The 57671-nt window shown below is 64.7% G+C and carries 38 protein-coding genes (1 of these 38 running past the window's edge); 11 read left to right on the forward strand and 27 right to left on the reverse strand.

All coding sequences use genetic code 11. The annotated features are described in order from the left end of the window. Positions 1–351: 351 nt before the first annotated feature. On the forward strand, positions 352–1341 hold the full coding sequence (locus H7A19_18370; GenBank protein MCP5476798.1) for an OmpA family protein: 990 nt from the start codon (positions 352–354) through the stop codon (positions 1339–1341). A 450-nt stretch (positions 1342–1791) separates the two neighbouring features. Here H7A19_18370 and H7A19_18375 read toward each other — a convergent pair whose 3' ends face one another. The 7 genes from H7A19_18375 to H7A19_18405 form a co-directional block, all read right to left on the reverse strand. Beyond that, positions 1792–3342: a phospholipase D family protein gene (locus tag H7A19_18375; protein ID MCP5476799.1), complete on the reverse strand. Its 1551-nt coding sequence runs from the start codon at positions 3340–3342 to the stop codon at positions 1792–1794. A gap of 182 nt (positions 3343–3524) precedes the next feature. Beyond that, the gene (locus tag H7A19_18380; protein ID MCP5476800.1) at positions 3525–3698 is read right to left on the reverse strand and encodes a hypothetical protein; all 174 of its coding nucleotides are present in this window, start codon (positions 3696–3698) and stop codon (positions 3525–3527) included. Positions 3699–3863: 165 nt separating this feature from the next. After that, a complete protein-coding gene (locus tag H7A19_18385; protein ID MCP5476801.1) occupies positions 3864–4682 on the reverse strand; it encodes a BON domain-containing protein in 819 nt (272 codons plus the stop codon). 94 nt (positions 4683–4776) lie between these two features. Next, on the reverse strand, positions 4777–5034 hold the full coding sequence (locus tag H7A19_18390; GenBank protein MCP5476802.1) for a hypothetical protein: 258 nt from the start codon (positions 5032–5034) through the stop codon (positions 4777–4779). A gap of 330 nt (positions 5035–5364) precedes the next feature. After that, positions 5365–6120 (reverse strand): Crp/Fnr family transcriptional regulator, encoded by a 756-nt coding sequence (locus tag H7A19_18395; GenBank protein MCP5476803.1) that lies wholly within the window; start codon positions 6118–6120, stop codon positions 5365–5367. Continuing rightward, a complete protein-coding gene (locus H7A19_18400) occupies positions 6117–6959 on the reverse strand; it encodes a response regulator (protein MCP5476804.1) in 843 nt (280 codons plus the stop codon). The genes H7A19_18395 and H7A19_18400 overlap by 4 nt, the downstream gene beginning before the upstream one ends. Continuing rightward, entirely contained in the window at positions 6956–8569 is a 1614-nt protein-coding gene (locus tag H7A19_18405) for a response regulator (protein ID MCP5476805.1), read from the reverse strand. The genes H7A19_18400 and H7A19_18405 overlap by 4 nt, the downstream gene beginning before the upstream one ends. Positions 8570–8764: 195 nt before the next feature. On the opposite strand from H7A19_18405, the gene H7A19_18410 reads away from it, so the two are divergent. Next, the gene (locus H7A19_18410) at positions 8765–9241 is read left to right on the forward strand and encodes a glycine zipper 2TM domain-containing protein (protein ID MCP5476806.1); all 477 of its coding nucleotides are present in this window, start codon (positions 8765–8767) and stop codon (positions 9239–9241) included. Between the two features lie 550 nt (positions 9242–9791). Here the strand turns inward: H7A19_18410 and H7A19_18415 are convergent. Then, complete coding sequence (locus tag H7A19_18415) at positions 9792–9944, reverse strand: DUF3096 domain-containing protein (GenBank protein ID MCP5476807.1); 153 nt, start codon at positions 9942–9944, stop codon at positions 9792–9794. Positions 9945–10111: 167 nt separating this feature from the next. Here H7A19_18415 and H7A19_18420 point away from each other — a divergent pair, with 167 nt between their 5' ends. Beyond that, the gene (locus H7A19_18420; protein MCP5476808.1) at positions 10112–10399 is read left to right on the forward strand and encodes a hypothetical protein; all 288 of its coding nucleotides are present in this window, start codon (positions 10112–10114) and stop codon (positions 10397–10399) included. A gap of 96 nt (positions 10400–10495) precedes the next feature. Here the strand turns inward: H7A19_18420 and H7A19_18425 are convergent, their stop codons facing one another. From H7A19_18425 to H7A19_18465, 9 genes are all read right to left on the reverse strand, one after another. Beyond that, entirely contained in the window at positions 10496–11407 is a 912-nt protein-coding gene (locus tag H7A19_18425) for a hypothetical protein (protein MCP5476809.1), read from the reverse strand. Positions 11408–11758: 351 nt separating this feature from the next. Next, on the reverse strand, positions 11759–13873 hold the full coding sequence (locus H7A19_18430) for a tetratricopeptide repeat protein (GenBank protein ID MCP5476810.1): 2115 nt from the start codon (positions 13871–13873) through the stop codon (positions 11759–11761). Between the two features lie 176 nt (positions 13874–14049). Beyond that, positions 14050–15903 (reverse strand): hypothetical protein, encoded by a 1854-nt coding sequence (locus H7A19_18435; GenBank protein ID MCP5476811.1) that lies wholly within the window; start codon positions 15901–15903, stop codon positions 14050–14052. 4 nt (positions 15904–15907) lie between these two features. Next, a complete protein-coding gene (locus H7A19_18440) occupies positions 15908–16333 on the reverse strand; it encodes a PIN domain-containing protein (GenBank protein MCP5476812.1) in 426 nt (141 codons plus the stop codon). Beyond that, positions 16333–16560: a hypothetical protein gene (locus H7A19_18445; protein ID MCP5476813.1), complete on the reverse strand. Its 228-nt coding sequence runs from the start codon at positions 16558–16560 to the stop codon at positions 16333–16335. The genes H7A19_18440 and H7A19_18445 overlap by 1 nt, the downstream gene beginning before the upstream one ends. A 49-nt stretch (positions 16561–16609) precedes the next feature. After that, positions 16610–16870 carry a hypothetical protein gene (locus tag H7A19_18450; GenBank protein MCP5476814.1) on the reverse strand — a complete coding sequence of 87 codons (261 nt, stop codon included), beginning with the start codon at positions 16868–16870 and terminating at the stop codon, positions 16610–16612. Between the two features lie 505 nt (positions 16871–17375). Beyond that, entirely contained in the window at positions 17376–19262 is a 1887-nt protein-coding gene (locus H7A19_18455) for a hypothetical protein (GenBank protein ID MCP5476815.1), read from the reverse strand. Further along, positions 19259–20032 carry a hypothetical protein gene (locus H7A19_18460; GenBank protein MCP5476816.1) on the reverse strand — a complete coding sequence of 258 codons (774 nt, stop codon included), beginning with the start codon at positions 20030–20032 and terminating at the stop codon, positions 19259–19261. The genes H7A19_18455 and H7A19_18460 overlap by 4 nt, the downstream gene beginning before the upstream one ends. A 127-nt stretch (positions 20033–20159) precedes the next feature. Next, a complete protein-coding gene (locus tag H7A19_18465; protein ID MCP5476817.1) occupies positions 20160–22064 on the reverse strand; it encodes a hypothetical protein in 1905 nt (634 codons plus the stop codon). A gap of 374 nt (positions 22065–22438) precedes the next feature. Between H7A19_18465 and H7A19_18470 the strand changes: the two genes are divergently transcribed. Then, complete coding sequence (locus tag H7A19_18470; GenBank protein ID MCP5476818.1) at positions 22439–25411, forward strand: tetratricopeptide repeat protein; 2973 nt, start codon at positions 22439–22441, stop codon at positions 25409–25411. 156 nt (positions 25412–25567) lie between these two features. On the opposite strand, the gene H7A19_18475 is transcribed toward H7A19_18470, so the two are convergent. Next, positions 25568–27673 (reverse strand): tetratricopeptide repeat protein, encoded by a 2106-nt coding sequence (locus tag H7A19_18475; protein ID MCP5476819.1) that lies wholly within the window; start codon positions 27671–27673, stop codon positions 25568–25570. 339 nt (positions 27674–28012) lie between these two features. Here H7A19_18475 and H7A19_18480 point away from each other — a divergent pair, with 339 nt between their 5' ends. After that, a complete protein-coding gene (locus H7A19_18480) occupies positions 28013–31129 on the forward strand; it encodes a protein kinase (GenBank protein ID MCP5476820.1) in 3117 nt (1038 codons plus the stop codon). 176 nt (positions 31130–31305) lie between these two features. On the opposite strand, the gene H7A19_18485 is transcribed toward H7A19_18480, so the two are convergent. The 3 genes from H7A19_18485 to H7A19_18495 all read right to left on the reverse strand — a co-directional run bounded on the left by H7A19_18485 (position 31306) and on the right by H7A19_18495 (position 37954). Next, positions 31306–34011 carry a hypothetical protein gene (locus H7A19_18485; GenBank protein MCP5476821.1) on the reverse strand — a complete coding sequence of 902 codons (2706 nt, stop codon included), beginning with the start codon at positions 34009–34011 and terminating at the stop codon, positions 31306–31308. 167 nt (positions 34012–34178) lie between these two features. Beyond that, on the reverse strand, positions 34179–35879 hold the full coding sequence (locus tag H7A19_18490) for a sigma 54-interacting transcriptional regulator (GenBank protein MCP5476822.1): 1701 nt from the start codon (positions 35877–35879) through the stop codon (positions 34179–34181). 203 nt (positions 35880–36082) lie between these two features. Continuing rightward, entirely contained in the window at positions 36083–37954 is a 1872-nt protein-coding gene (locus H7A19_18495) for a hypothetical protein (protein ID MCP5476823.1), read from the reverse strand. Positions 37955–38118: 164 nt separating this feature from the next. On the opposite strand from H7A19_18495, the gene H7A19_18500 reads away from it, so the two are divergent. Further along, a complete protein-coding gene (locus tag H7A19_18500; GenBank protein MCP5476824.1) occupies positions 38119–39519 on the forward strand; it encodes a DUF4832 domain-containing protein in 1401 nt (466 codons plus the stop codon). Positions 39520–39593: 74 nt separating this feature from the next. On the opposite strand, the gene H7A19_18505 is transcribed toward H7A19_18500, so the two are convergent. The 5 genes from H7A19_18505 to H7A19_18525 all read right to left on the reverse strand — a co-directional run bounded on the left by H7A19_18505 (position 39594) and on the right by H7A19_18525 (position 45207). Continuing rightward, positions 39594–42035: an ABC transporter permease gene (locus H7A19_18505; protein MCP5476825.1), complete on the reverse strand. Its 2442-nt coding sequence runs from the start codon at positions 42033–42035 to the stop codon at positions 39594–39596. 218 nt (positions 42036–42253) lie between these two features. Then, positions 42254–42646: a hypothetical protein gene (locus H7A19_18510; protein MCP5476826.1), complete on the reverse strand. Its 393-nt coding sequence runs from the start codon at positions 42644–42646 to the stop codon at positions 42254–42256. Between the two features lie 30 nt (positions 42647–42676). Next, positions 42677–43099 (reverse strand): hypothetical protein, encoded by a 423-nt coding sequence (locus tag H7A19_18515; protein ID MCP5476827.1) that lies wholly within the window; start codon positions 43097–43099, stop codon positions 42677–42679. Between the two features lies 1 nt (position 43100). After that, a complete protein-coding gene (locus H7A19_18520; GenBank protein MCP5476828.1) occupies positions 43101–44111 on the reverse strand; it encodes an AraC family transcriptional regulator in 1011 nt (336 codons plus the stop codon). Between the two features lie 172 nt (positions 44112–44283). Beyond that, the gene (locus H7A19_18525; GenBank protein MCP5476829.1) at positions 44284–45207 is read right to left on the reverse strand and encodes a PQQ-binding-like beta-propeller repeat protein; all 924 of its coding nucleotides are present in this window, start codon (positions 45205–45207) and stop codon (positions 44284–44286) included. Between the two features lie 98 nt (positions 45208–45305). Between H7A19_18525 and H7A19_18530 the strand changes: the two genes are divergently transcribed. The 3 genes from H7A19_18530 to H7A19_18540 all read left to right on the forward strand — a co-directional run bounded on the left by H7A19_18530 (position 45306) and on the right by H7A19_18540 (position 53116). Next, on the forward strand, positions 45306–49568 hold the full coding sequence (locus H7A19_18530) for a hypothetical protein (protein ID MCP5476830.1): 4263 nt from the start codon (positions 45306–45308) through the stop codon (positions 49566–49568). 183 nt (positions 49569–49751) lie between these two features. Beyond that, complete coding sequence (locus tag H7A19_18535) at positions 49752–52181, forward strand: tetratricopeptide repeat protein (GenBank protein ID MCP5476831.1); 2430 nt, start codon at positions 49752–49754, stop codon at positions 52179–52181. A gap of 83 nt (positions 52182–52264) precedes the next feature. Continuing rightward, on the forward strand, positions 52265–53116 hold the full coding sequence (locus H7A19_18540) for a DUF4105 domain-containing protein (protein ID MCP5476832.1): 852 nt from the start codon (positions 52265–52267) through the stop codon (positions 53114–53116). Between the two features lie 251 nt (positions 53117–53367). Here H7A19_18540 and H7A19_18545 read toward each other — a convergent pair whose 3' ends face one another. Beyond that, the gene (locus tag H7A19_18545) at positions 53368–53976 is read right to left on the reverse strand and encodes a class I SAM-dependent methyltransferase (GenBank protein MCP5476833.1); all 609 of its coding nucleotides are present in this window, start codon (positions 53974–53976) and stop codon (positions 53368–53370) included. Between the two features lie 412 nt (positions 53977–54388). Between H7A19_18545 and H7A19_18550 the strand changes: the two genes are divergently transcribed. Beyond that, entirely contained in the window at positions 54389–56887 is a 2499-nt protein-coding gene (locus H7A19_18550) for a pre-peptidase C-terminal domain-containing protein (GenBank protein ID MCP5476834.1), read from the forward strand. A gap of 217 nt (positions 56888–57104) precedes the next feature. Next, positions 57105–57671 carry the 5' portion of a class I SAM-dependent methyltransferase gene (locus tag H7A19_18555; protein ID MCP5476835.1) on the forward strand. Its footprint extends 306 nt past the window's final position, so only the first 567 of its 873 coding nucleotides appear in the window; it begins with the start codon at positions 57105–57107; its stop codon lies off the right edge, out of view.

Consider the following 57671-nt stretch of genomic DNA (forward strand, 5'->3'; position numbering starts at 1 on the left):
CCAGGCGGGTTCATGGCTCGTAGGCAGTGTCGGGTCGAAACAGGTGGCTCGCAATGACGCCGGTTCCAGGCCTTTGTAGCTCCAGACAAGTCTGGACCTACCAGAGCGCGACACCCCGTAGCCTTTTCCCGTGCCCCGTGCCCCGTGCCCCGTGCCCCGTGCCCCGTGCCCCTTCCCCAGCCCCTTATGCGCGTCAGCGTACAGAGCTCGCCGACGTGGTCCATCAGACTGCGATCAGCAAAGGACTTGCAAATCACGCGGCTCGCATGAGTGCGGGGCAGCCCTGCGCCCGGCAGAGCCTGTCCGAAGAAACCAATAACAACCGTCACCTACGCCATTCCAGGAATCATCATGAACAAATTGCTTCTATGCAGCACCCTCGCCGCGATCATCGCCGTGCCCTTGACCGCCAGCGCCGCGCCGCGTGAGCAGGGCCAGTGGTATCTGTCGCCCAAGGTCGGTTACGGCTGGGCCGACGAGGATCGTCTGACCAGCAATGGTGGATACCTCGGACTGGGTCTGGGTTATGTTTTCCGCGACAACTGGACCTTCGAAGGCGAATTTGGCTACAACCGCTATGACAGCGACGTCGGCGCAGGCCAGCCGCTGGAATGGCGTCAGCTGAGCGTCACCGGTGCGGTGCGCTATCTGATGGACTTCGACCAGGCCCATCCCTATTTCGGCATCGCCATCGGCGCCGGTCGCAACGAGCTGCGCGGTACCAACAGCGATGAATGGGGCTACCAGGTCGGCCCCATCGCCGGCTTCGAGTGGGACATCAGCGACCACGGCGCAATCCGCTTCGAACTCGGGCACAAATACACCGACTATGACAACGGCCTGATCAAGACCGGCTACTGGGACACCACCGCCAGCGTGGGCTACACCCACTACTTCGGTGCGGTCCAGCAATCGCGTCCGGAGCCGATGCCGGCTTCGCCGCCGATGCCGGTCGAGCCGACGCCGGCGCCCGCTCCGGTTGAGCCGCCGGCGCGTCCGCTGCCGGTCTCGATCACGCTGAACGGCGTCAACTTCGACTTCGACAAGTGCACGCTGCGCAACGATGCGCTTGCCATCCTCGATGAAGCGGTGCGGGTCCTCAACGGCAATGAGATCCGCGTCGAAATCGCCGGTCACACCGATTCGGTGGGTACCGATCAGTACAACGAGAAGCTGTCGCAGTGCCGCGCCACGGTCGTCGCCGATTATCTCAGCGGCCACGGCGTCAGCGGCGCCAAGATCTCGGCGGTCAATGGTTATGGTGAGTCCAGGCCCATCGATACCAACGACACCGCTGAAGGCCGTGCGCGCAACCGCCGTACCGAACTCAACGTGCAGTAAGTCAGCGACCCACCCGACCAGCAAGGTCGGGTGGGTTTGCCGTCAAGCAAAGCCCGGCCTCGTGCCGGGCTTCTTGTGGTTCGTAGAGGGGCGTATGCCGGCGCTTGTGGAACGCGCATTCGGCGCCGGCGGAGGGGTGCGCAAGTGCCGCAGCTGTGGAGGGCGCCGCGCCGCGGCGCCGCTTTGCTCTCCCCAGACATCAGGAGCGGCCGCGCAGGCGCGCGTCCCTCGGCGAAGCCGCTTCGCTCTTGTAGCCCGAAGTGCGCGCAGCGCTCTCCGGGCGGTGACGCGAAAGAGCCCCGGTGAGCCGCTGCGCGGCACACCAGGCTACGCACAGCTGACGAGTCCATGGCCCGTGGGCAGTTTCGGGACGGTGCAGGTGGCTCGCCATGACCCATCGTCAAGCGACCAGAGCTGCAGCCTGATGCCGCAACCCAAGCGCCACACCCATCAGAGCTGACTTTCGATCGGCAGCAGGCTTGCCAGTGCGGCCTGCAACCGGCGACTGGCGCTGGCGGAGGGTTCACGGTCCTGCACGCGCTGATGGCCCGCGTCGATATCGGTCCAGATCAGGCGGTTGCGTCGCAGCGACAATCGATAGCTGCGCAGCGGATCCATGGCCTGCTGGAAATCGGCCAGCACGCTGGCGGCAAAGACGGGGTCGTCGATCAGTACCGCCATTTCGGTGTTGATCGAGGTCGAGCGCGGATCGAAATTGTAGGATCCGATCAGCGCATGGCGGCCGTCGACCACCACTGCCTTGGTATGCAGGCTGGATCGTGAATAGCCGCCCAGGAGTCGGCGGATACGACTCGCCGCGCTGGTCGGTTTCAGTTCGTGAATGCTGATGCCCGCCCGCAGCAGACGCTTGCGGTAGCGGGAGTAGCCGCCATGGACGATGGGCACATCGGTAGCGTCCAGCGAATTGGTCAACACGCTCACCGCCACGCCGCGCGCGGCCATGTCCATCAGCCAGCGGGCACCGTCCTTGCCCGGCACGAAGTAGGGCGAGACCAGCACGAACTCATGCTCGGCCTGGTCGCCCATGCGTCTGACCGCTGCGGCAACCCCGACCAGCGGTCGGGCCGGCATTCTGCCCTTGTCCGGGGGATCGGTGATGATCTCCACCGCCGCGCCAATGGGATCACCCACCCCGACCAGCTTCTTTTCGCCAACCCGGCCATCGGCAATCCACTCACGCATCGGGCTCGCCGACAGCACTGCCTGACGCTTGCGCTCAAGCTCGGCCTGCGCCTCGGCCAGGGAGCCCGTCAGTGGCTGCGGATGAATCCGGGCGATCGGAATTGCCATCGGCGAGTTCCAGTAGCCATCGAAGGCCAGGCTGGCCGCAGGTACCGCGGCGCCCATCACCAGCACACCGAGATCGCGAAAATTGAATTCCTCGCCCAGATCGAAATAGGCATCGCCGACATTGCGACCGCCGACCAGGGCGACCTGACCGTCGGCAATCCAGGCCTTGTTGTGCATACGCCGATTCGGGCGCATGCCGGTGAACACCATTTCGGCGATATTGCCCGGCACCGAGTCACGGCTGCGCAGTGGATTGAAGTTGCGGATTTCCAGATTCGGGTGCGAGTCAATGATCGCCATGCTGGCGTCCAGATGACGCACGAAGGCATCGTCGACCAACAGGCGCACGCGCACGCCGCGGTCTGCCGCGCGCAGCAGCTCGCTGGTCAGCAACTGGCCGCTGTCATCATCGCTCCAGGCGAAGTACATCAGGTCCAGACTGCTGACCGTGGCGTCGGTGGTGCGCATGCGCATCAGCAGCTCGGCCGAGTTAGATCGCAACAATCGATAGCTGGATTGTTCCGGCGTCATTTGCAGGTCGGCGACCCGATCGAACAGCGGCCCGACGGTGGTCCGCGGCAGCGCCAGCTCCAGCAGCTGGGGTTCGCGCCGCTGGAATGCGGCACAAGCGCCGAGCAGCAACGCAGCACAGGCCAGTAGCAGGCGCGCCGATCGGGAACAGGTGTGCATGTTTGATTTTTCCAAGGCGCCGGGCGGACTGCAGTTGCGCCGCGCCGGCTGGTCAGCCGGGATCAATATCAGAAGCCCGGGCGTCGATCTGTCCGCCAGCGCACCGAGCCCCGCACAAGCTGGCAGACGTCAGCGTGTCCTTGCCCGCAACGCAGACCAGGTGACCTGCGGTGAAGCCGGTCTCAGCTGGGCGGGTCTTTCTGTCGGGTGGCGCCGACGGCGGCGAGGATGGATGCACCCACCGCGATGATGGCGCCGACCACGATCCAGTGTGTCGGTATGGCGGCGAGTACGGCACCGTAGATGAGGCCACTGATCAGGATCAGGGCACCCACAAGATAGATTCCGAAAGACATTGCACGCTCCTCGATTGAGCCCGCAGTGTGTGCGGATGGCGGCTAAAGCTCGGTGCGATGGCGCACCCAGACAGCACAACGGCGCGATCCGGAGATCGCGCCGCGGCTTGAATCCAGGGACCGCCTGCGAGTGACCGCTGGCAGAACCGCCCTGGCCATGCCGTATCAGCTGGAGTGCTTGAGCTCAGCTGACACGACACTCTTGACGCCGCGCACATTGCCGGCCAGTTCGATGGCCAGTGCCTGCTCGGCGCCGCTGTCCACGGTACCGCGCAGGGTGACCACACCGCCGGCGGTGCTGACCTGGATGTCCGAGCCGTCGACGTTGGTCGAGTAGCCAAAGGTCGATTTCACCTTCATCGTGATCCAGGCGTCGGCGACGTCCTGCATGGCGCTGGTGTCGGTGTTCGGCTTGTTGCTGGCCTCGACGACCAGCTGGTTGTCAACCGAGCGCACGCCTTGGGTATTGCGGGCCAGGCTGCCGGCAGCGTTCCTGGCCGCCACGGTTTCTGCCGTGCCCTTGAGCTTGACCCGACCCCAGGTGGTGTCGACGTCGGTAGTCAGGCCGCTGGCGTGCTTGCTCCACAGCAGCTTGTTCTTGATCGCTGCGGTGATGCTGGCGTCGTCGACCACATCGCCGAAACTGCGCTCTGCGCTGCGCGCTGGCTGGTCGTAATCGGCCTGGACCACAATCTGGTTATCCACGTCCTTGATGCCGTTGACGCCGAGCGCGATCTGCTGGGCCAGATCCTTGTTGACGTCCTCTGCGACCTTGCCGGTCAGCGTGGCGTGGCCGTTGTCCACGGTCACCCCGAGGTCCATCGCCCGCAGATAGGGACTGAGGGCGTAGCTGGTCGAGATCTGCGATTCCTGGCGGGCGTTGGTCAGGTCCTGGGCAGCGTCGGCAAAGACCGGGCTGGTGAACGAGATCAGGACGACAGAGATTGCCGCGGCTAGAGTCAGGGTACGAAGTTTCTGATACATGGTGATGCTCCAATGGTGTGCTTGGGGAAGAGTGGAACGGCGGCAGCCCGACTCGATGTCGGTCCGCAGCCGGTGTGTGCGTTGAAGTCAACGATCAGGGACTGCTCTTGCGCGGCGGCTGACTCATCAGCCCGTCGTCGCCGGCGGCAGCGCGCAGTGGTTCAGCGCGGCCACCGAGGCCGGGCACCAGCGTGATCGGCATACGGCTCTCCGGCTCGTGAGCCACGCGATCGACCGATGACGGCCCGGCCGGGCTGGTCGCGCCCTGGCCATGGCGGGCGAAGACCGAGGTGTACTGGTTGACGCCGGCGCGCGGGATCCGGCCGATGCGGGTGCTACTGTCGTTGTTCATGGTGGCTGCCTGGGGATCTCGCCGAGTCAGCGAGCAGATCACACCGTAGGCGCATGGACGCGCCTGGTCGGTGCGCTGGGACACGCTGGTAGCGGGGAACGGGGCACGGGACAGGGTGGAACGGGGGCGAGCACTGGTAGGTCCAGACTTGTCTGGACGCTCTTCCCAAGGGCAGAAGCGTCCAGACGAGTCTGGACCTACAGAAGCCAACGCCAAGCCGGGCGTAGCGCGGCTCCGGCGCGCGCGGATCGTGGGCTTGCCGGATCAGCAGATCGCGCCGGCGGCCGCGAGGAAGCCTGCCGGGCGGCCGCGGCTCGCTCCGGGCCAGATTCAGCTGTCCCTGGTCACCGGACTAGGCAGCGTGTCCTGACGGTACTGCACATCGGACAGCAATCGGTGCAGTTCCTTGCGCACCACGAAGTAGCACTCGCAGGCGCGGGTTTCCAGGCCGGCGCGATCGATCACCGTGATATGCCCGCGGCGGTAGCGGATGTAGCCCAGTTCCTGAAGATGGCCGGCGGCTTCGGTGATGCCCTCGCGGCGCACGCCGAGCATGCTGCCGAGCAGCTCCTGGGTCATCACCAACTCCGCCGAAGCCGAACGGTCCAGCGTCAGCAACAGCCAGCGGCTGAGCTGCTGTTCCACCAGATGGTGGCGGTTGCAGGCGGCGGTCTGGGCGATCTGGGTGATCAGCGCCTGGGTATAGCGCAGCAACAGCCGCTGCAGCACATCGTAGCGATTGAACTCTTCCTTGAGCGAACGCGCGTCCAGGCGGTAGGCATGGCCGGCGGTCTGGACCACGGCAGAACTGGGCGTACTGTCGCCGCCCATGAACAGGGAAATGCCGACGATGCCCTCGTTGCCCACCCCAGCAGCCTCGGCCGACGCACCAGTGGCCATCACGTAGTGCAGGGACACGATCGAGGTCGTCGGGAAGTACGCGTGCTGCATCTGACTGCCGGGCTCGTAGAGCATCTTGCCCAGCGGCAGAAACACCAGTTCCAGTCTTCCTGCGAGGCGCTCGAACTCGGCGGTCGGCAGGGCCGCCAGCAGATGGTTCTGGTTGGGGCTGTGGTCGACGCTCATCGGGCTACCGTCTGCAGGTCGCCGGTGGTGATCTCGACGCCAATGCCGCGGTAACCCACGTATCTGCAATCGGCGTTGAACATCGGCTCACCACTGACTCGATACTGCTGGCGCGTACCATCCGGGCGCACCCGGCTGAAGACGAAATCCAGAAAGGGCTGGCGCGCCGCGATGGCCGCTCGCAGCAGATCACGTTGCGCCTCGTCCCAGCCTTCTGATGCAGGCATCGCGGTCGCGGCTTCCTGATCGGCATTCAGCCCCAGCAACTCCAGTGCCGGGCCGTAGATCCGGGTGAACCTGCCGCCGTCATCTTGCTCCCAGTACCAGTCGGATGCCAGCTCGGTCAGGCTGCGATAGCGGGCTTCGCTCTGGCGCAGCTCGGCGGTACGTTCGGCTACCACCTGTTCCAGATGTCGATTGTTCTGCTCGATCTTCCGGTACAACAAGCGCACCTCCAACATGTTGCGTATCCGAGTCCGGGCCTCGATCAGATCGAAAGGCTTGGCGATGAAGTCCTTGGCACCGGCCTGTAACGCCCGCAACTTGTGCCCGGGCTGCGCCGTGAACACGATCACCGGCAGATAGTCATTGTTCATGCCGGACTTCAGCGCGTCCATCACCGCAAAGCCATCCATCTCGGGCATCTGCAGATCAAGCAGTATCAGATCGAAATGCCGGGCCAGATGCAGCTGGCAGACCTGCGATGGATCCAGAGTGGAGCTCACCTCACTGTAGCCGCTGTCGGCCAGCAGCTGTTCCAGCAGTTCGACATTGGCCGGTTGATCATCAACGATCAGGATTCGGGCAGCGAGGATCTCGGCCGCTTCGATGATCTTCATTGCGCTGCGCCAGCGACATGGGGCGAGAGTTTCTTGGCCTGCAGCAATGCCAGATCCAGCGTTTCCATGAATTCAGTGACCTTGATCGGCTTGGTGAGATAGCGGAAGAATCCGGCAGCGAGGCCGCGCCGGATGTCGCTGGGCATGGCACTGGCGCTGAGGGCGATCACCGGGATGTGCGTGGTCAGCGGGTCCTCGATCAGCATCTGCAGCGCCCTGATGCCGCTGATGCCGGGCAGATTGATGTCCATCAGGATGACATCGGGGTGGGCACCGCGCGCCAGTTCGATGCCGCGGGTGCCATCGCGCGCAGTCAGCAGACAAATGTCGGGGCGGCGCTCGATCAGGTCTTCGACCAGCATCAGATTGGCCGGATTGTCTTCCACATACAGCAGGGTGTTGATGCGCCCTTCGCCGGAAGGACGCACCAGCAGCGGACCATCCGCTGGCGCGGCGCAGGGCTGAACCCCCTCGGAGACGTCCAGCTCCACCCAGAAGGTGCTGCCGGCAGCTTCGACGGAGTCGACGCCGATGCGGCCGCCCATCAGTTCCACCAGGCGTTTGGTCATCACCAGACCGATGCCGGTGCCCTCCTCGACACTGGCTTCCTGCCCCAGGCGATTGAAGGGCTGGAACAGCTGCGTCTGCTGCCTGGCGGACAGCCCCGGGCCGCTGTCGCGCACACTGATGCGCACCCGACCTTCGCCGCCCATGACCCAGGAGACCACGACAAAGCCCTGGGCCTGATTGTATTTCACGGCATTGGACAGCAGATTGATCAGCACCTGCTTGATGCGCGTGCGATCGGCGATGACCGAGAAATCCTCATCCAGGTTCGCGAAGGTGACGCTGACGCCGCGCTTCTGCGCCTGCGCTTCGATCATGGCCTGGCATTCCAGCATGACCTCCGCCAGCGAGACCGGCTCCATCGACAAGGACAGCTTGCCGGACTCGACCAGCGACAGATCGAGAATCTCGTTGATCAACTCCAGCAGATACCAACCCGCTCGCAGGATCTGGTCCACACTGCGTCGCTGTCCTGGCGTGGGTTCGGGCGTACCGGACTCGATCAGCTGGGCAAACCCAAGGATGGCGCTGAGTGGCGTGCGCAGTTCATGGCTCATGCCTGACAGAAAATCAGACTTGGCCTGATTGGCGGCTTCGGCGGCGGCCATGGCCTGCTTGAGTTGTGACTCTGCTCTCTTGCGGGCTGAATTGTCGGTGCCGATCAGCAGATAGCCGATCAGTTCGCCGCTGTCATCGCGCAAGGCCGTGATCGATACGATGGCCGGAAAACGGCTCCGGTCCTTGCAGATGTAGGTCAGCTCGTAGATGTCTTCGATGCCGCGCGAGGCCTTGTAGGCCAGCGCCTGAAAGCCGGGCAGGATGCTCGTGCCCAACTCCTCGCTGAGCGCATCGGCTCGCGCCCGAACCTCGGCCGGGTCGTGCAGATCACTGGGCGTGCACCGATTGACCACCTCATTGGCGCGATAGCCGAGCATGCGTTCGGCACCGACATTGAACAGCTGGATGATGCCGCGCTCGTCGGTGGCGATGATCGAAAAGCTGGGACTGGTCAGAATGGCCTGCTGCAGCGCGCCGGCCTTCATCAATGCTTGCTGTCGTTGGGAGGTACTGGCCCGGTGAGGCACGGAGATTCCACGCTGGGGTCTGAATCCCGACGCTGACACCCTGACGCTGAATGGTCTGTGCGCCAGCACGCTTTCGCCTGGGTGCGCTGGCGCACAGATTCAGTCGATGCGAGGCTGCAAGCTGGGCGCCAGTCCACGAAACTAGGAACAACCATGAGAACTCAACTCTCGACATTCACCGTCGCGGCGCTGCTGGCGCTTTCGGCAGTTGCTTTCGTCAGCCCTGCGGATGCCGGCCATCGACATCCACAGGAGCGCCATGACCGTGATGGTCGCCGCGAGATCTGCCAGGAATGTGGCACCGTGCGCGACATCTCCAGAATCAGCAGCGGATCACGCCGAAGCAACACGGGCGCCATCGTCGTTGGTGCCCTGATCGGCGGCGCGCTCGGCAACCAGGTCGGCAAGGGTGATGGCCGCAAGGCCGCCACGGTCGCCGGCGCGGTCGCCGGTGGTGTGGTCGGCAACCAGGTGTCGCGCGACAAGCATCGCAAGACCATCTACCGCATCAGCGTGCGCATGGACAACGGTCGCGTCTACAGCTTCGACCAGGGCAGTTCCAACCACATGCGCCCGGGTTCGCGGGTGGTGGTACAGGGTGGTCGGGTTTACCCGGCAGATCAGCGCTAGCCCGCATTTCTCACACCTGCGCGAGCAGATGCTCCCAATCTTCTAGTGATAAAAGGGGATTCCGAGGCACGCACCAGTCACAGATGAACCGGCAGCCGCTTTGACCTAGGTCCAGATCGCTGCGTTGCTCCTCCTCGCAATGGAATCACCATTCCTCGTCGTCGCGCCTTGCGCTAGTCGCAAAGCAAGAGACAGGACTTAGGCCGAGGGTGCCGCGCTGCGGCCTAAGTCCCGCACCATTGCGAGGCATCTTTTTCCCCGGTGAAATGCCCATAAGACATGAACCTCCACCGTCATTCCCGCGAAAGCGGGAATCCAGTCCGATTCCCCTGGATTCCCGCTTTCGCGGGAATGACGACTTGTTCAGAGACTCCGTAATCGCCGTTAGTTTTCAAAATCAATCACTTACGATATCTGTTCATGGAAAGCGCAGCAAAGCAATCCAGACTTGCCGTTTCAAGAGCAATGGATTGCTTCGTCACTTCGTTCCTCGCAATGACGCATCAACAAATGCCTCCGAAATATCCAGAGGCCCGTTGTCTTGCCGCCGTCAATGCATGTTCAGCGAGCCACCGAACAAGCCCAGCAGGCCGATCACGATCAGGTAGATCGCGACGATGTAGTTCAGCAGGCGCGGCTGCACCAGGATCAGGATGCCAGCGACCAGTGCCAGCAATGGGGCAATGCTGATGTTGAGGTTCATGGTGATTCCATGGGGTGGTGGGTGGATCCCGATCACACACCCTGGGCGCCGGCCAGGTCGGTGCGTCAGCGCACCGATCCAGACGCCCGGCACTGTACGTCAACGTACAGACCCCAACTGTGCGGTCGGCGAGGATGCAAGGCCTAGCCACCGCAGGAACAAAGCCCATGACCAGTCGCGACCAATACGTCGAGAAGATGAAAGCGCAAATCGACAAGCTCAACCAGAGCATGACCGAGCTGGAAGTCAAGGCCAGGGAAGCCAGTGACGAGGCCCGCGTGAAATACGACGAGCAGATCAGCAAGATCCAGGATCAGTCGAAGGCGGCCATGGCCAAACTCGACGACATGACGGCTGCCGGCAGCGATACCTGGGATGCCATGGTGGCCGAGATGGAAAAGGTGCGCGATGCCTTCGTGCATTCCTTCAGCTACTTCAAGTCGCAGATCAAGTAGTCGAGAGAATTCCCACCCCGAGGCTTCCAAGGCTGGACGCGCGCATCGGGGCGGCTGTTTGGCCCCGTACTCCCGCCAGGACGACATCGGAACGGCTCAGAAGGGCTTGCCCGAAGGCAAGGGTGTCAGCTGGGTACCGGGCTTGGGTGTGTGCGTCACGGTCCAGTAGCTCAGGCCGGCAATCGCCAATAGCGCTGCGATCAGGATGACCAGCGCCGAGCGCCATGCCGCAAATCGCGCCGGTCTTGCCGCGGCTGACACAGCCGCGCTGCTGGCAGCGCTCTCTGCGCTCACGGCACGCCAGGCTTCGGCGATTGCCGTGTCCAGCGCCTTGAGGGGGCCCGTGCGCTGCGCCCCCGACGCCAGATCGATCAGAAAACGGTCCAGATCCAGGTCCAGCGTCACCGCCATGTGGCCGGGCTGCCGGTAACGACGCATCAGCAGCAGAAGCTGATGGTGATCCGGGAACTCAACCTTCACATCCCAGTCGCTGCCCATCAGATCGAGCAGGCACCGACCCGTTCGGGTATCGATCACGCGCGGCGAATCCACCCAGTGGGTGTTGGCCCATTCGCAGGCGAGCGTTTCCACCCGGATCGAACCGCAGGGCGACAGTTGCGTCGTCACTGGCGCCTGGGGATCGGGAGCGCTCCGCACCATCACTGCCGGCACCGCGCTGGCAGCGGCACCGGATGGAACCAGAGGCCCCGCTTCCTTGCGCAGCAGGCCTCGCACATACCAGCCAAGCGCAAATCCAGATCCCGACAGGATCAGCCACGGCAAGCCCCCGAAAACGGCGATGTACATGAAGCCGGTGAACGCCAGTTCCAGGGTGTTCGGCTGCGCCGGACGCGTCAGCAACTCCCACAGAATCATGATCAGCAGCACCGCCACCGGCGACAGCAACCACAACACCATGCCCAGCCACAGCCGCGCCCGCGGCAGAGCCAGCACCAGCAGCGCCGGCGTCAAGATCAGCACCGCCAGGCCCAACCAGCCATTGTTCATCCGCTGTCCTCGCGTTTCCCGGTCGCTCGCGCGAAGTCGCCTGCGCCGGGCATGCTCTGGACACGCAGAGAGGCGCGCCGATGGGACGCCCGATCAGAGTCAACCGGGCGACACCCGCGTGCGCTCGCGAAGGACACTCACTGCGGCCCCTCGGTGTGGATGCCGCGCACGAAATCGGCGTCACCCAAGCGGCGACAGGTGGGTAGCCCGGGCAAGCCGCAGTCGCACCCGGGACGGTGTGCTGGAAAGCGCCAGGTGCGCTCGCTTACCTGGGCTACTCCCTCTGCTGTATCGATCAGGCGCCGGCCATGGGGATCCCGTGGCTGTGCTTGATCGCGGACCGAAAGCCACTCACTGACCTTTTCCCGCAGCCCACTGCCGATAACGCGCCTCCAGCGCCAGATAGCGCGGCTGCTCACGGATCGAGTCCAGCCCCGGTGCGACCGAGAACCAGATCCAGGCATGCGGTCCGAAAACGGCAGCAATCTCTTCCAGATAGTCGAGCGCGCGCGCGGGATCGCCGGCGCGGGCGAAGGCGACGGCCAGCGAACGCTTGACGCCGCGCGAGCCCCAGACATCGCGTGGCGCGTTGCGCAGGTAGTCGGCCTCGGCGGCGCGCACGCCTTCGAGATCGCCCATCAGCCCCGGCAGGTCGCAAGGCTGATAGTAGGCATTGCCCAGCCAGCGCGAAGGATAGGGGTCGCTGCGCTCTGCCATGCGTGCCTGGATTTCGGCGAGCAGCTGATCCGCTTCAGCCTGTTGCCCCATCACCAGCAGGGACTCGGCCTTCGTCAGCGCGTAAGTCTCCGGAAAATCGCCCGGGCTGCGCTGGTCCTCGGGCCACAATGCCGGTGACAGCGCGTAGGCGATGCGTTCCGGATCGCGACTTTCCATGGCCACTTCGGCTGGCGCGGTCACGAAATTGGCCAGGGGCCCATCGATGGTCGCCCAGGCACCGTCGGTGTCGCCGCTCCAGCGGTGGATCCAGATTTCCCGAATCCGGCTGACATCGCCCAGATCTCTGGCCCGCTGCAGCCAGGCTTTGGCAGCTTGAACATCTCCGCGTGCCAACAGGGAATTCTCGATCAGCGAATTGATGACATCCAGCGCCTGCGGATCAATGGCCAGGGAACGTTCAAAGGCCGTTGTGGAGTCATCGAAGCGACCGTCGCGGCGGGCCACGTAGGCGCGATATTCCCAGGCCTCGGCATGTTCGGGCACGCGAGCCAGTATTTGCTGCAGTGTGCCCTCGGCTGCCGCGTAGTCGAGCTTGGCGTAATAGAACTCGATGGCCTGCGCCAGCAGTGTGTCGATCGAGTCTGGTGCCAGCCGTTGCGCTGCAATCACGCTCTCATGCGCATCCTCGCGCAAGGAACGCGGCCCGATCGCCAGCCAGAAGGTCACCAGTTGCACCTGCGCCTTGCGGGCATAGGCCTCGGCGAAGTCGGGATCAAGCGCAATGGCGCGATCGAACTCGGCGATCGCCTGTCTTGAGCGTTCCGCAGACAGCGCCGAGGCGCCTGACAACAGTTTGCCGCGCAAAAAGGCCTCGTAGGCTTGCAGGTTTTGCGTGGAGCCCGCCCGCAAGGCGCTGGATTCTTCCGGACTCAGGACCACCTGCAGCGCACTGGCCACCGCATGGGCAATATCGGCCTGGATGGCGAAGATGGTCTCGGTGGTGAGCTTGCGATCGTAGTTCTCGGCCCACAGATGAACATCGCTGACGCCATCGATCAGCTGCACGTTGACCCGCACATTGTCACCAGCGCGCTGTATGGCGCCTTCCAGTACCACCGCCGCGCCCAGTTCCGCGGCGATTTGCGGAATGGTCTTGGTGGTATCGGCGTAATGCATCATCGAGGTGCGCGAGATCACCTTCAGCGCGCCCAGTTTCGACAACTGGGTGAGCAGATCGTCGTGCACGCCTTCGGCAAAATAGGCGTCTTCAGCGCGCGCGCTGCGATTGCGGAAGGGCAGCACGGCTACCAGCTGGGTGCCGGATGTCGCGGCCACGGCCGGTTTGGCCGGATCCGCTGCCGTCGCCATGGCTGCCGTTGTTGTCTGATCGGTCTGTTCTGTCGGCGGTGCCGTGGTTGCCGTTGGCGGCCCAGCTGCGTTCTCGCGCGGCCAGTAGCGATCCGCGGCGACCACGGCAATTGCAGCCACCAGACCGACCAGAATCAGGCGATCCATACGCTGGGCAGTCTGCGGCGCAACCGATCGCGTGGGGTCAACGTCCGAATCGCGCTTGAGGCCATCCGGGGTCAGCTCGAACACCCAGCTGAACACCAGCGCCGGGAGGAAGCCAATGGCCAGCAACACCACCAGCGCCTGCAGCACCCAGTCTGGCGTGTGGAAGATCGGCAGCAGCGTCTCGGCGATCTGCACGACCAGCCAGGCTCCCACCAGATACAGCCCGGCCATGCGGAAGACGTTGCGGCGCTTGAGTTCGGCGAGCAGGCTCAAGGGGTGGATTCTCGATCAGCGCAGGGCGATTGGCGCGATCTTACCTTGCCGGTGCCATTTGTGAGTCCGCGCGCCTGCGCGGCCGCTGTTGATCCGAGGTCAGCACCAGTCAGAGCGGCGCTTGAATTCGTCGGTGAAGTTCGGTCGCTTCGCGGCTGCGACTTCGCGTCGCTCGATCATGGTTTGCCACCACCACAATCCAGGTGATCACCGTCAGGCGCGTTGACCCGCCGACAGCCGGGCGGATAGCCGCGCTGTTCCCAAAGCTCGATCAGTCCGTACATCCCGGCCACGGTCCAGAACCGCGGGTCTTCGCGCAGGTGGCGGGTCGACGGCAGCCACATCGCGCGCAGCATCCACCCGGCAAGGGCTACCTCAAGCGTGCTCGCGCGCGCTTGGAAAAACCAATCGAACACGCGCTCGCCCATGCCCAGGGGAATCAAATCTTCAGCTGGCCCTTGCACATTCCGCAGCGCCAGATAGTCAGCGGATTTTGCGGGGTCAGCCAGCGCAACCAGCCACGCGGATCGCTGCGCCTCGGTGAGGTCTGGCGAGGCAGGTTGTGACAGCAGCTGCGAGCGCGCCAGTTCCGCCGCCTGCTGGTGCAGCCCGCTGGCACCCAGCTCGACCAGCTGCACCCAAAAGCCTTGATTCCAGCCGTTGGCCGCGCCGGCACGCGCGCTGACCTCGCCCTGCGCGCTGCGACCCGCTGAGAAATAGGCCTGAGCCAGCACGCCGTTGTTGATGCCGACCAGCGGGTCCATCAGCACGGCACGCTCCAGGACGCCGATCGCCTCGTCAACATACCCCGCCTCAAACAGCTTCTGACCCAGCCACAGTACCGGCGTTGAATCGTTCGTGCTGAGGGCAGCCGCGCGCTCGAGCAGTTCAATGGCCTGCACCTGATCGGCATCCTTGGTGTGCAGCTGCCCCTGGATGGCCAGCACCATCGGATGATCCGGACTCAAAGCAGCGGCACGCGCAATCGCCGTCCTGGCATCTGCCCGGGTCTGTGACGCTGGCAACTCAGGCGCGTAGCTGGAGGCCACGAAGTTGACGGCAGCGAGGTAGATCCAGGCCTCGGCGAAGTCCGGATCCTGCGTCGCCGCATACTCGAGATCGGCCAGGGCTTCAGGCAATTCAGCGCGCCGATGAAAGCGCGCCCGACCCCTCAGAAAGCGCTCATAGGCGCCGAGATCAGCCGTCGGCGCAGCGACGGACAGGCGTTTGGTGCCCAGCAGGCCACCCAGCTCGGCGGCGATCGACTCGGCGATCTCCTGCTGGATCTCGAAGATGTCGGTGAGCTCGCGGTCGTAGGTCTGCGACCACAGATGGCCGTCGCTGCCGGCGTTGATCAGCTGCGCAGTGATGCGCACGCGCTGGCCTTGCTTGCGCACCGAGCCTTCGAGCACATGGCGCACGCCCAGCAGCCGGGCGATTTCCGGGATCGGCGTGTCCTTGCCCTTGAAGGTAAACGAGGAGGTGCGCGAGGCCACCTTCAGGCCGTCGATGCGTGACAGCACATTGAGCAGTTCCTCGGCGATGCCGTCGGCGAAATATTCGTTGTCGGCATCCGGGCTCATGTTGAGAAAGGGCAGCACCGCGACAGAAGCCTTGGCTGACATTTCTGCAGACTCAGGCACGACGTCTGGCTTGCCGCTGTCTTCAACAGACAATGGCGGTGCAGTTTCCGGTACGGGTCGCCACAGCATCAGCACACCGATGCCGAGCAGCAACACAATGATGGCGATATCCAGCTTGCGTGCGCTGTGCACTGCCGCGCCGCTGGAATGATCCACCTCGACATCGCGTTTGACGCCTTCCGGCGTCAGCTCGAAGACCCAGCTGAAGATCAGCGCGGGAATGAAACCGATCGCCAGCAGGATGATGACCGCGCGCAACACCCAACCGGGCACATCGAATGCCGGCAGCAGGGTTTCCGCAATCTGGATGATCAGCCAGGCGCCGACCAGATACAGCCCGGCCATGCGGAAGACGTTGCGGCGCTTGAGTTCGGCGAGCAGCTTCATGCCATCAACCTGCAGCGGGCAAAAATGGATTGCACACGGTCAAGTTGCCAAACTGACGGCCGTGGCTCAGATCTTCACTGAATAATCGCTCGCACCCGGCTCGCAACGCCGCTTCAACGATCAGCGCATCAAACCACGACAGTTGTTCGCGGTGCGCCAATTCATGTGCATCCAGCACCAGTGCGGTATCGCTGGACAGTACTTCAAATTGGGCCAATGCGTTCAAGGCTGCGCGCGTGTCTTCTTGTGGCATCGGTGGTTTGAGTTTGCGAGCAAGTACCGAGCGCAGTTCAATCAGAACCTGCGTACTCAGCACAATATCGTGCTCGCTGGCTACCTCGCGCAGCCAATCGCCGATTCGGCGAGATTTTTCTGGTTCGCGTTGATCCAGCCGATACACCCAAAGGTTGGTATCAATGAATACGCGCATCAGCGTTCGTTTAGCTCATCGCGCGACCAGTTTTGTTCGCTACCCGATTTGCTGCGCGCGGCAACGGCATCCAGAGCATCCAGCGCCTCAAAACGGCGGCGCTTGGCATCCACGTAGCGCGATAGATAATCACGCACCAAGGCATTCACCGAGGTGTGGTCTCGCAAGGCCGCTTCGCGCGCTTGCTGTAGCAGCGAGTCATCCAAACTCAAGGTTAGATTGGCCATACATGGGCTCCTGTTGACACAGGATCAGTGTAGCACGGGGTTTTGGTGTTCAGCCATGCGGATAACAGTCCGGCGCTTGAGCGCGGCAAGCGGGCCCGGCCGCGCAGGCGAGGACGGGTTCGGCGCCTCGCTCATGTTCCGTGCTTGCCTGATCGGCTGCCTTGGCTTTATCGCGGCCTTGATGGGCGTGGTTGATGTATGCAGCAGCCATTTCCTGGCGCTCGAATGCGTAGGCCCAGGCTTGCGCCAGCGTGTCCTCAAACAGGGCCGTCGCGATCTGCAGTGCAAGGTCCTCCTGAATCTCGATCATGCCGGCGACATCGCGATCGTAGGTCTGCGACCACAGATGAAAGCCATCGGCCGCGCGCAGCTTCGCTGTCGCGTTTCAAGCCCTCAGGCGTCAGCTCAAACACCCAGGAAATGACCAGCGCGGGGATAAAGCCGATCGCCAGCAAAATAACAATCGTGCGCGCGACCCAATCGGGCGCGCCGAACATCGGCAAGATCGTGTCGGCCACCTGCGTGATCAACTCGGCGATCCCGGGGCACGGGGTGAGGAGGGATGCGCGCCTGTGCGGCCGTTGTTGCTTCGGGCCAGCACGTAGCAGAGCGGCGCCGCAGGCGCGGCGCCCTCGCGGCGCTTGAGGATTTGGAGCGGCGACGATGCACCTTGGAGTGCGCGGGCCTGACCGCGCTTTGCCCCTCGCTCTGAGTGTCGGTGATCGCAAGAATGCGGGTTTCAGAGCCAGGAGCACAGCGGCGTCAGGCCGCCGCACTCCAAAGACGCCGGGGAGCTGCTGCGCCGCACCCGCGGCCTACGGTGGCGGTTTGCTCGCTGCGGCACCCTCGTCGCACTCGAAATCGTCTGCGCCCACGGCCCGGCACTGCGGCGGATAGCCCTGTGCGCGCCAGTAGGCCGGTACCCCCATGCGTTCCAGAATGCGCTTGAAGGCCGGTGACGCGCGCAGGCCTTCGTATACCGGGTCCCAGTGCTCGATGGTGGTGGAGGTCAAGTACTCGGTCTCTGCCGCCACCGGGTAGTCACGCAGTATCAGGCCCCACCAGAATGGTCCCCGGGGGTTGACCGGATGGCGCTTGATCAGCGCGCGGGTATCAGGCGGCGCTTTGCCCGTGGTGATCAGCGCGACCACGGCCTGCTGGATCTCGACCGGCCAGTCCTGTTCACGCATCAGCAGACGTGCAGCGAAGGTATCGCCGCGACGAATCAGGGCTTCCACGAAACTGTTGCCGCGGTTGCGGCTGAAACCCCGGGCCATGCCTTGTTCGTACAGGCGCAGTCCGGCATCGGTGTCGCCCTGGTAGAGAAGGCCAACGGCCTTCCAGCGCAGGCAGTTCTCGTAGGCCGGATCGATGGCCAGGCAGGCGTCGAAATCAGCGACGGCGCGCTCGAGAAAACCCAGAGTGACCCAGTCTATACCGCGCCAGAGAAAGGCCGTGGCATTGCGGGGATCGGCTTCGATGGCGCGGTCCAGCAGCTTGAGTGCGTTGGCAAAATCGATGGGCATCGCATTGGCGATCACCAGTGAGCGCGCGGCCCACGGCATCGACAGCGTGGGGTCGAGGGCCAGCGCACGCTCGGCCGCCTGCGTGGACCGGGTCAGCAGCGCAGGCTGGTCCAGGCCCGGGTAGCTGTTGGACCAGTCCACGATCACCGCGCTGACCGCGGCCAGGCCTTCCCAGCCGCGGGCAAAGTTCGGGTCCAGCGCCACCGCACGTTCGAACAGGCGCACCGATTCGTCCAGTCGGGTGCGGGCGATGAACAGCTCGCGGCCCTTGAGATAGAGCTGGTAGGCATCCAGATTGGCGGTGTCGGCGCGCACCTGCACCACCGGCTGCGCATCGCCGACGCCCAGTGTGCCGCGCAAGGCGCCGACGATGGCCTTGGCGATCTCGTCCTGGATGGCAAAGATGTCAGTCAGCTCGCGGTCAAAGGTTTCCGACCACAGATGACGGTCGCTCGCGGTATCGATCAACTGCGCGGTGATGCGCACCCGGTTGCCGGACTTGCGCACGCTGCCTTCCAGCACATGCCTTACCTTCAGCTCCGCGCCGATCGCCGTGGCGCTCAACTCACGTCCCTTGTAGGCGAAGGAGGAGGTGCGCGAAGCCACGCTCAGTCCCTCGACGCGCACCAGCACATTGAGCAGCTCTTCCGAGATGCCGTCGGAGAAGTACTCGTTGTCGGCATCGGCGCTCATGTTGACGAAGGGCAGCACGGCGATCGAATTCGGGTCGGTCTTGGTCTCCGTACCGGCAGGCGGCGGTGCATCAGCAACCGTTGCGGTGGTAGCCGATGCCGGCTGAGCGACGGACTCGGACCCAGCCCCTGGCCGCTCCCTCGGCCAATACCGATCCGCCGCAATCACCGCGATCAATGCCAGCAAACCGGCGAAGATCAGCCGGTCCATGCGCTGTCCGGTCTGGCTGGCGATGGATTGCGCTGGCGTCACCTCGGCATCGCGCTTGAGCCCCTCGGGAGTCAGTTCGAACACCCAGCTGAACACCAGAGCGGGAATGAAGCCGATGGCCAGCAACACCACCAGCGCCTGCAGCACCCAATCGGGGGTGTGGAAGATCGGCAGCAGGGTCTCGGCGATCTGGATGATCAGCCAGGCACCGACCAGATACAGCCCGGCCATGCGGAAGACGTTGCGACGCTTGAGTTCGGCCAGAAGGCTCATCGGCCGAGCTCCTCGCCGATACGCCGGGCGAGCTGTTCGGCGGACACCTGATGGTGGCTGATCAGCACGGTCATCACCTCCAGGTTGGTGATCCAGAATCGCAGCTCGGACAGCAGCCTGGGGTCCGCGAGGTAGCTGTCCAGCACCACTTGAGCCGCGGACTCCGGCATCGGCGATTCGCATGCGATCAGCACTTGTTCGTCTGCACCGGGCGTCTGGTGGCAGCTTTGCCAGATCCAGTCCGAGGCCACCCTCGGCGTGAGTCCGCGTACCAGCTTGCGGTATTCGGGCTCGGTCCGAAACAGGAAATTCGCGGCGGGACCAGCGCCTCTGACATAGTAATCGGCCAGCGCGGTGCGCAGGTCCGCACTGCGAAACAAGCCGAGCTCGCCGGCACTGACCAGTTCCCGGTAAGTGGTGTCCATCGGCACGTAGGGAAACAACTGGCTGGCCTGATAGAACGACAGCAGGGTCTGCCATGCCGAGCCTTCGCGTTTCTCGCCGGTTTCGGCATAACGAATGGCGACGCGCCCGTGATCGGCGACCTCCCGCCAGAACACGACGCGCCGCTGAAGCGATCCGCGATCGCTTTCCAGGTCGCTGGCGATGCGCTCGAGGTTCTCCTGTGCCCGTTGTGCGTCGTTTCTCGACTCGTTCCAGTTGGCCACCTGGATACCGAGAAACACGCCGACGACCAGCAGCACAAACTCGATGCTGATCGCGGTCCAGTTCTGTTCGCGCAGATTGTGGGCGAAGTGGCGAAGGATCACGGCGCCAGCTCCTCGGTCAGCCGATATATGCGTTCCGCTGTCTGCGACGCGACCGACGCGCTGGCCGACACCTCGGAGGCCATGCGTATGACATTACGGCGCTTGAGTTCGGCGAGGAACGACATGTTCATGAGCGCTCCGGACAGGACAGATGCCGACCTTCCGCAGCATCGATGGGCGCACAGCCGCGCGGATAGCCATGGCTGTCCCAGTATTCCACCCGTCCTCGGGACTGCATCAGTCGAAAATAGCGCGGGTCTTCCCGCAGCCAGCGCATGGCGGGCAACCAGGCGGTATTGATGATGACCCAGGCGCTGGTCTGACCGGACTCGACCAGCTTGAAGGCACGATCGCCGCCGTCGAACATCACCGACTCCAGCAACAATGATGAGCCGAGTCCGTAGATTTCGGCTGGCGCATCCAGCGCCGACTGCAGATAGTCCTGCTCACGCGCTGGATTCTGCAGGGCCATCAGCAGGCCGGCAGACTGTGCGCGCTCGGAAGCGAATCGATCGCCGAACAGCGGCAGCATCGCCGCGACCAGCTCGGCGGCGGCGGCGCGGTCGCCGGCGTACAGCCTATCGGCGGCCAGGAAATTTCCCCATACGGCCAGACCATTCAGTTCGACGGCCCGCAGCACCAGTTCGGCGCCCTCGGTCCGGCGCCCTTCGATGGCCAGCGCCAGTCCGAGCACGCCGCTGTTGATGCCCACCATGGGTTCGAGCTGCAACGCGCTCTCCAGCAATGGCAGCGCCCGATCAAGGTAGCCCAACTCCAGCCAGATCAGGGCCAACCACAGCTTTGGCGTGGTGTCTGGTGTGGGCAGCGCTGCCGAGCGTTCCATCAGGCGGATGCCTTCGGCCACCCGGCCCGGCGTGTCGGAGTCGATGGTCAGCCGGCCCTTGAGGGCGACTGCGATCGGCATGTCCGACTTCAGTGCCATGGCCCGGTCGACGGCCGGACCGGCCAGCGGCGCGATCTCCGATCGACGCAGCTCGGTGGCATAGTTGGTGTTGCCGATCAACCAGTAGGCAGCCGCCAGATAGGCCCAGGCTTCGGCGAAATCCGGGTCGCGCTCGACCGCAAAGCGCAGATCCTCAATGGCCGGATCCAGTTCCGAACGCTGATAGAAGCGCGAGCGCCCGTGCAGGTAGCGCTGGTAGGCCTCCATGTTCCGCGTGGGGGCATCCACCTTGACCTCGCGGGCGCCGAGGATGTCCTTCAGCGCGGTGGTGATGGCGCCAGCGATTTCTTCCTGTACCAGGAAAATGTCGTCCAGATCGCGCTGATAGGTCTGCGTCCACAGGTGGGCGTCGCTGCCGGCTTCAATCAACTGCGCGGTGATACGCACCTGATTGCCCTGCTTGCGTACCGAACCCTCCAGCACATGATGCACTCCCAATAGCCGGGCAATCTCCGGAATGGGCGTGTCCTTGCCCTTGAAGGAGAAGGCGGAAGTGCGTGAGGCGACCTTGAGGCCGTCGATGCCGGCGAGAATGTTCAGCAGTTCTTCGGAGATGCCGTCAGCGAAGTATTCGTTGTCGGGATCGGAGCTCATGTTGACGAAGGGCAGCACCGCAATGGAACGGCTGTCGTTGCCGTCCGCCACTGCGTCAACCGGCGCCACCCGCAGCGACTGCGCGGCCGCTGCGGTTTCGAGTGAGGCTGGCGGCGCTTCGGTTCTGGTTCCGGGCCAGTAGCGATCGGCCGCCATCAGTGCCACCACGGCCAGCAGTCCGACAGCGATCAGCAGGTCCATGCGCCGTCCTGTCTGCGGCGCCATCGACTGCCCCGGCGCCAGCTCGGCATCGCGCCTGATGCCCTCGGGAGTCAGCTCGAAGATCCAGCTGAACACCAGTGCCGGAATGAAGCCGATGGCCAGGAACACCACCAGCGCCTGCAGCACCCAGTCGGGGGTGTGGAAGATCGGCAGCAGCGTCTCGGCGATCTGGATGATCAGCCAGGCGCCCACCAGATACAGCCCGGCCATGCGGAAGACGTTGCGGCGCTTGAGTTCGGCGAGCAGTTGCAAGGGCTTACTCTCGGCCAGCGCGGGATGGAAGCGGCGATCTTACCTTGCCGACGTTCCTGGTGAGCCTGGGCAGCTGGAAAATGGCCGGGATTGGCCGACAACATGGATGCGCGAGGTCCTGACTGGGTCGCCGAGTTGCAATCGGCAGCTTTTGGTGGCCGGGCCCAACATCAACGGCGTCGAGTGCAACTCGGCGATCCCGAAACACGGTTTGAGTAGGGCCAGAGACTCGTTGACTGCGATCAAGCACCGGGGTCAGAGGTCAGGGCACTCTGGGGTCTGTGAGGGAGCTCACACCAAGCCGCTATCAAGCATGTGTCGCCCAGCAGCGCTGGGTCCAGTGCAGACACCCAGCGTGACCGATGGAGGGTCTGATGGACAGCCGACTTCCCAACCAATTGCGCTCGATCCTGCTGTCCGCCATGGCGTTGGCGGCGCTTGCCCTGTTTCTTGCAGCAGCGCCAGTTCGAGCGGCAGGGGGCGAGCTCCAGCGCGCGCTTGTGCTCATCAAGGCCGAGCAGTTCAAGGAGGCTCTGCCGCTGCTGGATGGGGCTATCACTGCCGACCCCAACAACGCTTCCGCCTACCTGCTGCGTGGCATTGTGCGTGTAGAACTGAAACAGTGGGACCCGGCGCTCGCCGACTACGAAGCCGCCCTGCGGCTGGACCCGAACAACGCAGAGGCGCTTTACCGGCGCGGCTACTGGTGGGCAGCGGACGGCAAAGATCGCAAGGCCCTGGCTGATTACGACCGCGCGATCCGGCTCGCCCCGGGCAGCGCACGTTATTTGTACGCACGGGCAACGGCTTACGAGCGTCTGCGGGACTGGCGGCGGGCGGCGGATGCCTACGCCGAGGTGCTGGTCGCCGACCCGGGACACGCAGCCGCCGCGCGTGACTTGGAGGACGCGCGCGCGCATCTCGGGCAGTCGGCAACAGCGGCCACCACTGTGGGCTCCGCTGCGCCCGTGACATCGCCGGTGGCTGCGCCTGCTGTACCCGTGCCCGCACCCGCCGGGCAAGCTGCTGCAATGGTGCCCGCTGCTGCCGAAGCCGCCGGCGGCGAGCCGGCCGAGGTGCTCACGCGGGTGCTTACGGCTCAGGCACGAGGCGACCTGGCCGCGCTCGAGCGCGAGTGGGATCTGGACGCGGTCGGAGCAGAGGCTGCGCGCTTGCAGCGGGCGCGGCTGAAAGCGGCCGCCGCGAGCCTGCGCATCGACGAGTTCCGGATGCGCGTGCGCGCCACGATGTTGTCGACCGACGGCAGCCTGGCCACGGTGCGCGCCGAAGTCAGCTTCCGTGTCAGTCACAACTCGGGGATCTCGCATTGGGACAATGGTGTCCTCGGCGTGCTGCGCCGCTCTGGCGCAGGCAAGCCCTGGATCGTCATCGGCGTCGTGCCCGACGAACTGCTCAACAACGAGCTCGCCGAGCGTGCCGACCGGCAGGCAAGATGGGAGCCGCAGCCGCGCCATCCCGCAAGCCCACAGCCTGCGAGCGCTCACGTCCACAATGGCGCCGCCGGTCGCGGCGCGGGACTGCTGGTGAGCGGCGTGCTCGCGGCCAGTCTGGCGGCAGGCCCCCAGGCTGGCGGGGGCTCCGCGCAGCCGATCACCTATGCCGAGCTCAATCGCAACATCGACGCCGCCATGAATCGCGACTTCGGTGTCACCGAACTCAAGTTCTACATGAACAGCTTGAATACCGGAATCGGCCAGGTGCCAGGGGCGGGCGACGTCGCGTCGTGGTTCTACCAGGCCGGCGACACTGGCTGGAACTCGATTGAGGTGCTCGGCGAGACCATGAAGCACGGGTTCACCAGAATTGGCGCGTTGAAGGTCGCGCAGGTGTTTGCCGGCGTCGTGCAGATGGCGGTCGAGTTCGTGCCCGCGGCAGACGGCATCTCCGACGCGCTGCAGTACAAGCTTGAGTCGATCACCGCCAACGCCGAGATTCGCCGCTCCATCTACCATCTCAAGCACGACCTGGAGACCGGCCGCTTGAAGCCCGCCGGCGCGCGCCTGCGTCTGGCCGACGGTGTGAAGTACCCGCCCGGGGTTCGGGTCAGCGTCGAGAGTGCTGCTGACGCCTTGATCGATCCGTCGAACCCGAAATCGGTGGGGGTCAGCTACGAGGGTGGTCTGGTCGGGGTGGTCGTCACGACTCCCGAGTTGCTCATCCGCGCGGCGCCGCGCCTGCATTTCGAGGTGGTCGCGCAGGTGGTCATCGACCCCGGCTCGCTGCGTTACGAGGCCTTCGATGACCGCGTGGCGAAGCTTGTCGGCGCGGTGCAACGCGGTAGCAAGTGGGTGGTCCCGGTTCTGATCGGTCGCCAGGCCGCGGCCGATGCCAGCACCGGCACTGCCATCCTGGCCGATTTCCAGCGTGCGCGTCTGCAACTGGAGCAGGGCATTCATCCGGACAGCGCGGCGACCTGGGCATGGCAGCCGTGTCGCGGCACCCAGCGCCTCGCCGTGCGCCTTGCCGACGGCTCCAGCACGCTCCCGGCTACGGTCCGGAACGCCTTTCTCGACCGGCTCAGTGGCTTGGCCGTGGTTGACAGTCGCGGGCAGCGCCTGGAGCGGATCGCGATAGGCCCGGGCGAGTCTTTGACTGGTCTGAAGCTGATCGGCATCGACCCGAGTGGCACCAGCCCGAATCTGACCCAATTCGTCCGCAGGCGCTTTGCTTGCGTCGAGTTGAGCGCACCCGACAGCGCGGTGGTTGCCGCGAGCGGTGGCCGCGACGTGTTTTCGCTTGCTGCCGCTGGCCCGGGAAGCACCAGCCTGGGGGTGCGCGTCAGCGGGGATCAGGGCAAGCCGGATCTGGTGCTCGACCTGCCGATCGTGGTCACCGGTGGCAGCGGCGGCTGGCGCCTGGTCGAGGTGCGCCGCTCCGACAACGAACTCCCGACTGTCCTCAACCATCGCCAGAAGGCGTCGTTCTCCGACACCGGCCTGTCGGTGACCTGCGGTGCGACCGTCACCCTGCCCGACGCCGACAAGGAACCCTCCGAGTGGCCACGGGTGGGTTACGACGCCGAGGTGCGAGTGAATTGGGGCAAGATTCCCGACAACCTGGTGGTGGGCCAGACCGTAAGCGTCTCGGCCTCGGTGAGCCGGCGCTTCGAGCCCACCTCGGGTTGGCTCGGCGACCCGCCGCCTGCCTATGTGCGAATCTCGCTACCTCGTGTCGCGGATGCCACGGGTGAGGCCGGCCGCGACGCCAGCGCCAGCTTCGTGGTGCCAGAACCACGTGCGGGCAGCACGCTCGAACTCGGTCTCTCGGCCGGAGGCTGCAGCTCGAATTCCCGGAGGGTGTTCGTCTACAGCCCCGTTGGTGGGTAGCGTCCGTGACGATGAGCATTGGTCGCTCAGACGCATTTGATCGGGTGCCCCTGCTCCGGATTGAGCACCCACCAGAGCGGCGCCGCAGGCGCGGCGCCCTCCACCAGCGCCTTGAAGCCGCCGCTCGGCCGCCGCAGCCTCCTTGCGCCTCAGCTGCTAGGTGGCCTTCTTCCGGCGCTCGGCCTGCCAGGCTGCGTAGGCCGACTGCAGTGCCAGAAAGCGCGGGTGTTCGCGCAGAGTTGCAAAGCCGGGCGCAGCAGCGACACCGGCAAGGCTCGACACGCCAAAGGTCGTGACCAGATACTCAAGATGATGCAGGGCGCGCTCGGGATCGCCAGCACGCGCGAAGGCGATCGCCAGGGAGAGGCGCACGCTGGCTTCGGCCCAGGCATCTTTGGGCGCGTTCTCCAGGAAATCGCGTTCTGCCGCACGCACGCCTTCCAGGTCACCCAACATGCCGGGCAGTTCGCAGGGGTAGTAGAAATAGGACCCGCTTGATGCCCAGCCGCCGGGATAAGGTTGATCCAGGCTTTCAAGGCGAGCCTTGATGGCGAGCAGCGCTTCACGCGCCTTCGCCTGCTGGCCGCTGACCAGCAGTGCTTCGGCCTGGGCCAGGGCGTAGGTTTCGGGGTATTCGGGCACGCTGTGCAGGCGCTTGGGCCAGAGCTCCGATGAGAGCGCGCGCTGGATGCGCTCGGGGTCGCCGGTGGCCAGCGCGATGCGGAAGGGCAAGGCCGCATAGAACTCGTTGGGACCGTCGACGGCGGCCCAGGCGCCTTCATAATCCCCAAGGGCCATCAGGTTTTCGCTGCTGCCGACACCCATGTCCTTGGCCCAGGCGGAACTGCGGGCAAACAAGGCTTCGGCTTCATCCAGCCGGCCCAGGCCCGCCAGGGTATTGCCCAGCTCCAGAATGGTGTCGGTGTTGGCGGGGTCGATCGCCAACGCCCGGTTGAAGGCGTTGATGGTGTCCTCGAAGCGGCCATCCCGGCGGGCGACCAGCGCCCGCGCGTACCAGGCCTCGGCGTAATCCGGGGAGCGCTCCAGCAAGCGAGCCAATATGGCTTCGGCACCGGCGTAATCGCGCTCGCCCCAATAGCGCATATAGGCTTCGGCCATCGCCGTCTCGATGGCGTCAGGGGCCAGTCGCCGCGCCTGTTCGATGGAATCCACGGCCTGTACCCGCATCGAGGCATCGGCATAGGCAAACCAGTACATCGCCAGCTGCAGCCGGGCCTTGCGGGCATAGGCTTCGGCGAATTGCGGGTCGAGGCGAATGGCGCGATCAAAATACTCCAGCGCCTGGGAAAAGCGCTCGGGCGTGGCCCGATCGAGCTGCGCCAGCAGCTTGGCCTGCAGAAAGGCCTCGTAGGCCGGCAGGCTGGCCGTGGATCCGGTCGCCAGGGCACTGGCGTCGGCCGGGCTCAATACCAGCTGCATGGCGCCGGCGACGGCCGTAGCCACATCGGCCTGGATGGCGAAGATGGTCTCGGTGCTCAATTCACGATCGTACTTCTCCGCCCACAGGTGCACATCGGTGTTGCCGTCGATCAGCTGTACGGTGATGCGGACCTGATCGCCGGCCCGCTGCACGGCGCCCTCCAGCACCACGCCCGCGCCCAGTTCACGGGCGATTTCGGGCACCGACAGCTTGCTGTCGGCATAGGCCATCATCGAGGTGCGCGAGATCACCTTGAATTGGCTGATCTTGGACAGCTGCGTCAGCAGATCGTCGTGGATACCCTCGGCGAAATAGGCATCCTCCTCGCGGCTGCTGCGATTGCGGAAGGGCAAGACTGCCACCAACTTGCCCTTGGCCGCGGCGGCGGTCTGGGCAACTGCGCCATCGGGCGCGGCCGAGAAAAAGAACTTGTCGACGGCGAAGTAGCTCAGTGCCAGCAGCAGACTGACGATGATGGCGCGATCCAGGCGCCGCGCGCCCTGCGGTGCCAACGGTGCTCCGACTGGCCGGTCGCTGATCCGGCGTAGGCGACGCTCGACGCCGGTGTACCCCGGATCGCCGGTGTGGACGTCCTCATCGCGCTGCAGCCCTTCCGGCGTCAGTTCGAAGATCCAGGACACCACCAGCGCCGGTACGAAACCCACCGCCAGCAGGATGATGATGACCCGCAACACCCAATTGGGCACATCGAAGACCGGCAGCACGGTCTCGGTCACCTGCACGATCAACCAGGCCACGACCAGATACAGCCCGGCCATGCGGAAGACGTTGCGACGCTTGAGTTCGGCGAGTAGCTGCAAGGTTCGGGCTCTCGATCAGCGCAGGGCGACTGAACTGATCTTACCTTGCCAAGGCCGTCGTTGAGACGGCATACCGGCAACGCACACGAGGCTTGCCGCAGGTGACGGGGGCGACGGCAATCGGGATCGCCGAGTTGCACTCGGCAGCTTTTGGCGATGCGGCCGCAGATCAACAGCGCCAAGTACCACTCGGCATTCCAGGGAACTGGCACGCAAACGGGCAGTTCCGATGGAGCCATGACCAGCACGGCCACATTCCGGTCAAGGCGCAGGTGCGCCCGCGGACTAGAATCGCAGTTGTTTGAATGCGCGAGACTGGATGTGACGTCGGCGGCGCGATTGATTGATCGCTTTGGCACCTTGACGCCTATCGGTGAGGGGCAGATGGGTGCAGTGCTCGAGGGCTACGACTCGACGCGCAACTGTCGGGTGGCCATCAAGTTGCTGAAATCCACCGACAGCGACGCCGTGCGGCGCATGCAGCGTGAGGCGGCGGTGCTGTCGCGCGTGCGCCATCCCAACGTCTGTGCCATCCACGAGTTTGATGAGACCGACGGCCAGCCGTGGATCATGATGCCGCTGGTCGAGGGCTGTGCGCTGGACCAGGCTTGGCAAGGATTGCCGCTGGATGCCCGGGTCGACTTGCTGATCGACATCTGTCGTGGCGTCGAGGCCGCGCATGCCGCCGGGCTGATTCATCGCGATATCAAACCCGCGAACATTCTGGTGTGTCGCGACGAGCAGGGCCTGCTGACACCGGTGGTGATGGATTTTGGCGTAGCTCGCGCCGAGCATGGCGACGACGGTGCGTTGACCGCCACCGGCGAGATCGTGGGCACGCCCGAGAGCATGGCGCCCGAGCAGGTGCGCGGCGAGCGCGAGCATATAGACCGTCGCACCGATGTCTGGGCGATCGGTGGGCTGCTGTACCGCGCGCTCTGTGATCGATCTCCCTTCGCCGGCAGTTCCGCGGCAGAGGTGATGACGCAGATCATCACCCGAGACGTCGTCAGTCCGCGCCGCTACGAGCCCGGAATTCCCGGCAATCTGGCACGCATTTGCATGCAGTGCCTGGAGCGCGAACCGGCACGCCGCTATGCCGATGTCAGCGCCATCCGCGAGGATTTGCAGCGCTACCGCAGCGGGCTGGCGGTGTGGGCGCGTGATACCGGCGTCGGCTACGCCTTGCGGCGCAGCTGGCGCAAGAATCGGGTTGCCTGGAGCGTCGGTACTGTCATGGCGATGGGTCTGCTGCTGGCGCTGTCGGGTTGGGTCTATGCGCGGCTCGATGGCGCACACCGCGAAGTTCTGGCACGGGATTTGGGCTCCACCCGGGAGATCGTGCGCAGCCGCATGCACATCGCCTATCTGGCGCCGCTGCACGATCTACGGCCAGAGCGCGAAGCGCTGGCGCGGCTGGGGCGCGATGCCATTGCGCACCTCGCAGGCGAATCCGAGGGCATACGCACGATGGCACGGCGATCCTTGGGGCTCTCGGCACTGGCGCTGGGCGACTACCGCGAAGTCGTCGCGACGCTGACGCCGCTGGCCAGCGCCGGACTGGCCGATGGGACCGACCTCAAGGCCCTGGCGTCGGCGCATCTGCAGTTGTACCAACTGGCCGCCGATCGCTTCGCCGATCTGCCGGAGGCAGAGCGCAACAGTGCGCTGAGTAGCGCGCGTGAGCGTGATCTGCTGCCGGCGCGCGCCTATCTCGCCAGCACCGGAGCGACCGACGGGCTGGAGCGGGTGCGCCTGCTGTTGATCGAGAATTCATTCGACCACGCGCGTCGGGCGCTGACACAAATCCCGGCCGAGCCACCGACCGAATACGCGCGGCAATGGCTGAGCGGCGATCTGGCCATGGCCGAGGCCGCGCAGCAGGCCAGTCGGGGTCAGCGCGATGCAGCGCAGCGCGCCTATCAGCAGGCACAGGCGCTATTCGAGAACGCCGCGAGCACCGCTCGCAGCGATGGTCGTGTGTTGCGCCGTGTCTGCGATGCGGCGCTTGGTGGTTATAGGCAGCGCCTGTCGCTGGGTGCTGCGGCACCGCAATCACCCGAGGCGCTGCATCCGGCCTGCCGTCAGGCGTTGACGGCCAATCCCTCTGATCCGATCACCCACGAAACGCTGGCCGCAGTCTGGGAAGCCATCGCCCAGAACCACGACCTGCGGCAGGAAGATGCCGCCATGACGCAGGCCCTGAAGGCGGCGATACAACATGCGGATCTGGCATTGCAGCACGAACCTGAACTGCTGGGTGCGCGTCTGATTGGCGCGCGAGCGCTCCTCCTGCAGGCCGGTCATCTGGCTGACGATCTGGATGCGGGATTGGCAGTTCACGATCGTGCCATCGCCATGCTCGATCCCTTGCTGGTCGATGCTCCGGGCTTCGCGCCGGGCTGGCTGTTGCGAGGGCGCCTGCTGTCACAACGCACGCGCCTGCTCAACAACCACAGCAGCCAGGATCACGTGGAGTCCTTTGACCTGGCGCTGACCGCTCTGCGCGAAGCGCGCCGGTTACGACCGCAGGACCCGGACACCATCAACGCGCTGGGGCTGGCATTGGTGTTTCAGTTCTACATTCTGCGCAATCAGGATCTGGCCAGCGCCGCCAGGGTCATGAATGAGGCCATTGCGCTGCTGAATGAAGCGCTGACCACCGCACCCGATGATCCTGAGTTGCTGTTCAGTCAGGGAGCCAACCTGGGAGATCTGTGGGCGGCATATGCCAACTGGTCCGATACCGATGCCGAATTCGACACGGCGACGCCAACGCTGGAGCGGGGCTTGTCCTTGTTGGCCCGGTTGCGCAGCGTGGCCCCGGGGCGCGCCGATGGCTACGCCCAGGCCATCGCACAGCTGTCCACCTACGGGGAACTGGCCAGAGCCCGCTCGCTGCCGCGCTTGCCGCAACTGCGATTGGCGCAGGCGATCGCCGCAGAGGCGGCCAGTGCAGGGATCTCACTCGACCAGAGTCTGCTGGCGTGGCTGACCATGGAGAAGGCAGTGGCCCTGGACGACGTCGACAGCGAAGAGGCTGCCAACGCCTTCGCCGAATCGGATCGCCATTTGCGCGCAGCAATGAGCGATCCGGAGGAGCTCTACAGTGCCACTCGACAGCGCCTGGAATGGGTGGTGGCGCGCCTGCGCTGGGCCTTGCGCAAGGGCCTGTCGGCGACGCCCACGATTGCCCAGGGTGAGGCCACGATCAAGGCGCTGCTGGCACATCCGCGCAGTGCCGCCGACGGCATCGTCCATTGCAATGCCGGCGCCTTCCACAGGTTGCTCGGTGAGCATGCGATCAGCGCCGGGGGCTTGGCTCCGGCTGCGCGGATCGAACTGGCCGACCAGGCTTTCGCGGATTGCAAGACGTTGAATCCCTCCTACGCCAGGCGCTGGACCAAGCAAGCCGAGGCCGCGGCGGCACGGGCCGCCAGAACACGGGATCTGTGAATCCATCTATGGGAGCGGGCTCTGCCCGCGATGTCTGCTGTTGCCAAAAGCGGTCGCGACGCGAGGTCGCTCCTACGGGTGCCGGGCTGTGATGGGAACTCCCTTGCGGCGCGACCGGCGGTGGTGCCCCGCTGTGGTAGGAGCGCCCCCGCGGCGCGACCGGTGGTGACGTGGGATCACTCGAAGCCATCGGCAAACATCAGGTCCGGCAAGCTCCCGTCGCTTTCGAAGGCGCCGCCGTCATAGCTGTTGCCGGCCGGGCGCGCATGGCCATCAAGGTCGCTGGACTGGCCGGAAACCAGGCACAGGTCGATGGCCGCGGAGCCAGCGCCGAGGCGATAGAGGCCGCGCGGCGTGTCGACCAGCACCGGGTTGGCGTTGAGTCCGAAGGGCGCGCTTTGACTGATATTGCAGTCGAAGTTCAGCGTCGCTTGCGCGCCCTTGACGATGCCGCTGCTGTTGGCCCAGACGATCGATCGCGCCAGGGTCATGCTGGTGGCGGCGTTGTTGGCCAGTTCCAGCGCGATGCCGGTATTGCCGGTCAAGGTCAGGTGTTCTGCATCCATCTGTGCGCCTGCATCGAGTTTGATGCCACCGCTGTTCTGGCTGATGCGCACATTCCTGGCGGTGACGTTGCCACCCGACTCGATCTGCAGCGCGCCCGGGTTGCCCAGATTGCCGTCGATGCTGACCCCGCGCAGGGTCAGCTGCGCACTGCTTTCCACATAGACTCCGCCGCCCAGGGTGTTGATGTCGCCGTTGTCTGCAATTTCACTGCAATGCCGCTCGTGCGCCAGCGTTGCCGCCTGGCATGGCCAGGCTTGACCTGGCGCTGGCGGGGTGCCGGCGACGCCGAATATGGACTCCATCAGCACGCTGGCACCGGATCTGACCAGCAAGCCATGCCCGTTGCCACCTGAGGTGGACTGCATCCCGTATCTCAAGGAGCTGTTGCGCAGCGTGATCTGGGTATTTGCGCCGATCGCCACCAGATTGGCGCCACCGCTGGTAAATACCCGATTGGGCTGGGTAGGCGTGCCGAACTGTACCCAGTCGAGCGTGCCACTGACGCCGGACAGATAGGCGCCGCCGCCTTCAAACTCGGAGTAGCCGCCAGCAATGCGGATGCCGCGACCGATGCCATCCCAACCCTGCAACTCAACCACCGATTGCTGGCCGGCGCTGGCCGCAGCGTACAGATGACCACCGTAGTCGGCGGTGCTGTTGGGGCCGGAATGGGTGAACTGGGCAGGCGCCTGGATGCGCAGTTCGCCGGCGCCTATGGCGGCGATCGCCCCGCCGTGCCCAGAAGTCGCGGAATTGTCGCCGAACAGCACGTTGCCATGACTGCCCGAGCTTTGATTGATCAGCAACTGATTGCCAGTGGCGCGGTAGATCGCGCCACCGTCACGTCCGACCGTGTTGCCGTTGAACTCGATTTGCTCGCCGACGCGCGCATCCAGGCGCAAATGTCCCCGATTCAGATGGATCGCCCCGCCATCCAGCGCCGCCTGGTTGCCGCTGAACACCAGCGGAGAGCGCAGGATGAGTTGTGCGGCCGGCGCGCTGTCGACATAGATGGCGCCGCCGTGGCTTTGACTTGTGCCGGACCCAGTCGCCGCCGAGTTGTCGAGAAATTCGACCAGCCCCCAATCGGTAGGGCTGTCGTTGATGCTGCCGCTACCGGTCGAGTTGTGATAGATCGCGCCACCGAGACCAGCAGCATCGACCGCCCCATTGCCGACAAAGCGGGTGGGCAGTCCGGGCGCGCCGAACAGCGTCCAGCTGGCATTCTCGAATACGGCCATGGCGCCACCCTGGTTGGCTCCATTGTTGATGAACTGCAGCGAGTGGCCTTCCAGTTGCGCAGTGCCGAGCAGGCGAATGCCGCCGCCGGAGCTGCTCCCAACCTGATTGCTGAAAATCACCCGATCGAGTCGGGCGCTGCCGTCGCGCAGGATCAAGCCGGTGCGCCAGCCGTCAATCAGGCTATCGCTGATGATGATGACGGCATTGCCGGCCGGGGCGGCGACGATCGCGCTGTATTTGGTGCTGGTGACTGCGGCATGCGAGAGCAGATTGCTGCCTCGCAGCGTCAATCCGGAGATCGAGGCGCTGTCCGCGACCGCTATCGCCGAGCCGGCGCCGAAGGGCTCGTTGTTGTCCACTTCGATCAAGGTGTCGATCAGCACCGCATCGCCGCCGTTGAACAGATAAATGGCGCTGCCGACGCCGGTCCCGGAATTGGTATTGACCCGGTTGTTGCGCAGAACGGCGGCAGCCCCCACCGCACCCAGATCGAACAAGATGCGCGCGGTGTTGCCATTCGCCGCGATGCCGCCGCCGGCGTTGGCCCGATTGCGCTCGATCAGTGCGCTGCTGTCTTCCACCAGCTCGACGGTGGCGTTGTCCAGATAGATGCCGCCACCGTTGCCGGCGTAGGCTCGATTGTCGCGGATCTCGACATCCTTCAGCGCCACTGAGGTCGAGGTCAGATGCAGCCCGCCGCCGTCACCAGCACTCTTGATGTTGTCGCGCAGGGTGATGCGGTCCAGCACTACCTGGCCGGCGAGTGCCGGAATGCGCAACAGCGACTCGGCGCTCTGCGCAGGTGCGTTGCCGTGAAAATCGCTGCGGCCGGAGCGGGTGCTGCTGCTGCAGTCGTCGTAGCCGCCTTCGACGCGAATCGCCTTGGTGATGACGAAGGGGCCGGGGTAGTTGCCACTGCGCACACGCACGGTGTCGTTGTTGTTGGCAGCGGCAAAGGCCAGCTGTGGCGTGGCGTAGGTGCAGGTGCTGCCGGCCCGCAGGATGGCGGCGTCGACGACTGCCGAACCGAGCAGTGCCAGCAGGAGCGTGAGGGTGCAGGCGAGTGTGTGCATGGCGAGTTCTCCAGTGAACCAGCCTTCATCGTCGCAAGCAGCGTGCCACTCAGTGCGATAGTCTCAGGTCATTGAAAAACGAAGAAAATAGCGACCGGCGAGACGCGCGGCGCTGTTCCTGTTGCAGTTCTGACACGGCCCGGTGTCAAGCCTGGAACGGCGCTGCTTCAGGTCTGTTCGGCGGAATCCGGTCCGGCGCCATCGGGCAACAGATCGAAGTGACGCAGACGCCGATACAGCGTGGAACGCGATACGCCCAGACGTTCTGCCGCCTGAGCCACCTGTTGCTCGGCATCGAGCATGGCGCGGGCGATGATGCTGCGTTCGGCATGCGCCAGCTGCTGTTCCAGGGTGGCATCTACTGGCGTGGTGCGGGCACTGCGGATGTTCGGGCGCAGATCCTCGCTCATGACCAGGCTGTCCTGATCCAGAAACACCGCGACGCGCGCCATTTCGCGTTCCAGTTCGCGCACATTCCCCGGCCAGGAATAACTCATCAGTGCATTCGCAGCAGCGCGACTGAGGCCGCGAATCTCAATGCCGCGGGCAGCGGTGGCGCGCAGCAGGAATTGCATGGCCAGCGGCAGGATGTCGGCCGGACGATCGCGCAGCGCCGGGAGTTCCACCTCCCAGTCGGCAATGCGGTGCAACAGATCGAGGCGGAACAGCCCGTCGCGCAACATCTGCTCAATGTCACGATGCGTGGCCGAGATCACTCGTACATTGACCCGGACCGGCGCTCGACCGCCCACGCGAATGACCTCGCCTTCCTGCAGTACGCGCAAGATGCGCGCCTGCATGGCGGGTGCCATATCGCCGATCTCGTCGAGGAACAAGGTGCCGCGGTCGGCGCGCTCAAACAATCCGGGCCGCGCATCGACGCCGGTCGCTGCTCCGCGGACCACGCCAAACAACTCGGCTTCCAGCATTTCTTCGGAAAAGGCTGCACAGTTCACCGCCACGAACGCGGCGTCTCGACGACTCGAAAGCGCATGGATATGGCGCGCCAGCAGTTCCTTGCCCGTGCCTGATTCGCCGCGTATCAGCACATGGATTTCGCTGCCGGCCACGCGCGTCGCGCGTCGGTAAATGCGCTGCAAGTGCGGATCCAGGCTGCTGCTGGTCGCTGGCAGCGCGGTGGCCTTGCTCGCCATCGGCACCTCGCTTTCTGCCAGCGCGCCCAATGCCATGCCGATATCCACCAGATGGCGCACGCGATCCAGCGTTGGCGGCTGCTCCGTGCCAATGGTCCAGAGCAGTTTGTCCTGGCGCAATTCCATCACGGCCCCCGCTGCCGACGACGCGGTCTGATGCCAGTCGAACAACAAGGCGCCATCGTCGCTGCTCAGTTTCAAACTGGACAATGGCAGCGCCCGCGCGCAGGCGTGTGCGTAAGCCAGCAACATCGGCTTGCGGCCGGGCCGCGTGGCCGCGTACTGCAACAGGGCGGCCAGTTGCTGGCGCAAGAAACGATCGCCGCCGCCCGAGGCCATGGTGGCGCCGACTTGGGCCAGCGCCGGCTTGGCAGGCGCGGCGTCTGTCAGCCAATGCGGCTTGGCATCATCATCCTCAATGCGCGTCAGGCTGAGTTCGATCTCGCCCAGACGCAGCCGACACGGTGCCTCAACCATCTCGCGGTTGCCTGGCAGCAGTCGACGTTCATCGAGAAAGCTGCCATTGCGCGAGCCAATGTCTTCGATCTCCAACTTTGCATCAGACACATGAATGGCCAGATGCTGGCGCGACAGCGTCGGCTGATCGATCTGAATCTCGCAGTCTGACCCACTACCGACGATGCAGCGGCCGTTCTCCGTCAGAGGAATACGCCGTCGCCCACCGGGGCCGTCGACGATCAGGCACCAGGGCATGGCTCACCTGCGCAAACCGCTGCGAGGCATTGGCGGTGGCTGCGTTCGCGGAGCAGATGAACGGGTAGGCGCTTGATCATGGTGAAGCTCATGCTCCGAATCTTATCCGAAACGGTCAGTGCAGCCGCACACCTGGTCTCGGGACGAAACTCCTCGGGACGAGGTCCTGCCCTCATGCCCTCGCACCTACGTCCTCGGCAACCCTACTCGCAATGCAGCTCCTGGCCGTCCTCGCCGACCAGCATGCAGCCATCGGGCGGGCCGAGCTTGCGCCAGTACGCGCTCAAGCCATGTTGACGTGCAAATTCGGGAAAGCGCGGATGTTCGCGGAAACTCCGGAACTGCGGGTACCAGAGACTGAACAGCAAGGTCTGGATGCCCTCGGTCTTGTGGGCAAGCGCATTGGCCATGGCCGCATCGGGCAGATCGAAGATCTGCATCAACTGGGCCCATTCCAGATCGGGCGCTGCGCTGGCCGCTTCGAGCAGCCGTTGCTGCGCATCAGAAAGCCGCGTCGGATCGGTCAGCGCCGGCGCCAGTGTGCGCGCCAGTTCGCGCAGATTGATCGGCAAGCTGTCGTCATCGTGCAGCCAGTCCAGATAGGCCTGGGTCAGGTCAGCTCCGTCATCGCCATTGGCGGCGAGAAAGAACAGTGCGCGACTGGCGGGACCACGCCAGCCCAGCGCATGTGCCTGCATCAGCAGCTCGCGAGCGCGGGCGTGATCGCCGCGCAAATCGGTGGCAATGCCCAGCCAGCCCATCGGCAATCCGCTCAGCGGGTCGAGCTTCTGGGCCTGGGCGAAGCTGGCCTGGGCCTGTTCGATGTGGCCAACTTCGAATAGCCCCAGGCCCTGCCAGACGCGGGTGTTGGCATTGTTGGGTGCCAGGGCGAGCGCCTGCTCGATCAGTTCTGCATGGCGCAAGCGATCGCCGCGATCGCCGGCGATGCGCGCACTCACGGCCAGCGCGCCTGGATGCAGAGCGCGGATGGCCAGAGCCTTGTTGGCGGCCATTTCGGCCTGTTCCAGGGTATCGATGCCCGCGGGCTCCGGCGCATAGCTGCGCCAGACATACCAGGTAGCCGCCAGCGTGCCCCAGGCATCGGCAAACCGTGGGTCACGCTCCACCGCCTGCTCCAGCAGTTCGCGCGCCGCCGGCAGGTTCGCGCCGCGCTGGGCAAACAACTGCCGGCCGCGCAGATAGCTCTCGTAGGCTTCGATGTCCGTTGTGGCCTCGGCCACTTCGATGCGGCGCACGCCCAGGGTGTCCGCCAGCGCATCGGCGATCGCCTGTGAAATCTCTTCCTGGACTCGGAAGATCTCGACCAGTTGGCGCTGATAGGTCTGTGACCAGACCTGTTGATCGTTGCGGGCGTCGATCAGCTGCACCGTGATTCGTACCTGCTCGCCCTCGCGTCGCACCGAGCCCTCCAGCAGATAGGCCACCCCCAGCTGGGTGGCAATCTCGCGGGTATCGACCTGACTGTCGCGGAAGACGAAAGAGGAGGTGCGCGAGGTGACCTTGAGGCCGTCGATACGCGCCAGTACGTTGAGCAGTTCCTCCGACAGACCATCGGCGAAATAGCTGTCGCCGACACCCTGGCTCATGTTGACGAAGGGCAGCACCGCCAGCGAATGCGCATCGACCGGGCCCGCGGGTGGCGTGACTGCCTCGGGGACGGCTGTCTCGACCACCGCGGCGGGCGCGGTGGTGTCGGGATCGGGCCGAGCCTGGTCGATGAACTGTCGCAGCAGCGACAGGCTGAGCGCCGCCAACACCACGATGACGATCATCTGGTCGAGACGGCGGGCGGTGATCGCTCGCTGCGGGTTGTCGTGACGGGCACCGCGGTCGACCCTGAAACCCGAGGGCGTCAGCTCATAGCGCCAGGACAGCAGCAACACCGGCACGGCGGCGATCAGCAAGGCCAGGATCAACCAGCGCAGCGCCGTGATCGGCAGCTCCAGCGCTGGAAACAGCAGCGCGCACATCGCCACCAGCAGCCATGACAAGGCCAGCCACGCCACCCCGGTGCGGATGACATTGCGGCGCTTGAGTTCGGCGAGCAGCGGCATGCGGGACAGTCCAGAGCTTGAGGGCCGATCTTAGCCCGCATTTCTCACACCTGCGCGAGCAGATGCCCCCAATCCGACATCAACAGCGCCGAGTGCAAACGGCGATCCCAGCCAGAATCCGGCCGGTGGGCGATACTGTGATCACGTCATCCTGAGGAAGCGCCATGTGCGCGAGCCGCCTGCGACCATTGCTGATGCTGTTGATGTTGAACGCAAGCCCTGCAGCGCTTGCCGCCAGCATTCAGTACAGCGAGGATCTCTCGGATTTCGCCAATCCCGAGCGCGGTTTCTACTACCAGCTGGAGTCGGCCAGCAATGCGCCCGATCCGCTCAGCAACTATGCGCCCAGCCTGTTTGCCGCTGCCCGCAGTGCCGTGGTGCGCCGGCTCTACAATCTGCTCGATTTCCGGGCAACGCCGATCTCGACGGCCTTCCTGCAGCACATCGAGGCTGACCTTGGCTATGCCCGCCAGAACGGGCTCAAGCTCAACATCCGCTTCGCCTACACCTTCAACGAGCCGCCGCCGAACAACGACGCGCCGCTGGCGCTGATCCAGCAGCACATCGGCCAGTTGCAACCGCTGCTGGCGGCCAATGCCGATGTCATCAGTCATCTGGATGCCGGATTCATCGGCCGCTGGGGCGAATGGCATACGTCCAGCAACGGCAATGCCACCACGGCCGGCATGAGCACGGTGCTGAGCGATCTGCTGGCGGCGCTGCCGGTCCAGCGCACGGTGGTGGTGCGTACGCCCGGCTACAAGCGGGCGATCTTCAACCGGCAGACGCCGCTGACGCCGGCCGAGGGCTTCAACGGCTCGGCGCTGGCGCGCACCGGTCATCTGAACGACTGCTTTCTGGCCAGCGAAGACGACTTCGGCACCTACGTGCCCAACGATCCGGCCAGCATCGCCGAGCAGAAAGCCTACATCGCCGCCGAAACCCGCTATCTGCCGATGAGTGGCGAAACCTGCGCGGTAAATTCGCCGCGCAGCGACTGCGCTTCGGCGCTGGCTGAGATGGCGCAGCTGCACTGGAGCCTGCTCAACTACACCTATCACCCGGGCGTGCTGCAGGCCTGGCAGAGCCAGGGCTGCTTCGATCAGATCCAGCGCCGCCTTGGATACCGGCTGGTGCTGCGCAGCGCGACCCTGCCCGATCGGGTCTCGCCAGGCGGCCGCCTGCAGGGGGTGATCAATCTGCAGAGCATCGGCTTCGCGGCCCCCTTCAATCCGCGTGCCCTGGAACTGCTGTTGCGCAACATCGCCAATCCCAACAGCATCTTCCGCCTGCCGGTCAGCGCTGATCCGCGGCGCTGGCTGCCCGACGAGAACAGTGGCAACCACGGCATCGTGCTGGACCTGCCGCTGCCCGGCGATCTGCCGCTCGGAAGCTACGAATTGCTGCTGGCGCTACCGGATCCTGAGCCCACATTGCGCGACCATCCGGCCTACGCGATACGCCTGGCCAACCTCGGCACCTGGGAAGCGGCCAGCGGCGCCAACCGCCTGTTGAGCAGCGTCGTCGTGGTGGCCGATGGCGTGTTTGCCAACGGCTTCGAGTAGCCCGGGTAGGCCGCAGGCGCACCCGGGGCGGGGTCAGGGGCAGAAGTAGACAGATAGACGGACGGGGCGGCGGTCTATTGTCCAGCCAACACCGTCGTGGGAGATATGCGCGCAGCCCGCAGCGCAGGGAGCAGGCAGGCGCCGAGGGTGACCATTCCCAAGATCAGGGCGGTCAGCAGCAGGTTGCTCGAACCCATGCCAGAGACGCCGTACAGCAGGTTCTGCATGGCGCTTGCCGCCAGCCAGGCGCCGACCAGGCCGAATGCACTGCCGGCTGCCAGCAGGCGCAGGCCCTGAGCCAGAAACTGGCGGCGGATCTGTCGCGAGCGAGCGCCGAGTGCCAGGCGGACGGCGATTTCGCGTTGCTGCTGGGCGACGGCATAGCTGAGCACGCCGAAGGTGCCCAGTCCCGCCAACAACAGGGCCGCAGCCGAGAACAGGCTGGCGAGCAGGGCAGGCGATTTGCGCACCGCCAGTGTGTCGGCGATGCGCGCGTCCATGGTTTGCACGCGATCGAGCACCAGCCGAGGTTCGATCTGAAGCAAGGTTTCGCGCAAACCTGGCACCAGCGCCTGCGGATCCTGCGCCGTGCGCGCGACCAGATACAGGTCGGAATGTGCCAGATAGCGATAGGGGAAGTAGACCGTGCCGTTGCCGCTGCCATCGGTCAATTCGGTTTGTCTGACCGGGGCCACCACGCCGACCACAGTGAAGGCTTCCTCATCGGCCCGAGCGTCCGGTCCTTCGAACAGGCGTTGGCCGACAGCCCGGCCGTCCGGCCAGTAGGTTTGGGCGAAATCAGCATCGACCACCACCACCCGTCGACTGCTGTCGGTGTCGTCGGCATCCAGAACACGACCCTCCAGCAGTTCGATACCCATGGCCTGGAAATAGTCTCCATAGACGCCATAGCGATAGTGCAGTCGTGGTGAGATGCCGGCTGGCGGCTGGTAGCCGGGTATGGTCATCGCATTGGTGTCGTTGTAGCTGTGCTTGCCGTTGACGGGCAGATTGGTGCTCAAGGCCACACGGCGCACGCCCGGAAGATGCGCCAACTCCTGCAAGGTGCGTTGGGCATTACGCGTGCGTTGAGTGACCTCGCCATTGCCAGACTGCGGCAGCGTGAGCCTTGCCGTCAGCAGATGATCGGCCTGGAAACCGGGAGATGTATTCATCGCACGTTGCAGGCTCAATCCCAGCAATCCGGCGCTCGACAGCAGCACGAAGGCCAGGGCGATCTGCGTGACAATGAAGGCCTGGCGCCAGCGCTGGGTCACACGGTCTGCGCTGCCGCCGCGGCTTTCGGATTTGAGCATGCCTGCCAGCCTGGGACGCAGGTTGAACCAGACCACCGGCACCGAGATCAGCACGCAGATCATAACTGCCGCCATCAGGGCTGCGGCCACCACGCGCGCGTTGATCGCGATATCGGCCACCAGCGGCAGTTGTGTTGCGCCCATCCAGGCGAGCAGACCAAGCCCGCCAGCGCCCAGCAGCAGACCGATCAGGGCAGCGCCGGCGCACAGCAGCAGCGACTCGCTCAGGATCTGCCGGAGCAGATGACTGCCCGCCGCGCCCAGGGCGCGGCGCACCCCGATGTCGCGATACCGCGTGGTGGCGCGAATCATCACCAGATTCAGCAGGTTCACGCTGCCGATCAGCAGTAAACCCAAGGCGCCGATTTGCAGCAGCAGCAACGTGGGGCGAATCGATGCCACATGGTCTGCGTGCAGACCGGCCACGGTGGCATGGTAGCCAGCCGCCGTGACTTCCGCGATCCATGGGTAATCCCGTGATTGCAGCGCATCGTCAAACCTGATCTGTGCCTCGGCCTGTTCCGCGCTGACCCCAGACTTGAGCAAGGCAATCATCTGCGCCTCGTCGCTGTACAGCGCATTCAGTCCGCGCTGCTCGGCGGTGGAAACCAGAGGCAGGAAGATCTCGGCCGCGCTGGAGAGATAGCGAAATCCGGGTGGGAGCACGCCGATCACGAGGTGGCGCCGCCCGCCGATGTCGATGCTCTGACCCAGCACGTCGGGCATGGCCGCGAACTTCTGGTGCCAGTAATGATCCGAAATCACCACCGTGGGCTGCACGCCCTGGTCCATGTCCTGATCGACAAAGCTGCGACCCAGCACAGGCGAACGACCGAGCGTGGCGAAGAATTCCGGGGTCACGCGCATGACCTCGCGGCGCTCGCTGCCGGCGGGGCTGTCAACGACTTCGCTGCCCGCCTTGATGGCGGCGACGGACTCAAAGGCAGCAATGCTCTCGCGACGGTTGAAATAATTGCGGATCGACGGATTGGCACGCTCCAGCCCGGCGTTCGGATAGCCGTGGTAGATGGCCACCAGACGATCGCTGTTGGCGTAGGGCAGCGGTTGCAGCAACACGGCATCGATCACGGCGAACACGGTCAGATTGGCGCCCAGGCACAAGCCGAGCGTCAGCAATGCGGTCAGTGCGAATCCTGGCTGCTGCAACAAGCGGCGCAAGGCATATTTGAACTCGGTCATCGGATCTGGCGTCGGCAGGGCACTGAGCACCCTCAAGCAATTCCCGAGCCATGCCTATCAGTCTCTCAATGGCCACGATGCCGGGCCTGTAACCCTTGCTGAATCCCGATCGGGCGTTGGGCCGATGGTCGGTTTTGAGGCAAGGGTGTTCGATAAGCGAGCACTGCCGTGGCGACGAGGCGCGGATCGGCAGTGCCGCCAGGACGATCCCGCTCGAATCAGTGCTGATCCGGCCGAACGCGCAGATCCGATCTGTCCTGGTCCGGCGCATGAATCCAGCGATTCACCGCGCGACCCATGCGGGCAATCATGCTCATGTTGAAGAAATGCATAACGCCGAGCACCAGCAGCGTGACACCGATGCGAGAGCCGATTTCCGGCACCAGGTTGACCGCGTTGATCTTCCAGTCGCTGAGCCGGGAACAGACCAGGCCCAGATTGACCAGATAGAAGCCGATGACCAGCAGGCGATTGGTGGATTGTGCCAGGTCCCGATCCTGGGAAAAGCAGCGCACCAGGAAGGTCTCGCCGCTGCTGGACAGTACTCTGGCCACCCAGACCGTCAATGCCACGGACACCAGCAGGTACAGCGCATAGGACAGATACATCAGTCCGACATCATTCGCGTCATTCATTTCAGCTCACGCCTTGGTTGGGAGGGCTGAGCCTGCGCCCGTCGCTGACGTGTACGCTTCCGGATTGATCGTTCTGGAACAGATTTTCTCGCGGGAGAAATAAAAGTCAACAAAATCAATATGATGCAAAGTTGCAACATGATCATGTTGAAGCTCGAAGCGCCAATGCTGTGGTCTTCGCGAGGCACGCTGCCTGGCCTGTGCCGGCGAGCGGCGACGTAGCGCGGCTCCGGCGCGCGCCAGGTCAGGTCGCTGCGAACAGCCGGTTCGCGCCGGCGGCCGCGGCTCGGCGAGCCGGGCTTGTGGCGCGAATTCCAGCGCTTGCCGTTGATCGGTTGGCGAGGCCACGCTGGGTTGTCTCGTCGATGGTGGAATCCGCCTGCGGGGTTTGACCGTGAAGATCGATGTCGCGTCCTGGGCGGTTTTCACTCTACAGCTGCTGGCGCCGATACTGCCCCGGAACCATGCCCAGTTCTTCCTTGAAGGCCAGATAGAAGGCCGATTGCGAGCTGAATCCGACCGAGAGCCCGACCGACAGCACCGAGGCGCGCGGCTCTTCCAGCAGCATCCGTTGCGCCGCCTGCACCCGGTATCGGCGCACCAGACGTGAAAACCCGAGGTCCATGCGGGTGTTCACCAGTTCCGACAGCTGGTGGGTGCTGAGCCCCATCAGTTCGGCGACGGTGCCCAGGTTCAGGGCTTCGTTCTGATAGACACGCTCGACCTCGAACAACTGCCGCAAGCGCGCCAGCGCCGCCTCCTGATCGACCTTGCCCAGCGTCGACTGGGCATAGCTGCGGCTGACCGCTTCGGTGGTCTTCTGCACCAGATCCGGCACGGCCAGCAACAGCCAGCAGACCAGGAAGAAGCCGATGGCGATGCAGCTGGCATAGGTCCAGGCATAGCTGGCCCAGTCGACGACCTGTGGCGTCAGCAGGCCCATCATCGCCGCCAGCAGCCCCATCGCGGCGAACACCGCGACGACCGGCAGTTCCAGCCGAAACCAGCGCCGTTGCGCCCGCAATCGATACAGCAGCAGGGCCAGATGCAGGGCGAAGCCGGCCCCCATCGCCAGCGCCGCCGGAATCCCCCAGCGCAGCGGGATCGTCGCCGAGGCCAGAATCACGGCGACCGGAATCCCCCATTCGAGACGGTGCCAGCGATCCGCTGGCCGCACCACGCCGAGCAGCAGCCAGTAGAAACCCAGCGACTGCAGGAACAGCACCACGATGTAGGAGCGTGAAGGCTCGGCATCGGCATTGGCCTGCACCCATTGGGCATTGCCGAGCTGGGTCAGGGACAGACCGACGAGCATCAGGTAGCCCGCCAGCCGCGATTGCAGCGGCAGCTCCAGCTTTCGATAGACCGTGGCCAGAGCCAGCGCCAGCAACAGCGCCATCCCGACGGAAGAGCCGACCAGCAAGGACATCATCAAAGGCATGGCGGTGACTATCGCAGAAAGCGCTGGCTGGGCGTCAGGCAGGTCGATCTCAGCGAGGAATTCCCCGGCGTGCTTCAGCAACTTGCCCCCGGGGAATCCGGGCTCTTCTCCGCGTCCTCCGCGGCTCCGCGTGAGCCCGCGGCGAGAAGCGCCGCTGATTCCAATCCTCCCCTCAGGACGGATACGGCCCACGATATCGGGTGTCGCGAATCTCCCGAGTCCAGGCCACCTTGCCACTTGCAAGGTCCACGGCCACCAAGGTCGGCATTGAGATGCTGGACTTGCCGTCAGTGACCGAGATCCTGGGCGTGGTGACGTACAGCAGTCGTCCGTCGACCACATCGAAGGGCCGGTAGGAATACTCGCTGATGGTCTCGCCAATGCGTGCGCCCTGGGCATCACTGAGTTGCCAGCGATAGCGGCCGTCGTCGAGGCGCTCGCTCTGCAGGCGGTAGCCATCGCTGACTGAGCGGAAGGTTCGTGGCCCAGTGGCCGTGGGTTTGCCGATTTCCACGGCGGTATCCGCACTGGATTTCACGCTGGTTTCGTCGATCGGCGCCAGCTTGCCCTGATTCCAGTCGATGCTCAGGGCGCCGCGATGTTCCGTCGATGACACGTTCTTCTCGCCGCCCTTGGCGCCATCGATCTGCATCAATGCGCCCTGCGTCTGCTGGCGCCTGTGCAGCCAGCGCAGACCGTCGGCCTCGACCGTGAACTTGAACTGTTCGCCCATCCGCTCTTCCACCAGACCGCGTGCTGGTACAGGCAAGTCGACCGAAGCGCGTGATACCAGACTGCCATCGCCAGCCTTGAGCACGGCATAGCCGAGCTTGCCGCGTTCGGCCCCATCACGCATCACCAGCACGCGCTCGCCTTCCACGGCGATGGGCATGGCGCCATCGCGGCTGGTCCAGTCGGTCTGACCAGAGCTGATCGCCACCTGTTCCACGGCACTGTCAGGACTCATCAGCAGCACCCGTTGGGTGTTGCGATCGATCAGAACGCCGCTCTGCAAGGTGTTGGCGGCCTGGACCGGTGATCCCAGCATCGCAAGTGCAGCCAGCGCCGTGGCGATCAGCGAAGGATTAAGGTGCATTCAGAACTCCAGGAGCCATAGACATTAGACATTCGGTAACAGTTAGCATAGAAGGCTTCGATCCACAAAGCCAAGGGCAACACGTGAAGGGAATCACCATGACCCGATTGATCCACTCGCTGATGGCGGTATTGCTGATGGCATTGTCCGGCGCCACTTGGGCGCAACAGGCCAATGACCCCTTTGCGGCGGCGATCACGCTCAGCGGCAACGCCACCCAGAGCACGGGCAGCAATGTCGGTGCCACCTCGGAGCCGGGTGAGCCGGTGCATGCAGGGGTGGGCGGCGGCGCCTCGGTGTGGTGGCAATGGACCGCCAGCGCCAGTCTCGTGACCACCATCGATACCTTCGGCAGCAATTTCGATACCGTGCTGGCCGTCTACACCGGCAACACCGTCAATGCACTCACGACGATTGGCAGCAATGACGATGCCGGGAGTGGCCTGCAGAGTCAGGTGCGCTTCACCGCGGTGGCCGGCACCACTTACCGCATCGCCGTCGACGGCTTCGCCGCTGCCCGCGGCAACATTGTCCTGAACCTGCTGTCCGCCGATCCGGCACCGGTGCTGTCGTCCAATCCGGCCGGGGGCGCGACCGTGTCCCTGCCCGGCGGCGCGCTCGGCAGCACCAGCGTGCGCGTGGTCGATCTGATTGCCAGCGCTGGTTCCGGTGCCTCCTCGGTGGCACTGGCCTGCGTCAGTTCTGGCGACGTGCTGATCGGGCCCGCCGGCGCCACGCCGGGCGGCAACAGTTTCACCCAGACCGTCAATGCCGGCGCGCAGCCGCAGGATCTGGCGTTGGCGGCGGTGCTGACCGAGACCCTGCAGACGCTGCCCAACGCGGTGGTCTGCACGGCCACGCCCTCGGCAGGTCCCAGCTACACGCTGAGCTACACGGTACGCCGGCCGGCCGCGTTGGCAGCGAATTCGCCGCCGGTGATCAGCAGTATTCCGCCCTCCGGATCCACGCTGCATTTGCAGGCTGCCGCGCTCGGCGGTCTGGCGACCGGCAGCCTCGATTTGCGGCTGGAACCCGGGCTCGGGAGCGGCAGCGCGGCGGTGGCCTGCAGCGGCGATGCCGGTCTGCAGATTGCGGCCGCAGGCCAGCCACCTGCGCCTGGCCAATTCGCCCAGACGGTGCCGGCCAACGGGCCGGTGATCGATGTGAGTCTGGGGGCCCCGACCGTACAGACTCCCTACACACTGTCGCTGCTCTGCAGCGTGACCCCGAGCGTGGGCAATTCCTACGCGCTGATCTACACCGTCAGTGTTCCTGCTGGTCTGGTGCCGGGATCGCAGACCTGGGTGCCGATCGGCCCCGGGCCGGTCGCCGATGGTCAGAGCGAAGGCATCGTCGGGCCGCCGGCCAATGCGGTGTCGGGCGCCGTGCAGGTGGTGCTGCCGCATCCGGTCAATGCCGAGATTCTCTATGCGGGATCGGTCAACGGTGGCGTCTGGCGTACCGACAACGCCCAGGCGCCATCACCGAACTGGAGGCCGCTCACCGATCAGCAGGATTCGCTCAGCATCGGTGCGCTGGTGTTTGATGCCGGTGATCCGAACATCCTCGTGGCCGGCATCGGTCGATTCAGCAGTTTCGGTCGCGTGGGAGGCGCCACCACCGGACTACTGCGCAGCAGTGACGGCGGCAGCAGCTGGAGTCCGCTGGCGTCGAGCATGCGCGGACGCAACATCAGCGGACTGGCGGTCAACGGCAGCGTCATCGTGGCCGCCAGCAATGGCTCAGCCAACGGATTGTGCACGGATCGCGGACTGTTCCGCAGTACCGATGGCGGTGCCAGCTTTGTACAGATCGGTGCGGCGCAGGGATTTGCGCCCGGTCTGGTCACGGCCTTGACCAGCGATCAGAGCGCCCCGCAAACGCTGTACGCACACCTGGACGGTGCCAACGACTGTCAGGCGCAGGCCAGCGCCAACGGCATCTATCGGAGCAGCGACGGCGGCGCCAGCTGGCAGAAGGTCAGCAGCCCCGAGATGAACACCCTGATGGCCAGCAGTGGCAAGGTCGTCCGTGTTCAGGCCATCGGTGGCCGCGTGGCGGTGGGAATTTCCGACGGCCAGCTTCGCGGTGTGTTTTACAGCACCGACGCCGGTGCCAGCTGGACCTTGATCGGTTTCCCGCAAACCTTTGAAGACGGCGATGCCATCGGCATCCATCCCGGCGGTCAGGGGCGATTGCACTTCTCGCTGGCGCTGGATCGCAGCAACCCGAATCTGATCTACATCGGCGGTGATCGCCAGCCGGGCGATTTCCCCAACAGCCTGGGCGCCAATGACTTCAGCGGTCGCTTGTTCCGGGGGGATGGCACGGCGCCGGGCGGCAACTGGATGTCGATCACCCACAGCGGCACCGCCAACAACAGCGCGCCGCACGCCGATTCTCGCAGTCTGGCGATGGATGCAGCCGGACGGTTGATCGAAGGCGACGACGGCGGTGTCTACGCGCGCCTGCAGCCGGGCAGCGCCGCCGGCAGCTGGATCTCGCTCAACGGCGATCTGCAGGTGACTGAGCAACACAACGTGGCCTTCGATCGAATCGCAGGTGTTGCCCTGTCCGGCAACCAGGACAATGGCAGCATGCGCCAGCTGGGCAGCACTCTGCGCGACTGGGTGGTCATCTCCGGCGGCGATGGCGGCGATGTCGCCGTCGATGCCCTGCAAGCGGCCGAATCGGGCGCTGCCATCAGCTATGCCAGTTCGCAATTCCTGGGCGGATTCAGCCGCCGCGAGTATTCCGCCGCCAATGCCGCGCTGACCCTGAGCTTCCCGGAGCTCATCGGCACCGACGGCAGCACCGGCCCCGAAGGCCAGTTCGTGACTCCGATCGCGAGCAACCGGATCGTGGGCAATCGTCTGGTCATCGGCGGCTCCGACGGACTGTATGAGTCTTTCGATTCCGGCGACACCGTCGCCCGCATTGCCGACGGCCTGCGTGCACGCTCCCCACTGGGTGCCAATTCCATCGCCTACGGCGCCGAGGGCAATGCCGATGTGCTCTATGTCGCCGGCTGTAACGGCAGCTGCACCGAAGGCAATGACGATGGCTTGTTTGTGCGCACCGCACTTGGCGCAGCGCTGGTGCTGTCGCGGGCCAATGTCGGCCAGCAGGAAGCGCTGGCGGTGACCGTGGACCGCGGCAATCCGGCGCAGGCCTTCGCCTTGCTGTTCGATCCGATGCTGCCTGGCGTGTTGTTGCGCACCACCAACACCGGCGCCAGCTGGGAAGACATCACCGGCGACCTGCCGGCGAGCACTGTCGACCTCCACAGTCTGCGCCACATCGAAACGCCGGCCGGAGATGCATTGGTCGTCGGCACCAATACCGGTGTCTACATTGCCGCCGAGTCTCAGGGCTATCGCAGCTGGACCCGTCTGGGCGAGGGCTTGCCCAAGGCGCTGGTCTCTGACCTCGACTACGATCCGGTGCGCAACCTGCTGATCGCCGGCACCATGGGTCGCGGTTCGCACAAGCTGTCGCTGCCGAGGCTGAAGGCCAACCCGGGCTGGAGCGGCGTCTGGTACGACCCGGCCTTCGATGGCCAGGGTTTCCAGTTCGACGTGATTCCCGAGTCGGAAACCCTGGTGGTGGCCTGGTACACCCACACCCCCGATGCGCTGCCACGCACTCGCAGCAACCTGACCTGGTTCACCGGTGCCGGCGTGCTCGCCAATGGCGTCGCCAATGTCAGTGTGGTGCGCAGTCGCGGCACCTTCGACGCCCCGACCAACTTCCTCGAACAGGCCGGCAATCTGCGGGTGCGCTTCGTCGACTGCCGCCATGCCGTGCTCGAATACGATCTCAATGTCGGCGGCAACATCCTCCAGGGCAGCACCAGTCTGCAGCGCCTGAGTTCGGATGCCGTGTGCGAGTCCTACCGCACCCTGGGCGATGCGGCGATCACCACCCTGGCGCCGCCCGCCGCGGCCAACCGCTTCCAGTACGGGATGACCGGCACCTGGTACAACCCGGTCACCGACGGCCAGGGCATGTTGCTGGAGTACTACCCGCAGGAGCAGTTGTTGCTGGCCGGCTGGTACACCTACGACTTCACCGACACCAGCCCGCAAGGCGCACAACCGCCGCTGTGGATGACTGCACTTGGCCCGGTGAACGGCAACAGCGCCACCCTGCAGGTCACCCTGACTCGCGGCGGCGGCTTCGTGGCACCCACACCGGTCACTTCCACCAACATCGGCACACTGACCATCAACGCCACCGATTGCACTCACGTGACGGCCAGCTACTCGCTGACCATCGACGGCCAGCTGCGCACCGGGCAGTTTCCGATGCAGCGGTTGACCTCGTCGGCGCTTTGCCGGCAACCGTTGGCGGCGCCTTGACGGCACGCCCGCGGCAGGGACGACACCTGCCGCGGGTCCAGCTGCAGTCCGGCATCGGCGATGTTCCGAGCTGCGCCGGCGTGTAGTCAGTTCACCCACCTGCCGCTATCGTCGCTCGCCATGAGTTGACCCGGCCAGACGTCGGCCTTGTCACACCCCATCCGCTCCGGCTCGCATAGGTCCATGAAATCTCAAACTCCGGATGAATTAGTCCATCGCGCCGCAACGCTGCATCAGTCGGGTCAGCTTCGACAGGCGGAGGAACTCTATGCCAGCGTTCTGGAAACCGATCCTGCCAATGCGGTAGCTCTTCACAATCTTGGCGTGATCGACATGCAGACCGGGCGGGGTCTGGAACAGGCGCTGCCGAAGTTCAAGGCCGCCTGGCGGGCAGATCCCTCGCACCAGCAGCATTGGGTCAGCCTGCTTCGAGCGCTGGTGCAATCCGGTGACACCGAGGAGGCTCGCCGCGTCCAGGAGGAAGGCAGCAAGCGTGGTCTGCGCGGACCGGACCTGGACATGTTGCGGCCCAAGCTTGCCGCGCCCCAGGTGGCTGCTGCTGCACCGCCCAGCGGGCCTGCCAGCCTTGCCGCCGACGACGTCAAAGCCTGGCGACAGCAGTTCGATCAGCTGATGGCAGCGGGCCAGAAGATTGCGGCGGAGGCATTGGCGCGAGGCTTGGGTCAGCGCCATCCCTCACTGGCCGAAGCCTGGTCTGCGCTCGCCTCTGCTCTGCGCGCACAGGGCCGCGGCAGCGAAGCGCTGGAGGCGCTGAAGAAGTCAGCGGCACTGGCACCGAAGGATTTCGGTATCCGCTTTGCGCTGGCCAGTTTTCTGGCCGAACTTGGGCTCTGGTCTGAGGCAGCCATCCGCTATCGCGAGGCGCTCGAACTGGCGCCGGGTTCGGTACCGGCGCACAAGGGACTGGTCGAGGCACTGCTCAAGACCTACGGCTTCGATGAAGCCCAGCGGCTTTGCACGGCAGCCTTGAGCGACCACCCCGGTGATATTGATTGGCACCTGCTGCTGGCAGAGGCGCAGGAGGGGCAGTTGCAGCTGGCAGCCGCAAGGCAGACGCTGAGCGCCGCGTGGCGACTGGCGCCCGGTGCTGCGGATGTCTACCAGCGCCTCGGCCGAGTGCTGCTGGCTCTGGAAGATCACGAAGGCATGATCGCGCTGACCCGCGAAATGCTGGAGGTCAAGCCTGGCCAAAGCCAGGCGCACACGGATCTTGGTCGCGTCCTGCTCGCGGCCGGTCGCCTGGATGAGGCCGCCCTCGCGTTTCAGTCCGCCCTGGAACGGGATCCCGCTGATCTGCGCGCGCGGGAAAGCTGGCTGTTCTGCGTCAATTACCTCGACCAGATGACGCCGGAGCAGACGCTGGCCGAGGCGCGCGCCTATGGACGTGAGCTGTCCCGCCAGGCGCAGCCTTTCAGCCACTGGGAACGGACGGTGACTGCCTCCAGACTGCGGATAGGCCTGGTTTCCGGGGATCTGCGCGAGCACCCGGTGGCTTATTTTCTGGAGGGCCTGCTGGCCCACCTCGACCCGCAGCGCATCGAGGTTCATGTCTATTCGACCACCCGTCACACAGATACCCTGACGGCGCGCCTGCAGTCCCGGGTGGCCAGCTGGCAGCTGCTTGTGGGCTTGAATACCGAGCAAGCGGCGGAACGGATCCACCGCGACGGTATCCATATCCTGGTCGACCTGTCGGGGCATTCGGCGCTCAATGCCCTGCCGATCTTTGCCTGGCGGCCGGCCCCGGTTCAGGCCAGTTGGCTGGGCTATTTTGCAACCACTGGCGTGCGCGAGATCGACTACTTCATCGCTGATCGCGTCAGTGTCCCGGAAACTGCGCGTGCCGCGTTTACCGAGTCGATCTGGTATCTGCCGGAAACCCGTCTTTGCTTCACGGCACCCGATGACGCACCTGAGGTCTCGGCGCTGCCAGCCCTGGGCAAGGGCTACATCACCTTTGGCTGCTTTCAGACACTGCGCAAGATCAATGCCGACGTCCTCCGGGCCTGGTCGCGCATTCTCGCCAGCTCCCCTGCGGAATCGCGTTTGCGTCTGCAGTGCCCGGAACTGGGAAATGCCGGGGCACGAATCCGGATGGGGGATCAACTGGAACGCGCCGGAATCGATCTCAAACGCGTGGATCTGCACGGACCGGAGCCGCGCGCCAGCTACCTGGCCAGCTATTCTGAGGTCGATCTGATTCTGGATACCTTTCCCTTTCCCGGCGGCACGACCACCTGCGAGGCGCTGTGGATGGGTGTGCCCACGATTACGCTATCGGGTGAGCGCCTGATCGCTCGCCAGGGTGAGGCGCTGCTGGCGGCGGCGAAGCTGGAAGGCTGGGTGGCACGCTCAGAAGATGCCTATGTCGGGCTCGCTCTGGAAAAGGCGGCAGATCCTCAGGCGCTTGCCCAGTTGCGCAAAGAACTTCGCCAGCATCTGCGTTCAACACCGCTCTTTGATGCAGCGGCCTTCGCCGAGCAGATGCAAACAGCGTTTGAGGGCATGTGGCGCAAGCACCGTGGCGGAGCACCCGATCGGCGCCCGAGCAAGCCCAGCTTTCGACCCGGCAGCGCCCGGAAGCGTCGATAGGGATCACCAGTCCGATCCTTTTGTCACTGGCCCTTCTCCTGCGTCGGCTATCGCGCCCAACCCCGATGCTAAGATGCGGCCCGATGAATGCACACAGCCCCCGCCGTTTTCGCTGGCCCAGCCTCGCTCTCGGACTCCTGGCGATCCTGGCACTGGTCTGGTTGGCGCTGCTGTTGTGGGTGCAGCCCTCCAATCAGCGCGACTGGTCGCCCGATCAGGCGCAGCTGGCCACGGCCGTGATCGACGGCGACTCGTTGACCATCCGCAATGTGCGCAACGCCCGTTACCATTCGACCAGCCAGTACGTGGTGTTCTGGGAACAGCGCCACTACGATCTCAAGCGGCTGGACTCGGTGTGGTTTGTGGTCGAACCCTTCACTGACTGGCGCGGGCCGGCGCACACCTTTCTCAGCTTCGGATTCGACGACGGCCAGTATCTGGCGATCTCGGTGGAGATCCGCAAGGAGCTGGGCGAGTCCTTCTCGCCCTGGTTGGGGCTGCTGCGCCAGTACGAGCTGACCTACATTGTCGGCGACGAGCGTGATCTGATCGGCCTGCGCGCCATCCATCGGCGTGACCCGGTCTATCTGTATCCGATGCGGGCCAGCGCCGCCCACCGGCGCGCGCTGCTGCTGGACATGCTCGAGCGCGCCAACGCGCTGGCCGCGCAGCCCGAGTTCTACAACACCCTGACCAGTACCTGCACCAGCAACATCGTCGATCACATCGAGAAGATCGCGCCCGGCAGCATGCCCTTCAGCCTGAAGACCCTGCTGCCCGCCTACGCCGACGACCTGGCCTTCGACCTCGGCCTGATCGACACCACACTGCCCCGCGAGCAATACCGGCAGGCCTACCGCATTGACGATCTGGCCGTCGCCCATGGAGATGGCGAAGGGTTCTCGGCCGCGATCCGGGCACGGAACGGCAAATAGTCCCGCCAGACGAGCGCGTTGCTCTGACTGGACGCACGGCGGCGCGGGTGGATCGTGTTAGCCCGCATTTCTCACACCTGTTGCGGAAGATCGGGCAGGGCATTGCACCGAGGGCCGCAAAGCGGGCTGATGCAGGCGTACACCCTGCGATTGCCGCAAGCGATGAATCGAACGCACGCCACAAAGAATTCGGGGCATCTGCACGCGCAGGTGTGAGATATGCGGGCCAGGACATCCGGGCACTCGCTGGCTCAGCGGCGCGCGACGACAAAGGGCTGAAAACTCCCGAGATAGCCGAAATCCGGCGCCCAGCAGGTGATGATCTCGGCGTGCGCAAAGCCTGCCATGCGCAGTTCGTCGAGCAGGTCCCAGCCAAACTCCTGGAAGCACAGCACCCCATCGGCATTCATGGGGTCACCGTGGTAGACCGGCGGTAGCAGGTGCTCGATGTCGCCGTTGGCATTCACACGTGCCCGGACCACCGTGTCCCAAGCCTCGAACATGAACGGAGCAGTCAGCAGCAGCAAACCTCCAGACTTCAGCACCCGGGCAAATTCACGCAAGGCTGCCCGGTAATCAGGCACGTGCTCCAGCACATCGTAGGTCTGGATCATCGACAGACTGGCATCGGCCATGGACAAGGCAGTTGCGTCCTCGTGCCGTATGTGGCGTGATTGAGCCTCGTAGACCTGTCCCGGCTCGGCATCGGGTGAAACAAATTCACTGCCTATCAGGCTGGGTACGTTCGCCTGCAGCCAGTCGAACATGGGTGTGGTCTGCTCGGTCACATACACCGGGCCCTCGCAGCGCACCGGCTCCAGGATGCGCGACAGGTGCACGCTGGCGCGCCAGCGATTCATCAGCCCGCAATTCGGACAGACCAGGCTTTCTCGCCAATTCGGAATCTCATCCTCATTGATCGCGAATGTGAACGCCGACTCGCGCCTGCAGGCGGCGCAGTAGCCCGCAACGACCGGGGTCTTGCAATTCTGTAGCAGCTGCGTCTGAAATGCCTGTTGGCCGCGCCACTCCTCGCCCAATTGCGGCGCCGCTGCCTTGACAGCCTGATGCGTGGACCAGCGTTTGAAGCCGTGGGGAAGTTCCAGAAGCATGCTGACGGCCGTGTGAGAGACGGGCCGCGATGATGCGGGCATAGGCCCGGCGGCGGCAATCGTCGCGCTCTGTGACGGTTCAGGCCACTGCGATGGCGCTGGAGTACACTCGATCCAGGACAGCGCCCATCCAAACCCTTTCCATTTCGGGAGATATGCCATGAGGGCAGCAAGACCAGGCCAGGCATTGCGGATCGCCTTGAGCATCCTGTTGATGGTGGCCAGCGCAAGTGCAATGGCCATCGAACCCATCGAAGTCCGCGGCGAGCCCGCTCCGATTTCCGAGAAGTCGGCGGCTGCCTTTGATTTGCGCATGCCCGATTATCCCACTGCGGCCTCCAGCCGTTTTGAGTGGCCGCCCCTGGCGGCCGAGCGCGCGCAGGCGGTGCGCGAGTACAACTCCCGCGAGGGCAGCAAGCGCCTGCAGATCGGCGTGGAACGCAGCCTCAAGGAAGAAAGTCACCAGAACGGCAGTCCGGCGCTGGAATGGCGGGCCCTGGCTGATGGCGCCCACGTTGCCCGACTGACCGTGCATTCGCCCGGGGCTGCAGCGCTGCGGGTGGGATTGAGCACCCACCGATTGCCGGCTGGGGCTGAATTGCGCTTCTTCTCCGAAGCGCAGTCCCAGAGTGTGGTGCCGGCAGTCAGCCCGGCCGAGGTCGATCGCGCTGACGCTGAGCTGTACTGGACGCCGGTCACCGAGGGCGACACCCAGCTGATCGAAATCTACCTGCCGGCAGCGGTCAATCCGGCCTTGGTGCAGCTGGTCGTGGACCGGGTCTCGCACATGCTGGCATCTCCCTACGGCCCGCTGGACGGGCTCAAGATCGGTGAATCGGATCCCTGCGAGATCGACGCCAACTGCGTGACCAATCCGTCGACGGCCTACATCAATGCCAAGAACTCGGTGGCGCGGATGAGTTTTCAGGTCGGCGGCAGCGCCTTTGTCTGTACCGGTACCCTGCTCAACGACACCGTTTCCGGCAGCTTCATCCCCTATTTCTTCTCCGCCAATCACTGCATCAGCACCCAGGCGGCGGCCAGCACGCTGACCACCTTCTGGTTCGAGGAAAGCACCAGCTGTGGTTCGGGCATCGCCAGCGCACGCACTCAGGTCAGCGGTGGCGCACAGTTGCTCTACAACAACGCCAACACCGACATCCTGTTGCTGCGACTGAACAATCCGGCGCCTTCCGGGGCGTTTTTCGCCGGTTGGAGTTCGACCACCGTGACCGCGGCAACCAATGTGCTGGTGCTCCATCACCCGGCGGGTGACGTCAAGAAGGTCTCGCAGGGCCAGATCACGGGTTTTGGCACCTTCAATGGAGCCGGCGATTTCATCAAGGCCGGCTACACGGCCGGCACTACCGAGGGTGGCAGCAGCGGTTCCGGGCTGCTCACCTTCAATGGCAGCGAGTATCAGGTGCGCGGAGGACTGTTCGGTGGCAGCGCCTCGTGCAGCAATACCGGCAACATCAACAATCCGGGCAACAGCGACGCCTATTCGCGCTTCGATACCGCCTTCCCCTTCCTGATGCCCTTCCTGGCGCCCAGCGGCGGCGGCACGACCCAGGCGCTGCAGAACGGTGTGCCGGTGAGCGGATTATCCGGTGCCACCGGTGCCGCGCTGGCCTTCACCGTGGCCATTCCGGCCGGTGCACAGAATCTGGTGATCACCACCGCCGGTGGCAGCGGCGATCCGGACCTGTACGTGCGTTTTGGCTCGCCGCCGACAACGAGCACCTTCGACTGTCGTTCCTTTGCCAATGGCCCGGCCGAGCAGTGCACCTTTGCCACCCCCAGCGCCGGCACCTATCACGTGCTGATCTCGGGCTTCAGCGCCTTCTCCGGACTGACCCTGACCGCCAGCTGGCAGACCGGCGGCGGTGGAGGTGGCGGCGGTGGAGTCGATGAGCCCTCGTTCACCGGTTTTGCGCTCCCGGTACCGGCAAATTTCCCGAACTGTCCAGCGGGGTATTTCGTCGCCACAGTCACGGATGGGCCGGGCGCCGGATTGACGCCGGGCATATTCGGGATGGAGCTGTTGCTGAATCCGCCAGGTACGCAACGGTTGGAAGGTGGCCTCAATTTTGGCGGACTGGTGGATGGCAGCCAGGTCGCATTTGCGGGATTCAACTTCCAGAATGCTGCCAACGAGCCACAGCGCTTGAACCTTTCCGTGACGGGTGCACCCTCATCAAACCGGGCAGGTTCACTGCCCGTGCGCATCAAGGTGATTCGCCAGCCGGCGGCCAACGTCAATGAGCTGGTTCTTGAAACCACGGCTTCCCTGACCCTTGCGACGCCGTTCACGCGCAGCATCGAGCTGACGCCCGCCTACTACGTGGTCACGGTCGCACCAGAGGGAGCAGCCAGCGTGCCCGGAGGCGCCGCTGACGGCGAAGTCTATGTTTCGGCGACCACGCAGTTCGTGAACCGGGCGGGCGGCGGCTTCTTTGCCGGCGCCGTCGTCGGTGGCTACCACGCAGCACATCCCTTCGGCGGCGTGTCCGGCTTTGCCGCGATCTGTCTCAGTGATCCGCACTCCAGCACGGCCAGAGTACTGTCGGCTCCGAGCTATGGAGCAACCGGCGCCAGAGACCTTCGTCTGCAGCTCTTCGATGCTCAGAATCAGCTCATTCTGAGCGTCCCGAACTGAGCTGTCATCGGACCGTCGGCTCTGATGCCCGCGAGGCGTGGCGTCAGGGCCTGGGTCCGGCAGTTGGACGCGGCGCGCGGGCCTCACGTGGCCATGTCAGCTGCCGATGGCGGGTGTTTTCCCCGATCAGCAGCAATCGGATGGGCGGGCATTATGCAATGCCCGGAATGACCCCTCATACTCCGCGATCGACTAATCGAACTCCCAGAGCGTTGGTATGACCCGAAAAATGCTGTCACTTCAGGGCGTTGGGACGCCGCATCCCAATGGTCACTTCTATTCACCGGTATGCGATCCCGTCGATCTCGAGGCACGTCGAGCCGAGATCTGGCCGGAGCAGCCACGAGCCTGCCTGGGAATAGACTTCGACGACGAATCGCACCTCAAGGTGCTGCAGGAATGGTTTCCTCGCTTCATTGCAGATTACGACTATCCGGAGCATGGCCCGGAGGACAGCGAACTGGAGTTCTACTACACCCAGAACTCGCAATTCAGCTGGTTGGATTCGCGCGTGCTGTTTGTGATCATGCGGGCGCTGGAGCCCCGGCGTGTCATCGAGGTGGGTTCGGGCTACTCGTCACTGCTGATGGCGGACATCAATCGCCGCTTCCTTGAAGGAGCCGCCGAGATCCGGTGCGTGGAGCCCTATCCGCGCGCTTTTCTGAAACGCGGCGTGCCGGGGTTGTCGGACGTGATTGTCGAGCGAGTACAGGCGGTACCGCTTGCAGTATTCGAGGCGCTCGGTGAGAACGACATCCTGTTCATAGATTCGTCGCACGTGGGC

Source organism: Rhodanobacteraceae bacterium (assembly GCA_024234055.1).
Taxonomy (GTDB): domain Bacteria; phylum Pseudomonadota; class Gammaproteobacteria; order Xanthomonadales; family SZUA-5; genus JADKFD01.

Excerpts from the sequence above, each read along its gene's own strand:
- H7A19_18500 (MCP5476824.1), top strand. The coding sequence starts at position 38,119 with ATGTGCGCGAGCCGCCTGCGACCATTGCTGATGCTGTTGATGTTGAAC.
- H7A19_18530 (MCP5476830.1), top strand. The coding sequence starts at position 45,306 with ATGACCCGATTGATCCACTCGCTGATGGCGGTATTGCTGATGGCATTG.
- H7A19_18450 (MCP5476814.1), bottom strand. The coding sequence starts at position 16,870 with ATGATCGAGATTCAGGAGGACCTTGCACTGCAGATCGCGACGGCCCTG.
- H7A19_18490 (MCP5476822.1), bottom strand. The coding sequence starts at position 35,879 with ATGCCCTGGTGCCTGATCGTCGACGGCCCCGGTGGGCGACGGCGTATT.
- H7A19_18485 (MCP5476821.1), bottom strand. The coding sequence starts at position 34,011 with ATGCACACACTCGCCTGCACCCTCACGCTCCTGCTGGCACTGCTCGGT.
- H7A19_18370 (MCP5476798.1), top strand. The coding sequence starts at position 352 with ATGAACAAATTGCTTCTATGCAGCACCCTCGCCGCGATCATCGCCGTG.
- H7A19_18435 (MCP5476811.1), bottom strand. The coding sequence starts at position 15,903 with ATGAAGCTGCTCGCCGAACTCAAGCGCCGCAACGTCTTCCGCATGGCC.
- H7A19_18415 (MCP5476807.1), bottom strand. The coding sequence starts at position 9,944 with ATGAACCTCAACATCAGCATTGCCCCATTGCTGGCACTGGTCGCTGGC.
- H7A19_18425 (MCP5476809.1), bottom strand. The coding sequence starts at position 11,407 with ATGAACAATGGCTGGTTGGGCCTGGCGGTGCTGATCTTGACGCCGGCG.
- H7A19_18495 (MCP5476823.1), bottom strand. The coding sequence starts at position 37,954 with ATGCCGCTGCTCGCCGAACTCAAGCGCCGCAATGTCATCCGCACCGGG.
- H7A19_18405 (MCP5476805.1), bottom strand. The coding sequence starts at position 8,569 with ATGAAGGCCGGCGCGCTGCAGCAGGCCATTCTGACCAGTCCCAGCTTT.
- H7A19_18545 (MCP5476833.1), bottom strand. The coding sequence starts at position 53,976 with ATGAATCGCTGGCGCGCCAGCGTGCACCTGTCGCGCATCCTGGAGCCG.
- H7A19_18385 (MCP5476801.1), bottom strand. The coding sequence starts at position 4,682 with ATGTATCAGAAACTTCGTACCCTGACTCTAGCCGCGGCAATCTCTGTC.
- H7A19_18520 (MCP5476828.1), bottom strand. The coding sequence starts at position 44,111 with ATGCCTTTGATGATGTCCTTGCTGGTCGGCTCTTCCGTCGGGATGGCG.
- H7A19_18400 (MCP5476804.1), bottom strand. The coding sequence starts at position 6,959 with ATGAAGATCATCGAAGCGGCCGAGATCCTCGCTGCCCGAATCCTGATC.
- H7A19_18410 (MCP5476806.1), top strand. The coding sequence starts at position 8,765 with ATGAGAACTCAACTCTCGACATTCACCGTCGCGGCGCTGCTGGCGCTT.
- H7A19_18540 (MCP5476832.1), top strand. The coding sequence starts at position 52,265 with ATGAATGCACACAGCCCCCGCCGTTTTCGCTGGCCCAGCCTCGCTCTC.
- H7A19_18380 (MCP5476800.1), bottom strand. The coding sequence starts at position 3,698 with ATGTCTTTCGGAATCTATCTTGTGGGTGCCCTGATCCTGATCAGTGGC.
- H7A19_18525 (MCP5476829.1), bottom strand. The coding sequence starts at position 45,207 with ATGCACCTTAATCCTTCGCTGATCGCCACGGCGCTGGCTGCACTTGCG.
- H7A19_18445 (MCP5476813.1), bottom strand. The coding sequence starts at position 16,560 with ATGGCCAATCTAACCTTGAGTTTGGATGACTCGCTGCTACAGCAAGCG.
- H7A19_18395 (MCP5476803.1), bottom strand. The coding sequence starts at position 6,120 with ATGAGCGTCGACCACAGCCCCAACCAGAACCATCTGCTGGCGGCCCTG.
- H7A19_18375 (MCP5476799.1), bottom strand. The coding sequence starts at position 3,342 with ATGCACACCTGTTCCCGATCGGCGCGCCTGCTACTGGCCTGTGCTGCG.
- H7A19_18420 (MCP5476808.1), top strand. The coding sequence starts at position 10,112 with ATGACCAGTCGCGACCAATACGTCGAGAAGATGAAAGCGCAAATCGAC.
- H7A19_18470 (MCP5476818.1), top strand. The coding sequence starts at position 22,439 with ATGGACAGCCGACTTCCCAACCAATTGCGCTCGATCCTGCTGTCCGCC.
- H7A19_18505 (MCP5476825.1), bottom strand. The coding sequence starts at position 42,035 with ATGACCGAGTTCAAATATGCCTTGCGCCGCTTGTTGCAGCAGCCAGGA.
- H7A19_18390 (MCP5476802.1), bottom strand. The coding sequence starts at position 5,034 with ATGAACAACGACAGTAGCACCCGCATCGGCCGGATCCCGCGCGCCGGC.
- H7A19_18550 (MCP5476834.1), top strand. The coding sequence starts at position 54,389 with ATGAGGGCAGCAAGACCAGGCCAGGCATTGCGGATCGCCTTGAGCATC.
- H7A19_18535 (MCP5476831.1), top strand. The coding sequence starts at position 49,752 with ATGAAATCTCAAACTCCGGATGAATTAGTCCATCGCGCCGCAACGCTG.
- H7A19_18440 (MCP5476812.1), bottom strand. The coding sequence starts at position 16,333 with ATGCGCGTATTCATTGATACCAACCTTTGGGTGTATCGGCTGGATCAA.
- H7A19_18455 (MCP5476815.1), bottom strand. The coding sequence starts at position 19,262 with ATGAGCCTTCTGGCCGAACTCAAGCGTCGCAACGTCTTCCGCATGGCC.